Source organism: Streptomyces peucetius, assembly GCF_025854275.1.
Taxonomy (GTDB): domain Bacteria; phylum Actinomycetota; class Actinomycetes; order Streptomycetales; family Streptomycetaceae; genus Streptomyces; species Streptomyces peucetius_A.
Genome location: NZ_CP107567.1, coordinates 2,792,122 through 2,846,091 on the forward strand (window position 1 = coordinate 2,792,122; position 53,970 = coordinate 2,846,091).

A 53,970-nucleotide genomic window follows, 5' to 3' on the forward strand; every position below is an offset into this window, starting at 1 on the left:
GGTCAGGAGCGCTATCTGGACAGGTCTTTACCGGAGGAAATCGGCTCGGACCCGCTGGCCGAGGTCGTGTCCTGGGCACTGGAACACCTCCACGAGCAGTTCGACGTGGAGACGCTGGCCGCGCGTGCGTACATGAGCAGGCGCACCTTCGACCGGCGGTTCCGTTCGCTGACCGGCTCGGCCCCGCTGCAGTGGCTGATCACCCAGCGGGTGCTGCAGGCACAGCGGCTGCTCGAGACCTCCGACTACTCGGTCGACGAGGTCGCCGGCCGATGCGGCTTCCGCTCCCCCGTGGCACTGCGCGGCCATTTCCGGCGGCAGCTGGGGTCTTCCCCGGCCGCCTACCGGGCCGCGTACCGGGCCCGCCGCCCGCAGGGCGATCCGGACCGGACGGCGCTGGTGGAGGCCGTGGTGCCCGCGCAGTCGGGCCCGGGAGTCAGACGGGCGCCGGCCGGGGCCGCCGCGATCGCCGCGGCCGCCGCCGAGCTGGGCAAACCGGTCCCTGAGGCGTATGCCGCAGGACACGGCCGCCCGAGCCTGCCCGGACCGCGCAGCGCACCGTAGACCGCGCCGTCACGCAGCACCACCCCGGCCCGGCCGGGACGTCCCGCACAGCGGCGGCGTCCCGGCCGGGCCGGGGGCCTTCACGGCCGGGGCAGCCCGAGGCAGGAAACGCGGCACCGACACCCCCGTAAGGTAGGGCGCATGAACGATCGCATGGTGTGGATCGACTGCGAGATGACCGGGCTCTCGCTGACGGACGACGCACTCATCGAGGTGGCCGCGCTGGTCACCGACTCGGAACTGAACGTACTCGGCGAAGGCGTGGACATCGTGATCCGCCCGCCGGACGCGGCGCTCGAGACGATGCCCGAAGTGGTGCGCCAGATGCACACCGCCTCCGGCCTCCTCGACGTCCTGGCGGGCGGCACGACCCTCGCGGACGCCGAGGAGCAGGTCCTCGCCTACGTCCGCGAGCACGTCAAGGAGCCCGGCAAGGCCCCGCTGTGCGGCAACTCGGTCGGCACCGACCGCGGCTTCCTGCTGCGCGACATGCCCACGCTGGAGGGCTACCTCCACTACCGGATCGTCGACGTCTCCTCGGTCAAGGAGCTGGCCCGCCGCTGGTACCCGCGGGCGTACTTCAACAGCCCGCAGAAGAGCGGCAACCACCGGGCACTGGCCGACATCCGCGAGTCCATCGCGGAACTCCGCTACTACCGCGAGGCGGTCTTCGTCCCGCAGCCCGGACCGGACTCCGAGACGGCGAAGGGCATCGCGGCGAAATACGTGCTGCCCGCGCAGTAGCACCCCGGCTCGGTGCCCGCCGGAAAACGCGGGCGCGAGCACCCTCTCGGACCCTGTACACTTTTTCTCGGCCGGTCGGGAAAGCGACCGGTCGTGGTGGGTATAGCTCAGCTGGTAGAGCACCTGGTTGTGGTCCAGGATGTCGCGGGTTCGAGTCCCGTTACTCACCCTCTTGAAAGAGGCCGTCGACCTGCGCCGAGCAGGAAGGCGGCCTCTTTGCGTTCCCTGTGCGGCCGCATCGGCGGCCACCCCGGAACTCCGGGACACTGGGATCAGGAGGTGAACCCATGGCACTCGAAGACAACTGTGATCACAGGACCGGGATCCAGCACGACATCACCAACATGGGAGACACCGAGCACGGCGTGAAGCGATACGTCTGCGGCAAGTGCGGTCACGAGTACACCGTCCCGCATGAGCAGCCCGCGAACGATGTCGGCGGTCAGTCACCGGGGTAGCACGCCCCGGAGCCGTCAGGAGCCGCTGCTCGTCGTCCACGCCCACCACCCTCGACGGTCGCCCCCTCGCCGCACGCCGGGACCGGCGCCTGGCGCCGTCAGGACGAGTCCCGCACCACCAGCTCCGTGGGCAGCACGATCTGGGGCCGCTCCGGGGACGGCTGCGCAATCTCCTGGAGCAGGACGCCGGCCATGGTGCGGCCCATCTCCTCCGTCGGCTGGCGCACGCTGGTGAGCGCCGGGTCCATGTGGCGGGCCACCGCCGAGTCGTCGAAGCCGATCAGGGCCACGTCGTCCGGTATGCGGCGGCCCGACTCGCGCAGCACGTGCCGGGCGCCGGAGGCCATGACGTCGGAGGCGGCGAAGACGGCGTCGAGGTCGGGCCGGTCCTCGAGCAGTCTGCGCATCGCGAGCCGGCCGCCCTGCTCGGTGAAGTCGGCCACGGCCGTCAGCCGGGGGTCGGCGTCCAGGCCCGCCCCCGCGACGGCGGAACGGTAGCCGTCCAGCCGGCGTTCCGCGCCGTACACGTCCAGCGGGCCGGCGATCGTCGCGACGGTGCGGCGGCCCCGGGCCGCCAGATGGGCGACGGCCTTCCGCGCGCCCTCGAAGTTGTCGGAATCGACCGCGGCCAGCGTCTCGCCGGCCGACCGGCGGCCGCTGATCACCACGGGGATCGACAGCTGCTCCAACAGGTCCGGCAGCGGGTCGCCCGCGTGCATCGAGACCAGCAGCACACCGTCGACCCGGTGCGCGGCCAGGTACTGGGCGAGCGTCTTGCGTTCCCGGTCGTTGCCGGCGAGCGTCAGCAGCAGCTGCATCTCGGTGTCGGCGAGCGCCGCCCCGACGCCGCGCACCATCTCGGAGAAGTACGGCTCCGCGAAGAAGCGGTCCTCAGGCTCCGGAACGACGAGCGCGATCGCGTCCGTACGGTTCCCGGCGAGCGCACGGGCCGCGCGGTTGGGTATGTAGCCCAGCTCCGCGACGGCCGCCTCGACCAGGGCGCGGGTCTCCTCGCTGACCCGCGGCGAACCGTTGATCACACGGGAGACCGTGCCGCGTCCGACGCCCGCACGGGCGGCGACCTGCTCCAGCGTGGGCAGGCCGGTGGCCCGCCCCCCGTTGTTTTCCGCGCGGATGGTCCGAGACATCGTGTCCGCCTCCCCAGGCTGCCCAGGCGGAGAACATAACGCGTCCGAGGCCCTTGACACCCGCCTTCCGTGACGACTGACCGCCGGAACCGCGCACGGGAGCGCTCCCAGCCCGTGATGTCGCGCATCACACGGAATCCGCAGGTCACCGCCCTGCCACGGCCGCCGTCGGCGTGCTGGAAGTACGGTCCCGAACAAGAACGGCCGTGGACGGCAGCAACAGCAGCGTGTGACGGCCCCACCCCGCGAGGAGGACGCGATGCGCAGGGCGGCGATCCTCGCGGTCGTCACCGCGCTCGGCGCCGGGCTGCTCACCGGCTGCGCCGACGACGGCCACGGTGCGGACGGCGACGGCAGGGCGAGGACCACCCCCACCGTCGGAGTCTTCGGGGCCTTCGGCCTCGAAGAGGCGGGCGGGGGCGCTGCTGGGGCGCTGCCGCTGCTGATCGCGTTCCTGCTGTTCGGCAGGCAGATCGTGGGCGGGATCACGCAGGGGGCGGTGAAGGGGTGACGGGGGTGGCGGCGCGGGGGCGTGGCCGCTGCGCGGGGAGGGGACAGGCCCGCCGCAGGCGCTTCGGGCGAGGCGCGGGGCCCCCCCGGGGGGGGGGGGGCCGGGGGGGGGGCGCGCCGTGGGGGGCGGAGGGGGGCCGTGGATTACCGGTACGCCGCGAACGCCTTCGTGAAGGCCAACGGCTCCTGCAGGATCGAGCTGCACGTCGCGTCCGCCGCCGGCTTCTCCCCGCCCGCGCACTGCTTGTCCCGCGTCGAGGACCACATCGACAGCCACGCCAGGTTCTTCGACTCGGCGAACGTCACCAGCTGCCTGGCGTCCTCCACCGTGAAGATCTCCGTGACGACGTCGTTGACGCCGATCATCGGCGTGACCGCGACCGTCTGCCACGCTGCCGCGTCGGAGAGGCCGAGCACGCCCTTGAGCTGCGCCTGGGTGGCGGTGGCCGCCGAGATCGCGTACTCACCCATGTCGCCGCTGTACGCCGGGCCGTAGTCCATCGCCATGATGTTGACCGCGTCGATCTGGACACCGTTCTTCTTGGCGTCGGCGATCAGGTCGACGCCGGGCTGGGTGAGCCCCTCGGGCATGACGGGCAGGGTGAAGGAGACGTCGAGGTCCGGGTGGGACTTCTGGAGCTGCGCGATCGCCTGCGAGCGCCGCGTGTTGGCGGCGGCGTCGGGCAGTGCCGCGCCCTCGATGTCGAAGTCGACCTTGGTCAGCTTGTAGGTGTCGACGACCTTGCCGTAGGCCGCCGCCAGGTCGTCTGCGGAGGAGCAGTTCAGGGCCAGTTCGTGGCCGGCCGCGCCGCCGAAGGAGACGCGGACGTCGCCGCCCCCGTCGCGCAGGGCGCCGATCTGGGACGCGACCTTGTCATTGGCGAGGTCCGTGACGCCGCCCCACAGCGGGGCGCAGCTGCCGCCGGAGGTGATGAAGGCGAGGTTGAACTCCTTGACGCCGGTCTTCGCGGCGGTGTCCAGCATGTCGTACGCGGGGTACAGCGAGGTGTCGATGTACGGCGCGTAGCGCGCGGCCGCGCCGGGCGTGGGCTCGCCGGTCGGCGGGGGCGTCGTAGTCGCCGTGGGCCCGGACGTACCGGGAGGCGTGTCCGAGGGCGTGGGCGTGGGTGTCGGTGTCGGCTGCTCCGTCGGCCGTCCGCTCGGCTGCGGCGTCGCGCCGTCGTCGACCGAGCACTTGATGTCGTCGATGAGGCAGGAGGCCGGGTCGCCGGCCTTGCCGCTCGCCGAGGTGACGAAGCCGACGGTGACCGAAGCGCCGGGCGCGAGGCTCTTGTTCCAGCTCGCGGGCTTGACGGTGACGTGCCGGCCGTCGACGGTGTGCTCGCCGTTCCACAGCGAGCTGATCTCCGTTCCGGCGGGCAGGTCGAACTCGAGGGTCCAGTCGGACCGGGCCCGGTCGGTCTCGTTGGTGATGACGTACTGGCCGGTGTAACCGCCGTCCCAGCTGCTGGTCCTGGTGTAGGCGGCGCCGACCGCCGCGGCCTGGGCGGTGCCGGTGAGGAAGATCGCGGCTCCGCCGATCACCGCGGTCACGACGACCGCGCCGACCGCCTTGGTCCTGACGCTCGCCCTGCGCCGGTGCGTGCTGCTGCCCATCGCGTGCCTGCCTCTGCGTTACGGAGTCGGGGGGTGGTGCGCTGCACGCTAGCGATCCCGAACCGGACAAATGACCGATCAGGGACCGGAGTCGGGCTTCTTAGGGCGCGCTTAAGGGAGGCATCGGAAGCGATTAATGCTCGACGGCGAGACAGGCCGGACCGGCCCGGACGACCCGGACGGCTACCGGAGCGCTGCCTTCCGGCGGCGCTGCACCCGTCCTCGCCGCCGCCCCCGCCGGTCACCGGCGGCCGCTTCGCGCGGGTCGAGCCCGATCCAGATCCGCACCTCGGTGCCGCCGAGCACCGAGCTGCCGATCCGTACGTCGCCGCCCGTGGACTCCGCGACCCGGCGCACGATGTCCAGGCCGAGTCCCGTCGAGCCCTCCCTGGCACCGCTGTTGCCGCGGGCCATCGCGGCGGCCGGGTCGGCGATGCCGGGGCCCGCGTCCGAGACCAGGACGATGACCGCGTCGTCGCCGTTGTGCACGTCCACGGAGAACGCCGTGCCCTCGGGGGTGTGCCGGAAGACGTTGCCGAGCAGCGCGTCGAGCGCGGCGGCCAGTTCGGGGCGGGCGACGGGGATGCGTACGGGCCGGTCCACTCCGGCGAGCCGGACCTTGCGGCCCTCGTCCTCCGCGAGCGCCGACCAGAATCCCATCCGTTCGCGGACCACCTCGGAGACGTCGCAGCCCGCGCCGGGCCCGGCCGCCGCGGTCTGCGGCTTGGCCTCGCGGGCGGTGCGGATGATGGTGTCGACCTCGCGCTCCAGCTGGGCGACGGCCTCCCGGGTCTGTTCGGCGGCGGCACTCTCCCCCAGTGACGCCGCGTTCAGCCGCAGCACGGTCAGCGGGGTGCGCAGCCGGTGCGAGAGGTCGGCGGCCAACTCGCGCTCGTTGGCGAGGAGCTGGACCACCTGGTCCGCCATCGAGTTGAACGCGACGGCCGCGGAGCGCAGTTCGGGCGGGCCCTCCTCCGGGACGCGCGCCCCGAGCCTGCCCTCCCCCAGGTCGTGCGCGGCGCCCGCGAGCCGCTGCGCCGGCTGCACCATCCGTACGCCCAGCCGGTCGGCGACCGCGACGGAGCCGACGATCAGCGCGACGCCGACGCCCGCGAGGACGAGCCAGGCGGTGTCGACGCCGTTGGAGACCTCGTCCTCCGGTACGTAGATCTCGACGACGGCGATCTGGCCGGTGCCGATCGCCGTCGGCTGGAGCAGGACGGAGCCGCCGGACACCTCGGCGATCGAGGCGCGGCCGATCCGTTCGACGGTCGCCAGGTCCTTCTTCGCCGCCCGCCGCTTGCCGATCTCCAGCGGCAGGCTGCCCGGTTCGCCGGACGCCGGGATGTGGACGGCCATGCGGCCGACCGCACCGGCGGGTGTGGACTCCACGGCCCGCTCCAGCGGGCGGCGTTCGGTGGTCACGGTCAGGGTGGGGCCGATGGTCGCCGCCTGCCGTTCGGCGTTGGAGAAGGCGCGGTCGCGGGCCATCTCCTTGATGACGATCCCCAGCGGCAGCGCGAAGGCGAGTACGACCATCACCGTGACGGCCAGGGAGACCTTGACGAGCGCCCATCTCATGGCCGGTGTCCTTCTCTCACGGCCGGTGTCCGGTCGGCGGCTCGAGCTTCACTCCGACTCCCCGGAGCGTGTGCAGGTAGCGCGGCCGTGCCGCCGTCTCGCCGAGCTTGCGGCGCAGCCAGCTCAGATGGACGTCGATGGTCTGGTCGTCGCCGTAGCTCTGCTGCCAGACCTCGGCCAGCAGTTCCTTGCGGGGTACGACGACTCCGGGCCGGCCGGCGAGGAAGGCCAGCAGGTCGAACTCCCGGCGCGTGAGATCCAGTCGGTCCCCGTCCAGCTCGGCCTGGCGGCGCAGCGGGTCGATGGACAGTCCGCCGACCTGGATCACGCGGGAGGGCGGCGCCTCGCCCGCCGCCCGGGAGCGGCGCAGCACGGCCGCCATCCTGGCCGACAGGTGCTCGACGGAGAACGGCTTGGTCAGATAGTCGTCGGCGCCGTCGTTGAGGAGCCGTACGATCTCCGCCTCGTCGTCCCGCGCGGTCGCGATGATCACGGGCACGTCGGTGATGCCGCGGAGCATCTTCAGGGCCTCCGCGCCGTCCAGATCGGGCAGTCCGAGGTCCAGAACGACCACGTCGAACCGGATGTGGGCCACCTCGCGCAGCGCCTCGAGGGCCGTGCCGACGCTCCGTACCGTGTGGGAGGCCTCGGTCAAGTGCCTGATGAGGGCGGAGCGCACGAACTGGTCGTCCTCGACCACGAGCACACTTGCCATGGGCGGCACCGTACGCCATCCGGGGGACGCGGGTCCGCCCCTCCCGTCCGGGACAACGCGGGGGCGGGTGGTGCACTATGGCCCGGATGCATCGAGGACTCGTACATGCCCTGGCGTGGTCGCTGTCCACCGGCGCGGCGGTGACGCTGTCGTGGTGGGGCGTCCACACGGTCATGGCCGGAACCGCGTACGACCGGCCGCGCGCACTGCCCATCACCGCTCAGACCTCGACGGACCGGGCCGTGGAGCCGCAGGCGTCCTCGACGGCCCGTCCGCCGGCCCGGTCCCAGTCCCCGTCCCCGTCGCCGAGCAGCCGCCCTGCGAACACACCGCCGGCCTCACCCACGAAGACCGCTCCTCCCGGGGAATCCCCCGCGGCGCCGTCTCCGCCGGAGTCCGGGAACGTGAAGGGCTACAACGTCAAGGGCGGCCGGGTGGTCTTCGACATCGGCGACAGCTCGGCGGAGCTGGTCTCCGCGACTCCCGCGGCGGACTGGCAGATGCAGGTGTGGAAGCAGCCGACGTGGATCCGGGTCACGTTCACGCAGGACGGGCACGAGGTGTCGGTGTTCTGCACGTGGAACGGGCATCCGCCGATGGTCCAGTTCGACGAGCGCTGAAGCGGTCGGGTGCCCAAGCGCCGCCGTGTCAGCGGAAGACGGCCGGCGGCGGTACCGGCGACGGCTTGGCGCTCGCGTCCGAGACGGGCCCCGCCCCGCCCGTGAAGTCGGCCAGCGCCCGCCCGTGTTCGACGCGGCCGGCGAACGGGTCGCCGGCGACCCGGCGGGTGAACTCGGCGACCGGGAGCGCGGTGTCCGACGCCAGCAGCACGGCGTTGCCGAAGCGGCGGCCGCGCAGCACGGTCGGGTCGGCGGCGAGCGCGAGCTCCGGGAAGACGGCGGCGACCGTGGCGATCTGGGCCCGCAGATGCGTGAGCGGCGGCCCGTCGGCGATGTTGGCGGCGTAGCAGCCGCCGGGCTTCATCGCCCTGCGCACCTCTGCGAGGAACTCGGTGCTGGTCAGATGCGCCGGGGTGCGCGCACCGCTGAACACGTCCGCGATCACCAGGTCCGCCCAGCCGTCCGGCACCTTCGCCAGTCCGGCCCGCGCGTCGAGCGACCGCACCCGTATCCGCGCGCCGGGGTCCAGGGGGAGCCGTTCCCGTACGAGTTGGACGAGGGCCGCGTCGAGTTCGACGACCTGCTGGGTGGAGCGGGGGCGGGTGGCGGCGACGTACCGGGCGAGAGTGAAGGCACCGCCGCCGAGGTGCACGACGTGCAGCGGCCGTCCCGCGGGGGCGGCCAGATCCACCGCGTGGCCGAGCCTGCGCTGGTACTCGAAGGACAGGTGGGCCGGGTCGTCGAGATCCACGTGCGACTGCGGGGCGCCGTCGATGAGCAGCGTCCATCCGCGCGGGCGTTCCCGGTCGGGTATCAGCTCCGCGAGCCCGCCGTCCACGGCCGCGACGACGGCCTCGGTGCCACCGCCCCCACGCCGCCTGTTCTTCGCCACGCGTCCATTATCGCCCTGCTCCCGGGGCCCCGCGTCCGCGCGGTCGGGAGCACGGCCGTCACGGCTGCGTCAGCGGCAGTTGTCCGCCGCCTCGATCAGGCGGGCCGCCTCGCCGAGCGCCTCGCGCAGGACCGCCGGGTCGGTGACCGCACCGGCGTCGTCACCGGGCGGCAGCAGCCAGCCGGAGCCGGTGACCGGCGACTCCGGCGGAATGCGCAGGCCGCGGCCCGACGTCTGTGTGCACGCGCTGCCGGGCATGTCCCAGGCGTCGGCGGTGCCCGGCGGAACGAGGAAGCCGAGGGTGTCGCACGCCCCGTCGTGGAGCACCGGGCCGACGGCGGGGGCAGCGGCACGGCGCAGGATGTCGACCGCCTCGAGCCCCTGCCGGGCGGGGACGGTCACCAGGTCGCAGGGCCCCGCGGCCCCTGCGGGGCCCGCCCTCCCCACCACGCCGGGAGCGGGCGGTGCGCTGCTGTCCGGGCTGGGCAGGTGCCCGGCCGTGGTCGAGGGCGTCGCACTGGTCTCCATGCCGACCTCCAACAAGGGGATCCCCTCCTCGCTCGAGTGGAGACACGTGACGCGCCTCCGTACGGTTCAACGCCCGTGCGCGTCAACGGCTACGGCGGCACGCCGCCGCAATGGATGGCAGTTCATGGCAGATCGTCGGCGAGATGTCCTATTTGTTGTCAAAGCCGGTGTGAGCGAGCTCTCACAGCAGGTACGTTCTTGCCCGCCGGAATCCGGCCGCACCAAGAGAGGGCTCGGCCATGGCGTCGTCGTCGAAGGCATCACGGGCAGGCGTTCCCCCCGTACCCAACCTGGCTTTCCGCCGGCTGCGGGGGCACCGCTCGCCCGGCGAGTTCGCGACGGCCGTACGCCGGGCCGCCCGCGAGATCGGTGAGCAGGTGTCCTGCGACGCCCGCTACATCGGCCGGGTCGAGTCCGGCGAGATCCGCTGCCCGAACTACGCGTACGAGCGGGTGTTCCTGCACATGTTCCCCGGCCTCGCGCTGACGGACCTGGGCTTCACGGCCCGGGAACAGGTGCGCGGGCGGGGGGCGCGGAACCGGGCGGGCTCCGGACCCGACCGGCCGACGGGCGGACCGGGAGACCCGGCCGGCCCGAACCACCATCCCTGCTGCCCCTTCCCCATGGGCAGCGGCGCAGACAGCGACGAGGAGAGCGACGTGCTGCGTCGCGCATTCATGACGAGCGGCTCCGCCACGGTGGCGGCCGCGTCCCTGGGACTCGGTCCCGGGTCCGTGCCCGGCCGGCCACGGGTCGGCGAGAGCGAGGTCCGTGCCGTCGAGGAGGCCGTGCGCCGTATCCGGCTCCTCGACGACCGGCACGGCGCCGACGGTCTCTACCGGCAGGCGGCGAAGCCGCTGCGGGCCGCCTACGCGCTGCTCGACGCGGGCACCACGGCCCGCAGATCGACGGAGGAACGGCTGCACACGGGCGCCGGCGAACTCGCCATCTCGGTGGGCTGGCTCGCCCACGACTCCGGCCGGTTCGAGGACGCCCGCTCCCACTACGCCGAGGCGCTGGCGACCGCGCGCGTGGCCGGCGACCCGGGCCTGGAGGCCCATGCGTTCTGCAACACGTCGTTCCTGGCCAGGGACGCGGGCCGGCCAAGGGAGGCCGTACGCACCGCGCAGGCCGGCCAGCGGGCGGCCCGGCAGGTGGCCTCGCCGCGCCTGCTGTCCCTGCTCGCGCTCCGGGAGGCGGGCGGCTGGGCGGGGCTCGGCGACCGGGCGAGCTGCGAGCAGTCGCTGGCACGGGCGCACGCGTACTTCGCGCGGGGCGCGTCGGGGGCGGACCCGGAGTGGATGTCGTTCTTCGCCGAACCCGAACTGGAGGCCCTCCAGGCCCAGTGCTGGTCGGCACTGGGCGAGTGGTCCCGCGCGGCCCGCCACGCGGAACGCGCGGCGACGCTCCAGGACCGGCGTTTCACACGCAACCTCGCGCTCTACCGGGCCGAACTGGCCGCGGACCTGGCACGGGCCGGCGCGCCCGACGAGGCGGCGGTGGCGGGCGAGCAGGTGCTCGACCTGCTGGGCGAGGTCCGGTCGTCACGGATCGAGTCGATGCTGGCGGACACGGCGAAGGTCCTGCTGCCGCACAGCCGGACGCCTGCGGTGGCGTCCTTCCTCCACCGCCGCACGACGCCCCACCCCGCGTGACGCGTCACGCCCCCGAACCGGCACCGCGCGAAGCGCGGTACAGGTCCTGGAGGTCCCCCCACGCCGCCAGGCGTAGGGGGAGGAGCCCGGTTCGGCAAGGGGCGGGTAGGGGAACTGCCCGCCGCAGGCGCCACGCACCCGCACCGCGCCCGCGCCGGCGTCACCCCTCCTGATGCCCCGTGTCGTTCCAGCGCTCGATCGCCGGCTCCCCGTACGCCCACCCCAGCACCGACAGGCTCGTCGGATCGAGCCGGATGCGCGCCCCGAAGGAGACGTCCTCGCCCAGCCAGCGCGCGCCGAGCGAGCGCAGGATGTGGCCGTGGGCGAAGACGAGCACGTCGCGGTCGGCGGAGCGGGCCCACTCGACGACCTCGTCCACGCGGGCCGAGACGTCCGCGAGGCTCTCGCCCCCGGGCACGCCGTCGCGCCACAGCAGCCAGCCGGGCCGGATCGCATGGATCTCGGTCGGGGTCATGCCCTCGTACGCCCCGTAGTCCCATTCCATCAGCGCGTCCCAGGGCCGCGCCCGTTCCCCGAAGCCGGCGAGCTCGCAGGTCTCGCTCGCCCGGACCAGCGGGCTGGTGCGGACCTCGACGCCGTCGAGCCCCGACCACGGCGCGCGGTGCAGCCGCTCACCCAGCAGCTTCGCGCCGCGCCGGCCCTCTTCGAGCAGGGGGATGTCCGTCCTGCCGGTGTGTTTGCCGAGCAGTGACCATTCGGTCTGGCCGTGCCGGGCGAGCAGGATCCGCGGTGCCATGGGTGGCTCTCCTGAAGTTCACGATCGGATGTCGTTCCATCATCCCGCACGTGAATCACAGGCAACCTCCGGGACGATCGCGGCGTCCCCTTTCAGGTACGCGTGATCGCGCCCGCAGGTCGTCGCCGCCGCCGACGAGCCGGACGCGGACCGAGCCCCGGACCGAGACGGAGACCGACGGATGCCGCAGACCGCACCTCGCCACCGGCCCCGCTGGTGGACCGAGCTGCTGCTGATCGCCGTCGTCTACGCCGCGTACTCGGGCGGCCGGCTCCTCGCGCGCGGCGACGTCTCGACGGCGGTCGGCCACGGCCTCGCGATACTCCGGGCCGAGAAGGCACTCCTGCTCAACGCGGAACATCCGCTGAACCGTCTCTTCACCGATGTCCCCGCCCTCGGCATACCGGCCGACTTCGTCTACGCCTCCCTGCACTACCTGGTCACCCCGGCCGTGCTGGTGTGGCTCTTCCGCCGCCGCCCGGTCCACTACCGCGCGGCCCGCACCTGGCTGATGGTCTCCACTCTCCTCGGACTGGTGGGCTTCACGCTGATGCCGACCTGTCCGCCACGGCTCCTGGACGCCGGTCACGGCTTCGTCGACACGATGGCGCAGTACAGCTCGTACGGCTGGTGGGGCACGGAGGCGAGCGCGCCGCGCGGCCTCGGCGGGATGACGAACCAGTACGCGGCGATGCCGAGCCTGCACGTCGGCTGGGCCCTGTGGTGCGGTGTGATGCTGTGGCGGCACGGCCGTACACCGCTGCTGCGGGCGCTCGCCGTCGCCTACCCGCTACTCACCACGGTCGTGGTCATGGGTACCGCGAACCACTACTTCCTCGACGCGGTCGCCGGCGCGGCCGTCATGGGTGCCGGCGCGCTGCTGACCGGGCCCGCGACGCGGCTCGCCGACCTGGTGCGCGGCCGGTTCGGGTTCGCCGTGACCGCCTCGGCATCCACCGTTGTCGGTGGCGGATGCGAGACTTCCGCGGGTGAGCGAATCCCTGGGCAGCGGACCCCCTCCGCAGGCGCCGACGACAGCACTCCGGCAGCGGCTCGCTGAGCTGCGCGGTCCTGCCGCGCAGCCCCATCCGCTCGATGCCCGCGCCCTGGCGGCACTCGCCGCCAACCCGGGGTGCGAGCGCCGCGCGCTGCTGGACGGCGCCGGGGTGGACAAGGCGGCGCTGGCCTCGGCGCTCGGTTCGCCGGGGACGTTCGGGCAGTCGCAGTTCGCGTTCGTGCGGGGCAACGCCTTCGAGGCGAAGGTCAAGGCGGACGGCGGCAAGGAACTGCTGCGTCTGCTCGGCCTGGACGACCCGGCCGGTGCACTGGTGCCGGACCTGGCGGCCGCCGGGCCCGAGGGCCGCGCGGCGCGTACGACGCTGGCGCTGCGCGAAGCGACGGCGGCCGGGGCGTGGACGCTGCTCGACCATCCGCTGCTAGCCCTGGACGTGGCGGGCTCCCCCGCGTATCTGGAGCCGGACGCGGTGGTCGTGGGCCCCGACGGCCGGTGGACGGTCGTGGAGATCAAGTCGTTCCCGATGATCGACGCGTCGGCGGACGCGTCGAAGGTCGGCGCCGCCGCCCGCCAGGCCGCGGTGTACGTCCTGGCCCTGGAGCGGGTCGCCGCCGTCACGGACGACGCGCGGGTCGCGCACAGCATCCTGCTGGTCTGCCCCAAGGACTTCTCCAACCTGCCGACCGCGTCCGTCGTGGACGTGCGCAAGCAGCTCTCCGTGACCCGCCGTCAGCTGGCCAGGCTGACCCGCGTCGAGGACATCGCGGCCGCGCTGCCCGAGGGGGTCACCTTCGACCTCGAGGCGTGCTCGGCCGACGAGCTGACGGCCGCGGTCGAGTCGGTCCCGCACGCGTACGCACCCGAGTGCCTGGCCGCCTGCGAGCTGGCGTTCCACTGCCGCGACCGGGCCCGGCAGGCCGGTGCGGTGGAAACGCTGGGCCGGTCGGTCCGCGGGGAGCTGGGCGGGCTGACGACGGTGGGCGGCGTGCTGGCGGCCGCGCGCGGCGAGGCGGGCGACCCGGCCGATCCGGCGGTGGCCGCGCTCCGGCGGGCCGCGGCGCTGCGGGCGGAGGCGCTCGCGGAGGCGCCGGCGGCCAGGGCCGGGGCGCAGGAGGCGGGCGTATGTCGCTGATCGCCACGCTCGCCCGGCTGGAGGCCGTCGAGACGGGCCGCGCCCAGCCGCTGGCGACGGTCCGCCACCGGCGCGTGTCCGAGCGCCCGATGGTGTTCGTGCCGCTGACCACCGCGGGCGAGGCCGGAGCGCCGCTCGGGGCACTGGTGGGGACGGACTCCCGGGAGCCGCGGCTGCTGGTCGTGGCGCAGCCGCGCGACCGTGACCTGCGTTCGGCGTTCCTCGCCGAGCTGGCCGACGTGGTCCTGCCGTATCTGGACGCGTTCGGGGACGACGTCGAGCTCGTCGAGCGCAAGGAGACCGACGCGGAGACCGGGAAGAAGGTCACCGTCGAGGCCGAACTGTGCGCGGACGCTCCGCAGCTGGTCGTGCCGAGCCGCGCGGGCGTGGAGTTCGTCCGGCTGCTGGGCCGCTCGATGCGGTTCAGGCGCACGGCCGAGCAGGACCCTGACACCCCGTATCCGGCGCCGCCGCGGGTTCCGCTGCTGGGCCGCTGGCTGACCCACTACGGCGAGCGCGCCCGCGTTCCCGGCGCCTCGCTGCTGCTCGCCGCGACAGACCTGCTGAACCGCCACTGGGCGACCGGCCAGTCCTCGCTGGAGGACCAGCATCTGGGCGCGCTGCTCGCCTGGATCGACGTACCCGAGGGCGGGACCGGTGCCGAGGCGGCGCTGCGGGCCGAGCTGGGCCGCGACCGGGAAGGCCTGCTGCTCTGCCCGCCGGCGGGACCCGCGACCGATCCCGTCTTCGACAACCGGCGGCTCGCGCCCGCGATGGAGCGCTACGACCGGGCCCGGCAGCTGCTGGCGGCGGCCGAGGACGGGGAGAGCGCCGACGAGCGGCTGGGCGAACTGCACCGTGCGGAACGGGAGGTCCGACGGCTGGTCGCGGACCAGATGCGGCCCACCTGGCACGCGGTGTGGCGGGCCCTCGATCTCGTACGGGAGCTTCCGGAGGGCTCCCGTGTCGAGGACCGCTGGACCCGCGACCGCTGGTCGTTCACCGCCCACCGGGACCGGGTCCGCGCCGGCGAACCGCCGCAGCCGCGGCGCGACGACGCCGTGACGTCGGCGCAGAAGCTCGCCGCCCGGGAGACCGCGCAGGCGCAGCTGGAGGCGCAGGAGGCACTGGACGATCCGCTGGTGCTGGCGGGCCGCCGCCTGGCGGGCGAGGCGTTCGTGTCCGAGGTGATCGACGTGGAGATGGCCTGGTCCGAGTCGAAGCGGCCGAGCCCCCGCCCGCTGCTGACCGTGCGCACGGACGACCGGCCGCACTTCGGTGAGGGTGAGAGGGTCAAGGTGTACCGCTCGCTGGACGGCAAGCCGCAGACGGCCGAGTTCGTACGGTACGAGGAGGACGGGACGCTGGTGCTGCGGGTCACCGACCGGATGGGTCGCGCCAAGGTCCCGGCGGAGGGCTCCGTGCCGGTCAAGGGCGACCGGATCGCCTGGACCCTGTTCGAGCACGACCAGCGGGGCGGGCCGAAGCTGCCGGACCCGGAGGAGACACCGTGGACGCACGGCGGGCCCCCGCGGTCCGACACCGCCGAGATCCCCGACCTCGTCACCCCGGAGGACCTGCTGTGACGTCCGACCCCGGTGCCCAGGCCGCCACCGCGACCGCCGACATCCTGCACGACACGCTCCACGGCACCGCCAGGGGCGTCGTCGTCGACTCGCCGCCGGGCGCGGGGAAGTCCACCCTCGTCGTGCGGGCCGCGCTCGAACTGGCCGCCGCCGGACGCCCGTTGATGGTCGTCGCGCAGACCAACGCCCAGGTCGACGACCTCGTGCTCCGGCTCGCGGAGAAGGAGCCCGAGCTCCCCGTCGGCCGCCTGCACTCGAACGACTCCGACCCGTACGACAAGGCCCTCGACGCCCTGGACAACGTCCGCAAGTCGGCGAAGGCCGCCGACCTCGCCGGTCTGGACGTCGTCATCTCCACGGCCGCCAAGTGGGCGCATGTGCAGGGCGTCGAGCCCTGGCGGCACGCCATTGTCGACGAGGCGTACCAGATGCGCTCCGACGCGCTGCTCGCCGTCGCCGGGCTGTTCGAACGAGCCCTGTTCGTCGGCGACCCGGGGCAGCTCGACCCGTTCTCGATCGTCGGCTCCGAGCAGTGGGCGGGGCTGTCCTACGACCCGTCGGCCAGCGCGGTCTCCACCCTGCTGGCGCACAACCCGGACCTGCCGCAGCACCGGCTGCCCGTGTCCTGGCGGCTGCCGGCCTCGGCGGCGCCGCTGGTGTCCGACGCGTTCTACCCGTACACGCCCTTCCGGAGCGGCACGGAGGCCGGCGACCGGCGGCTGGCCTTCGGTGTGCCGTCGGACGGGTCGGGGCCGGACCGGGTCCTCGACGAGGCCGCCGAGTCGGGTTGGGGGCTGCTGGAGCTGCCCGCGCGTCACACTCCGCGTACCGACCCGGAGGCGGTGCGGGCCGTGGCGACGGTCGTGCGGCGGCTGCTGGACCGCGGGGGCGCCGCGATGTCCGAGCGGTCCGCGGAGCCGGTGCCGCTCACCGCCGGCCGGATCGCCGTCGGCACGGCCCACCGCGACCAGGCGGCGGCGGTGCGCGCCGCGCTGGCGGAGCTGGGGGTCGCCGGGGTCACGGTCGACACGGCCAACCGCCTCCAGGGCCGGGAGTACGACGTGACCGTCGTGCTCCACCCGCTGTCGGGGCGGCCGGACGCGACGGCGTTCCACCTGGAGACCGGCCGCCTGTGCGTCCTCGCCTCCCGCCACCGGCACGCGTGCATCGTGGTGTGCCGGGAAGGCGTGGAGGACCTGCTGGACGAGCACCCGTCCACGGAGCCGGTGCAGCTGGGCGTGACCGTGAAATTTCCCGACGGCTGGGAGGCGAACCACGCGGTACTCGCACACCTGGGCGAGCACCGCGTCCGCTACGAGCCGGGGACGGCCTGAGGCAGGGACGGCCTGAGCCAGGGACGGCCTGAGGCGGTCTTGCGCGGGGCAGGACAATGGAGGGCGGTCCGGCCCACGGACCGTGACGCGAGGAGGAGTACGGACATGGCGGAACCGGAGCGGACGACCGAGCGCAGGGTGCGGCCTGCCCCGCTGCTCTTCGAGCCGTCGGAGGCCGCCGCCGACCCCGAGCACTTCTTCGACCTGGAGTCCATGGAGGACCCCCGCGAGCTGCTGGACCGGGCTACGGAACTGGCGCTGGCCTTCCGGGCCGCGACGGACCGCGCGGTCGAGTTCCAGGCCGTCGCCGCGGCCCAGCTCGCCGATCCCCGCCGCTTCGACCGTCTGACGCCGGCGGACATCGGGGACCGGGCGGGTTGGACCGAGGACTACGCCCGCAAGATGATCGACTTCGGCAGGGACCTGCTGCGCGGGGTCCACTGACCGCTGCGGGCGCCCGGGGCCGGCCGTCGCGGCCGGGAGGCGGGCACGCCGAGGTCATATGCCATTCGAAGATGGCGGGCGAAAGATACCCCTCTCCACCCCGCCCTGTCCCCGTTTCCGCGAACCGAGTGAAATTGCAGTGTCACCCGCGGTAAGCATGGATGCATGACCGCATGGCTGCGAGATCCGTCCCTCCTGACGTACGCCGTCCCCGACGGCCAGGACCACGTGGCGGCCCGGGTGACGCCCCCCGGCGCCGGCTGGCTCGCCTCCGCGGAGGCGTATCCGCGCTCGGCGCTCGCGCAGTGGGAGAAGCGCGCGACCGCCCCTGCCGTGCTGCCGTGCGGCTCCGCGTTCGACGTGGTGAACGTGCCCGCGATCTTCGGTCGGCGGATGCTCGACCGACTGTGGGCCGAGGGCCCCGGTTCGGGGCCCGTCTCGATGCACCGGGGCCGGATGATGCTGTTCGCCGTGCCCGGCACGGCCCAGCGGCTGCCGTCGCTGCTCGACTGGGAGGAGTGGGGCGACGCCGTGCCGCCGCTGCTCTGCCACGGCACGGGCGACGCGGTGACCGTACCGCCCCTGACCTCCACGGACGACTCCTCCGAGCCGCGCTGGCTGGTCGCTCCCGACACCCGCCGGCCGTGGCTCCCGGGCCCCGAGGTCCTGCTGTGGGCGTGTGTGCGGGCGGTGCGCGCGAAGGCCGCCGGGGAGGCGCGCTTATCGATTTTTCCTCCCGCCGATCAGGGTGCTAATGTCTACGACGTCAGCAGGCGCCGCTAGCTCAGTTGGTTAGAGCAGCTGACTCTTAATCAGCGGGTCCGGGGTTCGAGTCCCTGGCGGCGCACAGACGGAAGAAGGCCCCTCGCGCAAGCGGGGGGCCTTCTTCGTGTCCGGCCGGGCGCCGTCTAGACCGTCGTGATCTTCACCGTCCACGACCCGGTCTGCGTGCGCTCCGCGACCTCCACACGCACCCGCCCTCCCGGCGGCCCCGGCATGGTGAAGGTCTCACCGGCCCGCAGCGGCGCGTCCGCGAGCGGCGGGTAGACCGAGTCCTCCAGGCAGGCTTCCGTCTCCGGGTGCGTGTCGACGACCTCGATGGGACCGCCGCCGGACGCCGTCTCGCCCTCCACGCGGTAGAGCAGGACGCCCTCGGTGCAGGTGTAGGCGTCGTTGCCGGTGGCGCCGCGGGCCTCGATCGCGAGCGCGCTGTGCGGCCCGGTCCGTACCACCGCCAGCCGGGTGCCGACGCTGCCGCCGCGCACGGGCGCGGCGGCGACGGGCTCGAGGGTCACCGGGTCGCCGCCGGGCCGGGAGTTGACGCACCGCACCTCGGGCCGGCCCAGCCAGCCCAGCTTCCACTTGTGCCAGCCGAACAGGTCCGGGGCGAGACCGAACTGGCTGCCCATGACGTCCCAGTCCCCCACATGGGTGTCCCAGTCGCCGTGGCCGTCCACCGGCCGGTGGTAGAGGTCCGGCAGGTCGAAGACATGGCCGGTCTCGTGGGCGAGGACGTTGCGGTCCGGCGGGTGGCGTTCGAAGACGGTGACGACCCGCCGGATGTCGGTGCCGTCGGCGCGCAGCGGCCGGTCGAAGTTGACGACCTTGGTCGCGTCGGAGTCGACGCCCGGCGCGTCGGGGTCCGCGACCAGGTAGACGATGTCGTACTCGGAGAAGTCGACCCGGACGTCGGCCACGGCGATCGCGTCCCGCAGGTACGCGGCCCGCTGCTCCGGCTCCCAGTCGCGCTGTATCCCGTAGGCGACGGAGGGCTTCGGCATCGGCAGCCATTCGGCCAGCGGGTGGGCGTGGAGGGCGAAGGTGCCGTAGGACGCACGCCGGAAGAAGTCGCTGGTGGCGGGGAAGTGGTCGGCCGCGAGCTCCTGGGGCCGGTTCAGCGGTACGAAGTCCGGGAACGACAGGAAGATCATGACCGCGTCGAGGTCGGTGACGGGCCGGGTGTATGCCGCGTTCCAGGTGTCGAGGCCGAGTGAGTGGTGCGCGACCGTCCGGGGCAGCGCGCACGGGCCGCCCATCGTGTCGGCCACCGCGGGGCCCGTCACGAGGGAGGTCGCCGTGAAGGCCATGAGAGAAGTGAGCGCGGCCGCGGCATTGCGCAGACGCACTCTTTCCACTCTCCCGGGTGTTCCCTCGGGCGACTGCTGACCCTCCACGTGGACCTCCGGCGGCGGAATACGGGATGCGTCACCCACCCTGTGATGTTTTCTGGTGGTACGCCCTGTTCCGGTGCCCCACTCGGGTGACCGACCTGACACCGACCCGAGGCCGTGCCGAGACACGACGACACTCCGATGGCTCACGGAAAGTCACAAGTGGTCAGCGGTCGGCAGACCCCGCTCCCGACCCGCGCAGAAACGATCGACTGCTCCCTCTGGAGGCTCTGTCGCATGATGGTCACGCTGGAACGGCCGGCTCCGCTGGCTCTATGATCGGCACACTTTCCCCGAGTTCTTGCTGGATTTCTTCGTCGAATGCCTGGGCGGGCCATCCCCCGACCACATTTGTACGACCCTGTACGACACAACTGCACTGCGGGAGTGAGCGGTGAGCGGAACCTCCGAAGGACAAGGGCCCGCGGGCGTCGCAGTCCCCGGAAGCATCCGACCCACGGTCACTGAGCGTCACACCTTCGGCCGGAACTCCACCGAACTGCGCGACTACCGTGCCGCCTTCAACGCGGCAGAGCTGGCCATGGCCGTCGTCGACCCCGAGGGTGTGGTGATCAGCGCCAACGAAGCGCTCGCCTCGCTGCTCGGCACCCGCAGCGACGAACTGCGCGAGCAGCACGCGGCCGACCTCATCGACCTCGCCTCCGACGCCCGCACCTGGCACGCCTACCGCGAGGCGCTGCGCGGCCGCCGCTCACGGTTCCGCTGCACACGCCGGCTCAAGCACCCGGACGGGCGCGCCCTGTGGGCCGAGGTCACCGTCGCGCCGGTGCCCGACAGCGGCACCGTGCTCCTGTCGGTCGCGGACATCAGCGACCGCCGCGAACTGCGGGCCCGGCTGCGGCACCTCCAGATGCACGACCCGGTGACCCGGCTGCCCAACCGGACGCTGTTCTTCGAGCGGCTGACCGCCGCGCTCGAGTCGTCCCCGTACGACCAGGGCTCCACCGGCCGGATCGGCCTGTGCTACCTGGATCTCGACGGGTTCAAGGCCGTCAACGACACTCTCGGACACCGGGTCGGCGACCGGCTGCTGGCCGCCGTCGCCACCCGGCTGGCCGAGTGCGCGGACGCGAGCGGCGGCCACCTGGTCGCCAGGCTCGGGGGCGACGAGTTCGCGATCCTCGTCGAGGACTCCACCGGCACCGAGCAGGTCGCCGACCTCGCCCGGTCCGTGCTGGCCGCGCTCCAGGAGCCCTTCGACCTGGCGGGTCAGCGGCTCTCCGTCTCCGCGTCGATCGGTGTGGTCGAGCGCGCCGTGACCGGCACGAGCGCCACCGGGCTGATGCAGGCCGCGGACACGACGCTGTACTGGGCGAAGGAGGACGGCAAGTCCCGCTGGACCCTCTTCGACCCGGAGCGCAACGCGCACCGCATGACCCGGCAGGCGCTTTCCTCGATGCTGAGGCCCGCCGTGGAACGCGGCGAGTTCACGCTCGAGTACCAGCCCCTGGTGGGTATGGCGGACGGGCTGACGCGGGGCGTGGAGGCGCTGGTGCGCTGGAACCACCCGCAGTTCGGCACGCTCACGCCGAATCAGTTCGTCGCCATCGCCGAGGAGGACGGCTCCATCGTGCAGCTCGGGCGGTGGGTGCTGCGTACGGCGTGCCGCCAGGCGAGGCAGTGGCAGCTCGACCACCCCGGCGTCCCGCCGCTGTTCGTCAGCGTCAACGTCGCCGTGCGGCAGGTCTGGGACTCCGACCTGGTCGCGGACGTCGCCGACATCCTGGCCGAGACGGGCCTGGCCCCGCATCTGCTGCAACTGGAACTGACCGAGTCGGCGGTGATGGGCTCCGCCGGACGCCCGCTGCAGGCGCTGCAGGCGCTCAGCGACATGGGCGTGCACATCGCCATCGACGACTTCGGGACGGGCTACTCGAATCTGGCGTACCTGAGCCGGCTGCCGGTATCCGTACTCAAGCTCGACGGAACGTTTGTCCGCGGCTTCCAGGACGAGGCCCCGGCCAACGCGGCCGACGAGACGATCGTCCAGGCACTGGTGGAACTGGCCCACCGGCTGGGCCTCACGGTCACCGCGGAGTGCGTGGAGACCTCCGGCCAGGCGACGCGGCTGCGGCGGATCGGCTGCGACACGGGGCAGGGCTGGCTGTACTCCCGCGCGGTGGGCCCCGACCGGATCGCGGAAATGCTCGGCACGGGGCGCGGGGCGCGCGCGGGTGCGTCGGGCTGACGGAGGGCCGCGGGTACGTGACCGCTGCGCATCCCCCGACCCGCCCCTTCCCGAAACCGGGCTCCGCCCGGACCCGGTACCGCGCTCCGACGCGGTGGTTTCGGGGGCTCCGCCCCCGGCCCCCGCGCCTCAAACGCCGGCGAGGCTGCAGTGCAGCCCGGCCGGCGCTTGAGGCCACCGCGCGAAGCGCGGTACGGGGCCCGGGGCTTGCCCCGCCACGCGGCGGAGCCGCACATTGGCCTCAGCGGGAAGGGGCGCGGAGAGGGCAGGCCCGCCGCAGGCGACACGCGCCCCGAGCCCGGTCAGCCCGGCAACCCGTACGCGTCGGCGATCAGCTCGTAGCTGCGCAGCCTCGCCTCCCCGCCGTGCGCGTTCGCCGTGATCATCAGCTCGTCCGCACCCGTGCGCTTCTGGAGGTCGTCCAGGCCGGCCCGGACCGTCCCCGGTGTCCCGTGCACGATGTTCGCCAGCCAGCTGTCGACGAACTCGCGTTCCATCGGGCTGAAGTCGTACGCCTCCGCCTCCTCCGGCGTCGGGACGAGCCCGGGCCGGCCGGTGCGCAGCCGGAGCATGGACAGGGCGCCGGTGAGGACCTGACGCCGGGCCTCGCGCTCCTCGTCGGCCGCGAGGGCGGCGACGCCGATCAGGGCGTACGGGGCGTCGAGCACCGCGGACGGCCGGAAGGACTCGCGGTAGAGGTCCAGCGCCGGGATCGTGTTCTGCGCCGAGAAGTGGTGCGCGAAGGCGAACGGCAGGCCGAGCGTGCCCGCGAGCCGCGCGCTGAAGCCGGAGGAGCCGAGCAGCCAGACCGGCGGGCGCGCCGGGGACTGGACGCCGCCGGGCGAGGTGGCCTGCACCGGGCCGGGGACGGCGTGGATCCGGGCGTAGGGGTGCCCGTCCGGGAAGTCGTCGTCGAGGAAGCGAGTGAGTTCGGCGAGCTGCTGCGGGAAGTCGTCGGCGCCCTCGTTGAGTTTGTCGGTGCGCCGGAGTGCCGCCGCCGTCGCTCCGTCGGTGCCGGGCGCCCGGCCGAGGCCGAGGTCGACGCGCCCCGGGGCGAGCGCCTCCAGCGTGCCGAACTGCTCGGCGATGACGAGCGGCGCGTGGTTGGGCAGCATCACGCCGCCCGAGCCGAGGCGGATGCGCTCGGTGTGGGCGGCGAGGTGGGCGAGGATCACCGCGGGCGACGAGGAGGCGACACCGGGCATGGAGTGGTGCTCGGCGACCCAGTGCCGGTGGTAGCCGCGGCGTTCCGCGAGGCGGGCGATGTCGACGCTGGTGCGCAGTGCGTCGGTGGCGGTGCGTCCGCTGCCGACGGTGACGAGGTCGAGCACGGAAAGTGGTACGGGGGCGGTCCCGGCCGCCGCACCCCGGATCTCGTCCACTGCGTCCTGTGCGTCTGCGTTCACCGCGGGGCCTCCTGCGTCTGCTGTTCGTATCCGGAGCGTGCGAGTCGTGCGCGTCGCGTCAGTCGCACGACTCGCTCGCCGGACAACAGGAGGGACTCTCCGGTTATTCCTCGTACTCCGGACGGGCGAAGAGCGCGCCCAGTTTGTCCCCCCAGGCGCGGCGGTCGGCGAGCCGCAGACCTTCCCACACGGTCACCTGGTTGGCGGTGACGACCGGCTTGCCCAGCGCGGACTCCAGATCGGCCAGGTGCGCCGCGGTGTGCAGGGCGGTGTCCGGCATCAGCACCACGTCGGCGTTCGGATGGTCGGCAGAGCGCGCCAGTTCGAGAACCTCCTCGCGGCCCCAGGTGCCGACCTCCTCCGCGGTCAGGATGCCGGCGTCCCGGCCGGAGACGACCACGGCGCCGGACTTCTCGAGGAAGGCGGCGAAGTGCTCGGTGACGTCGGCGGGATAGGTCGCGGCGATCGCGACCTTCGGCGTACCGAGGTGCCGCACGGCGTGCACGAAGCCGATCGAGGTGCTGGACGCCGGCATCCCCGCCACCCTGGCGAGTTCGCGGACCTGCTCGTGGGCGCCTTCCCACCCGAAGACGAAGCTTCCGCTGGTGCACGCCCACACGACCGACTCGGCACCCTCCAGGCGCAGCGCCTCGACACCGGCGGCCAGCCGCTCGGGCGAACCGATCTTCAGCAGCGCGTCGACGCGGTGCGCGTCCTCGCCGATGTCGGTGTGGATGACGGCCAGCCGGATGTCGCTGTCGAGCAGTACTTCGAGTCGTGGGTAGTCGTCCTCCGCGGAGTGTCCCGGGTAGAGAAGTCCGACCGTCGTCATGTCCAGCCTTCCTGTTCTTCGGGCCGTGTCTCCGGCTGCGCTTCGGGCAGCGTCCCCGCGAGCGTCTCCGGCTGTGCTTCGGGCAGCGTCGCCGCCAGGGCCTCCGGCTGCGGTCCGGGCAGCGTGCCCGCCAGCGCCTCCGGCTCCATCAGGAGTGCCTGGTACGGACCGATGGCGCGGACGCCGAGGGTGCGCAGCGCGGCCCACATCGTCACCTGGTTGGCGGACAGCACCGGCATCCTCAGTTCCGCCTCCAGCTGCGGGATCGCGTCGTACGTCGGCAGGTTGGTACAGCTGATGAACAGCGCGTCGGCCGCGCCGACCACCGCCTGTCGCGCCATGTCGACCACCGCCCGGTAAGGGACTTTCCAGATGTGCCGGGTCAGTCCCAGAAAGGCGCGGCCCGTCACCGTCACCCCAGCTTCTCCCAGATACTCCTCCAGTGAGCTGGTGACCGACTCCGTATAGGGCGTGAGCAGGGCGATGCGGCCGGCACCCAGCTCCTCCAGCGCCTGGAGCAGCGCCCCCGAGGTGGTGAGGGAGGGCACTTCACCCGCGGTGTTCATCACCTCGCACATGGCGCGTTCCCCGGCGATGCCGCCGACAAAACTGCCCGAGGCGCAGGCATAGGCGATGACCTCGGGCTCTGACGCCCCCAGCGCGCGTACGGCCTCGCGCAGCGTCTCGTGCTCGCTCACCAGACGGGCCAGGTCGAGGGAGACCCCGACCGGCACAAAAGGGGTTCGGGTGAGCCGCAGCGAGACGTCGTCGGGCACCCAGCGCCACAGCTCGCGGTCCAGGGCGAAGTCGAACGGGGCCACCACACCGACGCCATGCTGCGGCTGTGGTCCACCGAGAAAGGAGACGTCCATGCTGGCCCCCTTGGTGTCTTGTTGACGACGGTAGGTTGGGGTGCGAGCGTGGTCAATCCGTACATGTCAGACGTCAGGAAGCGATTTCCGACCGATGTCCGAACCGACACTTCTCGTACTGACCGCGGACCCCCCTCCGCGGCTCGGCCGGCTGGCCGGACAGGTCCGTGTGGCTTACGCGGACGAGGACACGCTCGCCGACCAACTGCCGTCCGCGGACGCCCTGTTGGTGTGGGACTTCACCTCGGACGCGGTCCGCCGCGCCTGGCCGGGCGAGGGCTCGCGGCCGCGCTGGGTGCACACCCCGAGTGCCGGCGTGGACCGGTTGCTCTGTCCGGAACTGGCCGAATCCGACACCGTCGTGACCAACGCCCGCGGCATCTTCGAGGCGCCGATCGCCGAGTACGTGGCGGCGCTGGTCCTGGCCATGGCCAAGGATCTGCCCGGCACCCTCGAGCTGCAGCGCCAGCGGCGCTGGCGCCACCGGGAAGGACTGGCGGTCGCCGGGACACGGGCCGTGGTGGTCGGCGCCGGGCCCATCGGCCGTACGGTCGCCCGCACGCTCAGGGCACTGGGGGTGCGGACCGCGGTCGTCGGCCGGACACCGCGCGACGGCATCCACGGCACACGCGACCTCGATCCGCTGCTGGCGCGCGCCGACTGGGTGGTCTGCGCGGCGCCGCTCACCGACGACACACGGGGCATGTTCGACGCGCGGCGCTTCGACCTGATGCAGCCCTCCGCGCGCTTCGTCAACGTCGGCCGCGGCCCGCTCGTCGTCGAGAAGGACCTGGCCGCCGCACTCGACAAGCGGTGGATCGCCGGCGCGGCCCTCGACGTGTTCGAGCACGAGCCGCTCGCCCCCGACAGTCCGCTGTGGGACGTGCCCGGCCTGATCGTCTCGCCGCACATGAGCGGCGACACCGTCGGCTGGCGCGACCGGCTGGGTGAGCAGTTCGTCGAGATGTACGAACTGTGGTCGGCCGGAAAGCCCCTGCCGAACGTGGTGGACAAGAAACGTGGGTACGTCCCCATGCATGACGACTCGCCTGACTGACCTCACCGCACGTCAACTTCTGGCCGGCTACGAGAGGGCCGACTTCTCCCCCGTCGAGGCGACCCGCGCGGCGCTGGAACGGATCGAGGCCGTCGAACCACAGGTCAACGCCTTCGTCCGGGTCGACGCGGAGCAGGCCCTGGCCCAGGCGGAGGCGTCGGCGCGGCGATGGCACAGGGGTGAACCGGAGGGGCTGCTCGACGGGGTGCCCGTCACGGTGAAGGACCTGCTGCTCCAGCGGGGCGGCCCGACCCTGCGGGGCTCCAGGACGATCCGGGAGGACGGCCCCTGGGAGGAGGACGCCCCGTCGGTGGCCCGGCTGCGGGCGCACAACGCGGTGTTCCTCGGCAAGACGACTACACCCGAATTCGGCTGGAAGGGCGTCACCGACTCGCCACGGCACGGCGTGACCCGCAACCCTCACGACCCGTCGCGCACGGCGGGCGGCTCCAGCGGCGGGAGTGCGGTGGCCGTCGCCCTGGGCGCGGGCGCGCTGTCGCTCGGGACGGACGGCGGGGGCTCGGTGCGCATCCCCGCCTCCTTCTGCGGGATCTTCGGCATGAAGCCGACGTACGGGCGGGTGCCGATGTACCCGTCGAGCCCGTTCGGGACGCTGGCGCACGTCGGGCCGATGACACGGGACGCGGCGGACGCGGCGCTGATGCTCGACGTGATCAGCGGCGACGACTGGCGGGACTGGTCGCACCTCGGTCCCGCGCAGGTTGTCCGGGCCGGCCTGGCCGAAGGCGTGAAGGGCCTGCGGATCGCGTACTCGCCCACGCTCGGTGGCCAGGTCGCGGTGGCACCGGCGGTCGCCACGGCGGTCCGGCGGGCGGTCGGCGCTCTGGCGGAGGCCGGGGCGTACATCGAGGAGGCCGACCCCGACTTCAGCGACCCGGTCGAGGCCTTCCACACCCTGTGGTTCAGCGGCGCCGCCCGGGTGGTCGAGCACCTCGGCGCGGACCAGCGCGAGCTGCTCGATCCCGGGCTGCGGGAGATCGTCGAGGCGGGGGCGCGGTACAGCGCGCTGGACTATCTGGCGGCGGTGGACACGCGGATGGCGCTGGGCCGGCGGATGGGACGCTTCCACACGTCGTACGACCTGCTGGTCACGCCGACGCTGCCGATCACCGCGTTCGAGGCGGGCACCGAGGTCCCGCCGCGTTCGCCGCACCACCGCTGGACCGGGTGGACCCCGTTCACCTACCCCTTCAATCTGACGCAGCAGCCGGCGGCGACCGTGCCGTGCGGTGTGGACGGGGCGGGCCTGCCGATCGGCGTGCAGCTGGTGGGAGCGCGGCACGCGGACGGGGTGGTGCTGCGGGGGGCGGAGGCGCTGTACGAGGCGGGGGTGGCGACAGGGTAGCGGGCGGGGCGGGCGGGGCCGCTGCGCGGGGCCGTTCCCCCACCCCGCCCCTTCCCGAAACCGGGGCAAGCCCCGGACCCCGTACGGCCTTCGGCCGTGCTCTCAAACGCCGGGCGGGGCTGCGCGCAGCCCCGCCGGGAACAAGCCCGCCGCAGGCGCCACGCACCCGCACCCGCCCACTACGCCCGGCGGAACGACAGCGTCTCCCCCGCCGCCCCCGTCCGCCACAGGTCCTGGCACGCGTCGGCCATCTCCCCGAGCCCCTCCACGACCTCGCCCCACACGATGCCCGGCACCCACCCGGTGTCCCCGTTGATCAGCAGGTTGTTGCGTTCGTAGAACAGCGCGAGGTCGACGACGGTGGCGCGGCCCCGGTGCGCGGCCCCGGTCTCGTAGCCATAGGAGGCCGTGCCCAACTGCACATCCGTGAAGGTGAAATAGCACAGATCACCCGGAATGGGCGTTACCGTGGGGTTTTCCAGTGGTGGCTCCTGCTCGGCGAAGGTCGGCAGCAGGGCGTAGATCTCATTGCGGGCATACTTCGCATGGTAGACATCTCCGGCGAGCGGCAGCGCGTCCCAGACAGCGGCGCAGGTCAGCGGGGCTTTGTCGAAGAGCAGGCGGGCGGTGCACTCCACGCCGCGCTTGCTCAAGGCAACGGTCAGGTATCGGTCGGCCATCTGCCATGCATACCCCGTAAGAGCCCGGGTAGCCGCGCGCCCATGGCTCGTACAAGACAACCAGGATCGATGAGCAGACGCGCCCTGCTGCTCGGCACGGCGGCCGCAGGCGCGCTGACCGTCGCCGGTGCGGCGGGGTGCAGTCGCGTGCCGTCGGGTGACGCGCTGGCCCGGCTGAAGTCACAGGGCACCGTGCGCCTCGGCATCGCGGGTGAGGTGCCGTACGGCTATGTGGACGAGCAGGGCGAGTTCACGGGCGAGGCCCCTGAGCTGGCCCGGGTCATCTTCAAGCGGCTCGGTGTCGACAGCGTCCAGCCGGTCGCGACCGACTTCGCCTCCCTCATTCCGGGGCTGAACTCACAGCAGTTCGACGTGGTCTCGGCCGGGATGTACATCAACAAGGAACGGTGCCAGCAGGTCATCTTCGCGGACCCCGAGTACCAGATGCTCGACTCGTTCATCGTGCGCAAGGGGAACCCGAAGAATCTGCACAGCTACGAGGACGTCGTCAAGGCGAAGGCGAGGTTCTCCACCGGAACGGGCTACGCGGAGATCGGCTATGCGATTGCCGCCGGCATTCCGGAGGACGACATCGTGATCCTCAGGGACCAGGTGGCCGGGCTGAACGCCGTCGAGTCCGGGCGCGTCGACGTCTTCGCCGGTACCGCGCTGACCACCCGCGAGGTGGTGAAGAAGAGCACGAGGGCCGAGGCGACCGAGCCGTTCGCGGCAATCGTCGACGGTGAGAAGCAGATCGACGGCGGCGGCTTCGCCTTCCGCCCCACCGACACCGAGTTGCGCGACGCGTTCAACGTCGAGATCCACAAGATGAAGAAGAGCGGTGAGCTCTTCCGCATCCTGAAGCCGTTCGGCTTCACGAAGAGCGAGATGACCACCCTTACTGCCGAGGAGCTGTGCCGATGACAGCCGGACTCTGGCAGAACTGGGTACTGCCCGGCATCTGGATCACCATTCAACTGCTGGTCTACAGCAGCGCCCTCGCGGCCGTCGTCGCCTTCGCGGTCGGCATGGCACGTACCCACCACTCGCGGGTCGTCCGTTTCCTGGCCGCCTTCTACACCGAGATCTTCCGCGGCACCTCCGCTCTGGTGCTGATGTTCTGGCTGTTCTTCGTACTGCCGCTGCTTCTGGGCTGGCAGCTGGTTCCCATGTACGCGGCCGTTCTCGCGCTCGGCCTCTCCTACGGCGCGTACGGCGCCGAGATCGTGCGTGGCGCGCTGAACTCGGTGTCCCCCGCGCAGCGCGAGGCGGGCATCGCGCTCAGCTTCTCCCCGGCGCAGCGGATGCGGCTGATCCTGCTGCCGCAGGCCGTGCCGGAGATGATGCCGTCCTTCTGCAACCTGCTGATCGAGCTGCTCAAGGGCACCGCCCTGGTGTCGCTGCTCGGTGTGGGTGACGTCTCCTTCGCCGCGAACCTCGTACGGCTGGCGACGCAGGAGAGCGCCCAGATCTACACGATCAGCCTGCTGATCTACTTCGTCATCGCCTTGGTACTGACGCGGTCGATGAAGGCTCTGGAGCGGAAGACGAAACAGAACATCGGCAGCGAACCGGGGCCCGGCTTCTTCGGCGGAATCCTGAACGGGCGCGCCCAGGACAAGGTCGCCGGCACCACCATGCCGGGAGGTGCGTCCTGATGAAGACCTGGGACTGGTCCGCAGTGGCGGACTTCATGCCGGACTTCTGGGCCGGCCTCCTGGTCACGCTCCAGGTGCTGGTGCTCGGCTCGCTGCTCTCCTTCACCCTGGGCCTGGTGTGGGCGCTCCTCTTCCGGGCGCCGACCCGGTTCGTACGGTGGCCGGTGAACGTCTTCACCGAATTCATCCGCACCACCCCGCTGCTGGTGCAGCTGTTCTTCTTCTTCTTCGTGCTGCCGGAGTGGGGCGTCCAGTTCTCCGCGCTGACCACGGGCACGATCGCCATCGGGCTCCACTACTCGACGTACACGGCGCAGGTCTACCGGGCCGGCATCGAAGCCGTACCGAAGGGCCAGTGGGAGGCGGCGACGGCGCTGAGCCTGCCCACGCACCGCACCTGGATCGCGGTGATCCTGCCGCAGGCCTTCCGCCGGGTGATGCCGGCTCTCGGCAACTACGTCATCGCGATGCTGAAGGACACGCCGATCCTGCTCGCCATCGGCGTGCTGGAGATGCTCAACGAAGCACGCCAGTTCGGCGCGCAGACCTTCCAGTACACCGAGCCGCTGACCGTGGTCGGTGTCGCCTTCATCCTCATCGCCTACCCGGCTTCCCTTCTCGTACGAGCCCTGGAGCGCCGTCTTGTCCGCTGACACCACTTCCGATGCACTGATCCGGTTCGACAACGTCACCAAGAGATTCGGCGACAACACGGTCCTGGACAATCTGTGCTTCTCGGTCCGCCCGGGCAAGCACGTCACCCTGATCGGCCCGTCCGGTTCGGGCAAGACCACGATCCTGCGCCTGCTGATGACGCTGGAGCGCCCCGACGAGGGCACGATCACGGTGAACGGGAACAAGCTGTTCCCGGCCGACGAGAAGGAGCGCCGCGAGGCGCGCAAGCAGATCGGCATGGTCTTCCAGCAGTTCAACCTCTTCCCCAACATGACCGTGCTGCGCAACCTCACCGAGGCTCCGGTCCGGGTGCTCGGCATGTCCAAGGACGAGGCGGAGGCGCGCGCCAAGGATCTTCTGGAGATGGTGGGGCTGGCCGACCGGGTCGATGCGAAGCCCACGCAGCTCTCCGGTGGTCAGCAGCAGCGGGTGGCGATCGCCCGGGCGCTGGCCATGCGGCCGCAGGTGCTGCTGCTGGACGAGGTGACCTCGGCGCTCGACCCCGAGCTGGTCGCCGGGGTGCTGGATCTGCTGCGTGACATCGCCCGCACCACGGACATCACCATGCTCTGTGTGACCCATGAGATGAATTTCGCCCGGGACATCTCGGACGACGTGCTCATGTTCGACGCCGGGAAGGTCATCGAGTCCGGTCCGCCGGAGAAAATCTTCTCCGATCCGGAGCACGAGCGTACTCGCGAGTTCCTCGGCGCGGTGCTCTGACCTCTCGCTCCCTCGGCAAAGAATTCCCCTGGCATATGCCAATGTGAAGCGCCCCAGCATATGGCGCTGGGGCGCCTCATCATTTGCGCCAACAGCCGCCCCTCAAGCGGCCCTTGGCCGCTATCGTGGTACGGAAGCTTGCGGTAACAACCTGCTGGGGGGAAACCGTGGCGCTGAAGCCCGAGCCGACCGCGCCGTTCCATTCGGTGCAATACGTCTTGCGTGTCCTCGAGACGATCTCCAAGCACGGTGGCGGAGTCACCGATGCCCAGATCGCCCGGGAGACCGGTCTGCCGACCGGCCATCTCGCCCCCATGCTGGCCATGCTCCGCCGCGAGGGATATGTGGAGCAGGTCGCCGACGGCGCCTATGTGATCGGTGACTCACTGGTCCTGCTCGGCTCGGGCGCCACCCGCAAGGAGGCGCTGGCGGCCAAGCTCCAGGAGACCCTGACCGAGTTGCGCGACTCCGTCGGCGCCGCCGTCTACATCAGCCGTTACATCGACGGCGAGGTCAAGATCACCCAGTTCGCCGACGGCCCGCGCACGCCCAAGGTCAACGAGTGGGTCGACTTCCGCTCCGCGGCCCACGCGAGCGCGGTCGGCAAGTGCCTGCTGACCCAGCTCGACGTCAACGGGCGCCGCGACCACCTCTCCCGTCACCGGATCGCCCGCCTGACGTCACGCACGATCACCAGTGAGCGACTGCTCTTCTCCAAGCTGGACAGCCAGCCGCCCACGGTCCCCGTCCTGGATCTCCAGGAGTACGCGGTGGGCACGGTCTGCGCCGCCGTGCCGCTGACGGCCGGCTCCGCGGTGGGCTGCCTGGCACTGTCGCTCCCGATCGAGCATGCGCACCGGCTGCGCTCGGCCGCCGACGCCCTGAACCGCCGCGCGGCTCCGGTGGTGCTCTCGCTGGCGATCTAGGGGCCGGCCCCTGCCCGCCCGCACCTGGTCCGGAGCACCCGTCCGGACCCGGTACTATTGATGCGTCGGCCGCCGAGCGGCAGACGAAAGAGGCGCCGCTAGCTCAGTTGGTTAGAGCAGCTGACTCTTAATCAGCGGGTCCGGGGTTCGAGTCCCTGGCGGCGCACACCTCACCTCGTGGGCTCTCCGGTCGACCGGAGAGCCCACGAGGTTTTTGGGCATGGTTCGGACGCGACGGCCCCCGGCGGAGGGGGTCGCCACGTCCATGACAGGCAACTGTCAGAACTGAACGTCGGAGCAGGCGTAGAACGCGTTCGCCGTGTCGTGCACCGTCCACACCGCCAGGATCAGATGGCGGCCCGACCGCTGGGGAAGGTTGCCGGAGTGGGACAGCGTGGCCGGCGGCTGCTGACCGCCGTACGGGACGGTGAGGAAGGGCTGCGACTCCAGTGCCGCCCTGGTCAGCGGTTCGCTGGGGTTCCAGCCGGGCTTGGTGATGAAGTACTTGAAGTCGGTGGTGCGGTGCCTGGCCGTGAACTGCCACCGGAAGGTGTAGTTCTGGCCCGAGCCGACCTTGGTCGCGGGCCATGCCCCACCACGCGGGTTGTCGAGCTGTGCGAACTGGCCGTTGCCGCCGGAGCAGATCTGGCCGTCGGCGGGGCCGGCAGCCGGGAAGCCCTTCGGGCCCTCGACACTCTGCGGCTCCCACTGGATCTGACCGCAGTTGCTCACCGTCTTGTTGGCGCAGAGCTTCTGGCGGCTGATCGGTGAGTCCGTGTAGCCGTGGCTGCTCGCGCTGCCGGTGGCGAGCAGGGTCGCACCTGTCACGGCGAGGCCGACCACGGCCGCGCCTATCTTCTTTCGCATGCTTGGCTCCTGGTAGAACGTGGGGGAGTTCCGAGGCACTTGCTGCACGCGTGCGGTACTGACTGTTCCGGTCTAGACCAAGTTCCAATGTATTGACGCCGGTTGACGTTGTCCAGACCAATCACGGAGCCTCAACGGCACCCGCCCGACCCGTGTAGAAGGCAACGGTCAGGTCCTTCACCAGCGCCTTGCGCTCGTAGTCGTCCAGCTCGACCAGGCCGCGCTCGGTCAGCCTGCCGACCGTGTCGTCGACCGCGTCCACCACCGACGTCAGCACGATCTCCCGGTGCTTGGCGTCGATCGCCGCGACCCGCCGGCGCTGCATGGCGGCCGCCACCTCGGGCGCGTACTCGATCCCCACCGGCTGCGCGGAGAAGACCTCGATGCCGACGGCGGCGCACTCGGCCGCCAGCAGCCGCGTCAGCCGGTCCCCGACCGCCTCCGCGTCGCGCAGGGTCGGCGCGTCCGGAAGGAAGGCGTCGGCAGGCAGCTGCGAGAGGACACGCGCGGTGGCCGCCTCCACCTGCTCACCCAGGTACGCCTCGTGGTCCGCGACGCCGAGCGCCGCGCGCACCGTGTCCTTGACCCGCCACACCACCAGCACCACCGCGCGCAGCGGCGTGCCCTCGGCGTCGACCACGGCCATCGGCCCGCTGCGCCAGTGCCGCACCCGTACGTCGATCCGCCGGCGCAGCACCAGCGGGCTCACCCACACCAGCCCCGTACGCCGGACGCTGCCGCGGTAGTCGCCGCATAGCGTGAGCACCCATGCCCGGCCGGTCAGACCACGGCCGAGCCCGCCGAGCGAGAACAGGGCGAGGATCACCCCGAGGGTGAGCAGGCACCACAGCCAGATCCCGATGCCGTGGTACGGCGGCGGAGTCAGCCCGAACATCCCCGCGAACGCGTCGGGCACCGCCCCGGTCCCCCAGATCACCGCGCCGATCCCGGCGAGCGAGCAGCCGCCCGCGACGAGCGCGGTCCAGCCGGGCAGTACGGGCGCGGGGCGCTCGGTGAGCTCGGGGTCGGGCGACGCCGGGCGGGTCCGGGCGGCCGGCTGCCCGGCGCCGGTGCCGTCGGGGTCCTGGGGAGCGGGTCTGCCGGGGTGCGGCTTCCCGGTGGCGGGCGGTTCGGGCTCCCGCACCTTCGGCTGCTCCCCCGTGCCCTGGCGCCGGGCCACGACGGCGGGCCGCAGGGCGTGCGGGCCGTTGTCGTCCCGGAACAGCAGGTGGACCGGGATCTCGGTCGTCGTCTCGCTGGCGATGACGAAGTTGCGCCGCGGGCTCTCGGACGGCACCGTGCCCTCCGGCTCCGACGTCGTGGTGTTCATGCCTGCCGCCTTAGCTGGTCGCTCTGTTCTGTCGTCGTGCGTGTTCGGGTCCGGTCCCCAGGGCCGGACCGCGGGGGTCCACCGGGCGGCCCCCGCGGCTCTCGGAGCCCGCGGCCTGCCCGGGACCTGCCTAGGAGAAGAGGCGCCTCCAGGTCTCCGGCCCCGGATAGCCGTCGGCCGCCGCACCCCGCCAGCCCTGGGCGCGCTGGAACGCCTGGACGCCCAGCCGGTCCGCCTCGCGCCAGAGCGGGCCCGGCCCCTGCGTGTAGTGCTTGCCGTAACCGCGCTCGACCAGCCGCTCGCCGAGCTGGGTGACGTACGCGTTCGACCGCCCGGGCCGGAAGTGCTCGCGTCCGGGGAAGGCGGGCGCCCGGGTGCTGGGCGCCTGCGGGGCCAGGGGCTGCGCGGCGGGGATGTTCCTGCCCTGCTTGTTCACCAGCAGCCGCCAGGTGTGGGGTCCGGGCAGGCCGTCCGCCTCCTTGCCGCGCCAGCCCTGGGCCCGCTGGAAGGCCTCGGTGGCACGGCGGTCGGCGTCGGTCCACTGCGGGCCGGGGCCCTGCCGGTAGAAGCGTTTACCGCCGCGCGCCACCAGCATCTCGCGGAGGCGGGTCGCGGATGCGTTGTTCGTCCCCGGGCCGAAGTCGGCCGTCCCCGGGAACGGGACGGCCTCGCTCTCACCGCCGCCGGTGCCGGTGCGGCCGCCGGTGCCGGTGCCGTTGCCGGTGACGAGGCCCTTGTAGCGGTAGGCGACGTAGGAGGCGGAGTGGTTCCAGTAGGCCATGGGCGTGGCCTGCCTGCGGGTGTGGGGCTTGGTCTGCTCGTAGGCCGTGTAATAGGTGTGCGTGTAGTCGGTCCAGCCGCCGAAGATGGTGACGTGCGAGCCGCCCGTCGGGTCGGCGGGGTTGTGGAAGAGCAGGATGTCGCCGGCCTGCAGGTCCTCGCGCATGATCCGGTCGCCGAACTGCGCGAGGCTTCCGGTCCACTCGTTCTTCGCCAGATTCCAGGCCATCGACACATAGCCCGAGCAGTCCTGGCGGTAACCGTCGGACCAGTACTTCGTCATGCTGTACGGCACCTTGGCGTTCACCCACCTCTTGGCCCGGTTGATGATCTCCGCCCGGGTGACGGCGCGCAGCGGCGCCTCGGCGGTGGCGGGCATGTCGGCGGATCCGTGCAGGGGTGCGGTGCCGCCCTGCTCGGTGGGCGGCGGCCCCGGCTCCACTGCCGTGCCGCCGGTCCGGGGGGAGGCGGGAGCGGCGCCCACGGCGGCGGCACTCGTCACCGTGGCCCCGAGGGCCACACCGGCGGCGGTGACCACGGCCAGTGCCTTGCGGCAGCCGTGGGCGGCGGGGTGCTCTCCGGCGGCGAGCGCGCGGCGCCGGTGTGCACAGCCGGCGCAGCCGCAGTCGGGGGCGGGCTCGAACTCCTCGAAGACCGGTACGGCAGCCATGCGCGACTCCTCCGCACTCAGCAAGATCTTCTGACGATGTTTCACGGGCGCCAGTGTTCCAGCGGGGTGGACATAACGCATTTTGACGGATCAAAGGGTAAAAACGATGATCCGACCGACTGTGGCGCGTCACCGGCGACGGCGCAGCCACGGACCGGCACGGCCCGGCCACGGACCGGCGCGGCAGCACGGTGCACGAGCACTCCCGGCCGTCCGGTAGAGTTCTCCGGGTCAGCAGGCGCCGCTAGCTCAGTTGGTTAGAGCAGCTGACTCTTAATCAGCGGGTCCGGGGTTCGAGTCCCTGGCGGCGCACGCGCAGCCGAGGCCCCCTCACCACAGGTGAGGGGGCCTCGGTCGTTCGCTCCGCGGTCACGCCTCGGACGCGGCCGTGGCGGGCCGATCGCTCTCGGCCACGCCGGCGGACTGCTCGCGATCTTCCTGATCAGCTCGGCGTTCCGCGTCCCGCCCTTCTCGCGCAGAGAGGGTGCCCGACGGCCCTCCTCCCGCACTGTCCCGCCAGGTCACGATCAGGGCCAGAACCCCGAGTGCGATCAGCCCTGGCGCGCCGGACACGGGATAGAGGATCTGGAGCGGCACACCGATGGCGAGCAGATACCAGCCCAGCTGCGCCGGGAGCCTGCCGGTGTCACGGACGATCCGCCCGCGCTGGAGCACCTGATCGCCGAGCTGGCCCGGCCCGGCGGGCACCAGGCGAAGCCGGAGTAGATCCGCAGCGGGCAAAGCTCACGGACGCCCGGACCCCGCGTCGGGCTGCCGGCTCACCAGCGGCCCGCAGCCGGCGGTCAGGCCGCCGAGACGCCCGTCAGATACGCGTAGACGACGACGTTCGCCGTGTACGTGCCGCTCGCCCGGTCGAAGGTGCCGCCGCAGGTGATGAGCCGCAGTTCGGCGCGGCCCGCCTGGCGGGGGCCGTAGACCTCCTGCGCGTCGAACCGGTCCCGGGCGAAGACCCGGACGTCGTCGACGGTGAACTCGGCGACCGAGCCGTCCGCCCGGCCCACGTCGATGCGCTCGCCCGGCCGTGCGGCGCTCAGCCCGTAGAACACCGCCGGTTCCGCCTCGGTGTCGACGTGCCCGACGAGCAGCGCGGCGCCGGGCTCCCCGGGCTCGGTGCCGTGGCCGTACCAGCCGACGGTCCCCGGCTTCTCCAGCGGGGGCGGGTCCACCGCTCCGGCCGCGTCCAGGCCGCGCGGGACGACGGGCGCGGCGATGCCGAGGGCGGGAACGGACACGCTGCGCGGCTCCGCGGCGGCGTCCAGCGGCCGGTGCGCGGGCGGCAGCGGGATACCGGGCGGCCGGCCCACCGCGGCGATGTCGCCGGTGGTCGGCGCGGAGGAACTGCCGCCGTGGGCGCCGGGCGCCTCGTTCCCCCACAGCCACAGCATCAGGACCAGCACCGCCCAGACCGTTCCGGTCAGCAGCCGGCCATTGCCGGGGCCCGGAGCGGGGGCGGCGGGGGCGTCGGCGCCGGGCATGTCAGTCGGTGCCCGTACGGCGCCGGCGGCGGGAGCTGCGTACGGCCACGGCGATCGCGGCCACACCGGCGAGGACCAGGCCGGTGACGGTCTGCGAGGTGCTCGGCCCGGTCTCGTCGGCGTCGACGGTGGAGACCGGCGCCGCCAGCACGGCGGTACCGCCGCCGCCCGCCTGTACGGGGGCCACGGGTGACGCGTGGGTCTGCGGCGCTGACGGGTGCGGCTCCGGCGGATGCGGCGCGCCCGGCTCGTCGTGCCGGGAGGTCTTCGTGGGTGCCGGATCCGGCTGGTGGGGCCTCGAGTGGTGGCGGGTGACGTCGACGCTGCCCGCTCCGCGGTGCTCGCGCATGTCGCACCGCACCGTGATGCCGTACGAACCCGGTTTCGCGTCGGGGCTGACCTTCGCCTTGCCGACCAGCCAGCCGTCCTCACCCTTCGCCACCAGGGCGGCCTCCTTGGCGAAGGCGTCGGACCAGGCGCCGCCGGATCTGTCCCGGCAGCCCACGACGCGGATCTCGACGACGCCGCCGGGCGCGATCGCGGCCGGGCTCACCGTGGCTTTCACGGAGCTGCCGGCGAACGCGGCGGTGGCGGGCGTCATGACGAGTACGGCGGCCACCCCTGCCGCACGGAAAGCTATGGAACCAGTACGCATCGTGAACCTCCTGATACCGCAAGAGTCACGCGCCTGGCCCGTTTCCGCATCCGCAGAGCCGGCCGCCGATTCCCGGCGCCGCCGCTGACCTGCTCAGATACGGTCGACGAGATCCGCAATCGAGTCGACCACGGTCGACGGCCGGAACGGATACCGGTCGACGTCACGGGGTGTGGTCAGCCCGGTCAGGACGAGGAAGGTCTCCATCCCGGCCTCCAGACCGGCCAGTACGTCGGTGTCCATCCGGTCGCCGATCATGGCGCTGGTCTCCGAGTGCGCCCCGATCGCGTTCAGCCCGGTCCGCATCATCAGCGGGTTCGGCTTGCCCGCGAAGTACGGGGCCTTGCCGGTGGCCTTGGTGATCAGCGCGGCCACCGAGCCGGTCGCGGGCAGCGGTCCCTCCGCGGAGGGACCGGTCTCGTCCGGGTTGGTGCAGATGAACCGGGCGCCGCCGTTGATCAGCCGGATCGCCTTGGTCAGCGCCTCGAAGCTGTACGTACGGGTCTCCCCGAGGACCACGTAGTCCGGGTCGTGGTCGGTGAGGACGTAGCCGATGTCGTGCAGCGCGGTGGTCAGCCCGGCCTCGCCGATGACGTACGCGGTGCCGCCGGGCCGCTGGTCGTCGAGGAACTGCGCGGTGGCGAGCGCCGAGGTCCAGATGTTCTCCACGGGCACGTCCAGCCCCATCCGGGCGAGGCGGGCGTGCAGGTCGCGGGCCGTGTAGATGGAGTTGTTGGTGAGCACCAGGAACGGCCTCCCGGTCTCCCGCAGTTTCTTGATGAACGCGTCGGCGCCGGGAATCGGGACGCCCTCGTGAATGAGGACACCGTCCATGTCGGTGAGCCAGGATTCGATCGGCTTGCGCTCTGCCATCAGACGGACTCCTGCCGTACGGGTCATGCGTGCTGGGGCGCCGCGACTGCGCTGTGGCGACGCCCCCACCCTAATCAGGAAGCCCGGATCCGGACCCCGTCGATCACCCAGTACCAGTTGCCGCCTCGGTGCGCGAAGTTCATCTGGACGTCGCCGTTCGCGACCAGAAGTTCGCCCTTGTCCACCTCGGGGGCGAACTTGGAGGTGGAGGACGATCGAAGCGGGGTGCGAGGTCACGTTCGGGGGGCAGCTGTCCGCCTTCGCCGGGCTCGTCGATCAGCTGCGACAGCCGGGCCTTGACGGCGTAGTACTTGGGGATGCGGCCGCGCTCCGGGATGCCGGAGCGGACGGGTGCGCCGGGCGCCTGGTCGTTCGGGTGGTCCACCCGGGGACGTTCGCAGACCCGGGTGAACGTTCAGCGACGGCCGGCTCCCGGGCGCAGACGGCGGGCGACGAACGCCAGGAGTGCGGCGCTGAGCAGGATCACGACGCCGCCGACGCCGACCCTGGTCAGCGAGCCGGAGCCGGTGGTGGCGATCTGGCCGCCGGTGCTGGGCGGCGTCTTGCCGGCGGGCACGGGGGCGGGTGCGCTGGCAGGCGCGGGCGGCGGTTCTTCGGCGGACCGGGCGGGGGTGGGATCCGCGGACCGTCCGCCGTCGTGCTCGCCGTCCCGGTCCTCCCCTTCTCCGTCGCTCTCGACGACGGCGAAGCGGTAGTCGCCCGATTCGCCGACCCAGTCGCCGTCGTCCCCCTTGCGCTGCACGATCGCGGCGTTGACGGTGACCTCGTCCGCGGCCGCACCGGCGGCGACCGAGAGCCGGGTCCGTACTGTGACCGTGCCGCCGGCCGGTACGGCGAAGCCCTGGAAGCCGTCGTCGAAGACGCCGACGAACTCGTCCTGGGTGGTCCGCTCGAGGGTGACCGGGCGCCAGCGGTCCGCCTGCCGGTCGTGGAACTCCACCGTGAGGCTGTCCGCGGTGAGCGTCCGGTCCTTGGCGGTGAGGACGAGCACCGGGTGGATCCGGTCGCAGTTCTCCCGAGTGTCGTTGGTCAGCTCCACCGACCAGGAGTGGAAGCCGGAGCCGGCCCGGACGGTGGCGGGGCCGCCGTGGATACGGGTCGTGATCGGGAAGTCGGGGTCGCTCGCCCTGCCGCAGGTGGGCGCGCGGTCGGCCGGGAGGTCGCCGGGCCGGTCGGCCGCCGGATCCTCGGCGGGCGCCACGGGCCGCTCGGACACCGCAGGCTGCGCGGGCGCCGCGGCCCGCGCGTGGCGGGCGTCGGAGTGCCGGGCCGGGAAGCCGGTCGCGGCGGCCTCGGCCGCCGAACCGCTGATGACCGCGGGCGCGATCAGTGTCGTGGCGGCTGTGAGGGCGAGGGCATTGCGCGTTCGCATAAGGGGCCTTTGCTTGCTCGCGTACTGCCGGGATCGCCCCGGAGCATGCCCGGGGCGCTTCCCATGTGTGCCCGCGAACCCGGGCCGCGCACGGCCCGGTACGGCCGATCAGCGGCGCAACGTCCTCCTGTCAGCGTATTTCCGCCTCCCCCTGGTCGGCCGCAGGGCCGCCCGCGAGGCCGGCGTAGGACACGCCGTCGCCCACCGAGGGCCTGGCGCCCACTCGGTCCTCGTCGAGGGCCCCGCCGTCCCCCTGGGGCGGCCCGTCGCTTCCGAGCAGGGCGGTGGCCGGGGTCGCCACGGCTTGCGACCGGCCGAACACCGGGGCGAGCACGAGTTGCGCGGCGCCGTCGGCGACGGTGTGCTCGCCGCCCGGCGCGGCGGCCACCGGGACCTCGTTGCGTGCGGCGAGCACCGCGCCCACTCCTCGTACGAACTCGTCCTCCGCGGCGGCGATGACGCGGCCGCCGAGGAGCACCCGGTCGATGTCGAGCAGTTCGACGAGGTTGGTGGCGCCCACGCCGAGGACCCGGGCGGCCTCCGGCAGATCGCCCCGGGCGACGGCCCCCAGGCAGAGCGCCTCGATGCAGCCGCGCTTGCCGCAGGTGCACTCGGGGCCGTCGAGCTGGACGACCTGGTGACCGAACTCCCCGGCGCCGGTGCGCTCGCCCCGGTAGAGCACGCCGCCCAGGACGAGGCCGGCGCCGAGTCCCGTACCGAGGTGGAGGTAGGCGAAGGAGGGCCCGGGGCTGTGGAGGGCCAGGCCGAGGGCGGCGGCGTTGGTGTCCTTGTCGAGGACGGCGGGCAGCCCGAGGCGCGCGGAGAACGCCTCCCGCAGCGGGAAGCCGTCCCACTCGGGGAAGCCGGTGACCCGCTGCGTCACCCCGTTGAAGTGGTCGAGCGGTCCCGGCATGGCGACACCGAGCCCGAGCACGCGCAGCCCGCCGCCGAGGGCCTCCGCGGCCGGGCCGGTCAGCAGGCTCTCGACCTCCGTCGCCGCCGTCGCCACGACCGCCTCCGCGCCGGCGCCCAGGTCGAGGGGGACGGTCCGGGTGTCGACACGGGTGGCGGCGAGGTCGAGGAGGACCACCGTCAGCTCGTCGCGGTCCAGATGGAGGCCGATGGCGTGGCCCGCCGAGGGCACCAGCCGCAGCACCGTACGCGGTTTGCCCCCGGTCGACGCCCGGCGGCCCGCCTCCTCGACGAGCCCTTCCTCCCTGACCCGGGCGACAATCTTGCTGACGGCCTGCGGCGTGAGGCCGGCCGCCTCGGCGAGCTCGAGCCGGCTTATGCCGCCCTCTCCCGCGGTCCGCAGCAGGTCGAGGACGAGCGCCGCATTGTGGCTGCGCAGCGCGGGCAGATTGGCTCCCACTCCCGCCATGCTCCTGTTCACACTCCCATTCTCACCCCCGCTTGCACTTTCGCAACACCGTTGCTTAAGTGGTGGTATGACTGGTACCGGCTCTCCCCTCCGCGTCGCCCTCGTCGGATACGGCCTGGCGGGCTCCGTCTTCCACGCCCCGCTGATCGCCGCCACCGACGGTCTCGTCCTCGACACGGTCGTCACCTCGAGCCCCGAGCGGCAGGAGCAGGCGCGCGCCGAGTTCCCCGACGTCCGCATCGCGGCGTCCCCCGACCGTCTGTGGGCCCGCGCGAACGAGCTCGACCTGGTCGTCGTCGCCTCGCCGAACAAGACGCACGTCCCGCTCGCCCGCGCCGCGCTCGAGGCGGGTCTCGCGGTCGTCGTCGACAAGCCGATCGCCGGCACCGCGGCGGAGGCGCGCGCGCTCGCCGCTCTCGCCGCCGAACGCTCGCTCGTGCTCTCCGTCTTCCAGAACCGCCGCTGGGACAACGACTTCCTCACCCTGCGGAAGCTGATCGCGTCCGGCGACCTCGGTGACGTGCAGCGCTTCGAGTCCCGCTTCGAACGCTGGCGCCCGCGCCTCAAGGGCGGCTGGCGCGAGTCCGGCGACCCGGCGGAGATCGGCGGCCTGCTGTACGACCTGGGGAGCCATGTCGTCGACCAGGCACTGACCCTCTTCGGCCCGGCGGCTCGCGTGTACGCCGAGTCGGACGTACGCCGCCCCGGCGCGCAGGCCGACGACGACACGTTCATCGCGATCACCCACACCGGCGGTGTCCGCTCGCATCTGTACGTCAGCGCCACGACCGCACAGCTCGGCCCGCGTTTCCGGGTTCTGGGCTCCACGGGCGGGTACGTGAAGTACGGCCTGGACCCGCAGGAGGACGCGCTGCGCGCCGGCCGCCGCCCGCAGGACGGCGAGCCGTGGGGCGTGGAGCCGGAGTCCATGTGGGGCCGGGCAGGTGCGGGAGAGTCACCGCTGACCGGCGGAGGCGTTCCCGTGGAGACCGTGCCGGGCGACTACCCCGCGTACTACGCGGCGGTCGCCGCTGCGGTGCGCGAGAAGACCGCCCCGCCGGTCACCGCGGAGGAGGCGGCCGCGGCACTGGACGTGCTGGAGGCCGCCCGCCGCTCCGCCCGCGAAGGGATCACCGTCACCGTGGAGGTCACCGCATGAACACCATGGACACGATGAAGCCGGTCCCCCACTTGAGTGTCGACGAGATAGTCGAGCAGGAGCGACGGCTCACACTGCGCCGGTTCACGCACTCCGACGCATGGGCGCTCGGCAGCATGCTGGTGGAGATGGCGCATCTGCGGGAGGCGCCGGTGGCTATCGACATCCGCCGCGGCGCCCAGCAGCTGTTCCACGCCGCGCTGCCCGGCTCCAGCGCCGACAACGACGCGTGGATCGACCGCAAGCGCCGGGTCGTCGAGCGGTACGGCGAGAGTTCCTACCTGGTCGGGGCGCGCCACCGCGCCAAGGGCACCACGTTCGAGGAGTCCTCCCGCCTGGACCCGGACCGGTACGCGGCCCACGGCGGCTCGTTCCCCATCACGGTCGCCGGAGCGGGCGTGGTCGGCTCGGTCACGGTCTCGGGCCTGCCGCAGGCCGAGGACCACGCGATGGTGGTCGAGGCACTGGAACGCTTCATCGCCACGTGAGCCGACGCGGGGCGACGGGGGGGCGCTGCGGCGTTCGCGGGGCCGTGCGGCAGCGGGCGTGAGCCGGTTCGGGCGCGCCGCGGCTGCCGGGCGCGCCGCGGCTGTCGGGTCCGTGCGGTACGGCGCGCGGGCTCGCCGCCGTCGCCGTACCGCACGCCCCCGTGCTTGCCCGGTCCGGCCCGGGCGGCGCCCCGGGCCGGGACGGCCGGGAGCGGTCACGCGGCAAAGCCGGGCGGCGCACTCGGGCGGGGGCGCCCCCGGACCGGACACGACTCCCCGCGCCCTCGCGCGCTACGCGTCCTTGAGCTCCTGGCGCTGGCGGCCGAGCCCGTCGACCTCCAGCTCGACCACGTCACCGGCGCGCAGGAACGGCTTCGGCTCGGGCTGCCCCATGGCGACACCCGCCGGCGTACCGGTGTTGATGACATCGCCCGGGTGGAGGGTCATGAACCGGCTGACGTAACGGACGACGTCGGCGACAGGGAAGATCTGGTCGGCGGTCGTGCCGTCCTGCTTCAACTCGCCGTTGACCCAGAGCCGCAGCCCGAGGGCCTGCGGGTCCGGTACCTCGTCGGCGGTCACGAGCCACGGCCCCAGCGGGTTGAACGTCTCGCAGTTCTTGCCCTTGTCCCAGGTGCCGCCGCGCTCGATCTGGAACTCGCGCTCCGAGACGTCGTGGGCGACCGCGTACCCGGCGACGTACGAGAGCGGGTCCTCGTCCGCCTCGATGTAGCGCGCCGTGCGTCCGACGACCACCGCGAGCTCGACCTCCCAGTCGGTCTTGCGGCTGCCGCGCGGCACGAGCACGGTGTCGTCAGGCCCGACCACGGTGTCGGCGGCCTTGAGGAAGACGACGGGCTCGGCCGGGGGCTCCGCGCCGGTCTCCGCGGCGTGGTCGTGGTAGTTCAGCCCGATGCACACGACCTTTCCGATCCGGCCGACCGGCGGCCCGACACGGAGTCCGGTCGCGTCCAGCACGGGCAGTTCACCTGCGTCGGCCGCGGCCCTGATCCGGCCGAGGGCGGCGGCATCCGCGAGCAGTGCTCCGTCGATGTCCGTGACGAGGCCGGACAGGTCGCGCAGCGTCGTCCCGTCCTGGTCGAGCAGTGCGGGGCGTTCGGCGCCTGCCGTTCCGACACGCAGCAGCTTCATGGTCTTCTCTCCTCTGGTCGAGTGCGAGCCCGGCCCGACCCGACAGGTGCGGCCATCGGAGATCGGAGGATTGGCTGATCCTCCGAGGTGACCGACCACTCTGCAAGACCCTGTTCACAACCTGGACCTTTACGGGCCGGTAGCCGACGCCCTCCGGAGCGCTCGGCCGGCGCCCGCGTAAGGTCCCTGCCATGTCCGTCGCACGCTCCGTCGCCCTCTTCCTGGTCGCCGCACTCTTCGAGATCGGCGGCGCATGGCTGGTCTGGCAGGGACTGCGCGAGCACCGCGGCTGGGTGTGGATCGGCGCGGGCGTGATCGCGCTCGGGCTGTACGGCGTGGTCGCCACGTTCCAGAGCGACGCGAACTTCGGGCGGGTCCTCGCCGCGTACGGCGGCGTCTTCGTCGCCGGGTCGATCGTCTGGGGCGTGGTCGCCGACGGCTACCGGCCGGACCGTTACGACATCGCCGGCGCGCTGATCTGCCTCGCCGGAATGGCAGTGATCATGTACGCGCCCCGCGGCCACTGAAACACCGCCGACGACGGATCCGGCCCGAACCCGACGCGGCGTTCACATCTGTGCCACCGACGGCGCCGGCGCGTCCCGGTAGAGGAAGACCCGCTCGGCCGCGGCCCAGGTCGTGGAGGTCACGACGTACAGCGCGGCGGCCAGCGGCACGACGGCGACGGTGGCGAGCGTGAGGAACGACATCAGCGGCATCACCTTCGTCATCGCCCCCATGCCCGGCAGTTGCTCGCCGGCCGCCGGCGCGTCGGCCATCTGCCGCTTGGTGCGTACGTAGTTGAACGTCGCCACGGCGGCGACGATGACGAAGAGGGCCAGGTAGACGAGTCCCGCGCCGCCCAGCACCCCGCCGTGCGCGAGGGCGTCGGTCCAGCGGTCGCCGAGGGGCGCGTCGAGAAGGGAGTGACCGAGGAGCCCGTTGGGCTCGCCGCCGATCTCGGCGTTGGAGAAAAGGTGGTACATCAGGAAGAACGCGGGCACTTGCAGCAGGCTCGGCAGACAGCCGGCCAGCGGCGACACCTCCTCCTTGGCGTAGAGCTCCAGCGTCGCCTTCCGCAGCCGCTCCGGGTTCTTGGCGTGCTTGGTGCGCAGGGCGGCGAGCTGCGGCGCGAGGCGGGTCCGGGCCTTCTGGCCACGGGCGGCGGCGCGGGAGAGGGGATGCACCGCGAGCCGCACGAGCGCGGTGAAGGCGACGATCGCGGCGGCGGTGGCGGACGCGGCGAACAGCGGCCGGAGCAGATCGGCGAGTTGCTCGACCAGGGTGGCGAAAACGGACATGGGTGAGCCCTCCGGGGGTCTCGTCGTGCCGGGAGAAGAAGACATGACGGCATGACGACCCACGAGGGGCTGCTCGTAAGAGGGCGGTGCGCCTACGGGGCCGTCAGGAAGGGACGGCCGGGCGCTCGGGGCCGCCTGCGGCCCCGGGCATCGGGGTCGCGCTGCGGCAGGAAGGCGGTGCGTTTCTCACGGTCGCGCAGAGCCGTTCGGACGCGGGTGCGGGGAACGGCGGGCGCGCAGCGGGCGCTGATGACGGCGCAGACGACGAGCGCGGACCCGGCGGCGGCCGTGGCGGTCGCGGCGGTCGCGGCGAGCGCGACGGCGGCGGTGAGGCTGCTGCCGTCGACGAGGAGGATCTCGAGCAGAAGGAAGAACAGCAGCGCCGCGGGCCGGAGCAGCCGTGCCGTACGACCGGCCATGCGCCCCTCCCCCGTCTCCCTCGTCGGCGACCTGCACATCGAGTCCGTCGGACACCGAGTATACGAGCGGCCCCCGCCCGGGGGTTTCCGGCTTCCGTACCGGCGCCCCCGGGATGCGGACGCCTCGCCTCCGATTGGCCCTCGATCTCGACTGTTTGAACGCTTGATTACGGAGAATCACGTTGCGATCACGTTAGCCGTCCGCCTCTTGACGCCTTCGTCCCCGCAGAGTTGGCTTTCGGCCACCTTGGCTGTAAATGATGCAGCCTGTCAGGGAGGTTCGATTCAACCAATGAACGCATTTCTGCGTCGTACGGCCGTCGCAGCCGCGGCCACCGTCGTGCTCATACCGCTGTCCGGTTGCGGGTCCGAGGCGGAGCCGGGTGTCAGGCTGAGCGACGACATCGTCGTCGGGCTGCTCCTGCCGGAGAACCAGGCCGCTCGCTACGAGCAGTTCGACAAACCGGTCATCGAGGAACGCATAGCCCGGCTCACCAACAGCAAGGGCAAGGTCGTCTACGCCAACGCCAAGCACGACGCCGATCTGCAGACGCAGCAGCTGGAATCCATGATCGAGGACGGCGTCGACGTACTGATCGTGGACGCGGTGGACTCGAAGGCCATCGCCGGCGCGATCGAGGAGGCCGACGAGGCCGCCATCCCCGTCGTCGCCTTCGACCGCCTCGCCGAGGGCCCGATCGACGGTTACGTCTCCTTCGACAATGAACAGGTCGGCCACATCCAGGGCAAGGCCCTGCTGGAGGCCCTCAAGTCCGAGGGCGGCTCGGACTCCGGGGCCGGTTCCGGTTCGGACTCCGGTTCGGGCTCCGCGCCCGGCAAGATCGTGATGATGAACGGCGCCCTGACCGATCCGAACGCCGCCATGTTCAAGAAGGGCGCCCACACCGAGCTCGACGGCAAGGTCGAGATCGGCCTCGAGTACGACACCGAGGACTGGAAGCCGGAGAACGCCAAGGCCAACATGGAGGCCGCGATCGCCTCCCTCGGCAAGGACGCCATCGCCGGCGTCTACTCCGCCAACGACGGCATGGCGGGCGGCATCATCGATGCCCTCAAGTCCGCAGGCGTCACCGACCTCCCGCCCGTCACCGGCCAGGACGCCGAACTGGCCGCGGTGCAGCGCATCGTCGCCGGTGAACAGTACATGACCGTCTACAAGCAGTACGCCCCGGAGGCGGCGGCCGCCGCCGAGATGGCCATCCTGCTGGCGAGGCACATGTCGCTCGGGGCGGCCGCGCACACGGACATCGACACCCCGACCGAGGAGTCCGTCCCGACCGTGCGCATCCCGGTCATCGCGCTGACGAAGGAGAACATCAAGGAGACCGTCGTCAAGGACGGCGTCTACACGGTGGACCAGATCTGTGTCCCCGAGGTCCGCAAGGCGTGCGAGGACATCGGGCTCACGTCGTAGCCCCGGGCGGCGGCGCGGCTACGCCCGTACCGGGCGCGCTCAGCGTGGCCGTACCGCGGCCAGCAGCGCCCACACCACCAGCCGGTACCGGGAGCTGAACTCGGGCGTGCACGTCGTCATCGTCAGGTAGTGGCCCGCCGCGTCGTATCCGGCGGCGGGCCGCACCGAGCTGCGTGGGACGGGGTCGATCACACCCGTGTCACCGGGCAGGGTCCGCGCGAGCGTCCTGTCGACGGCGTACACGTACACCCCCTGGCGCGTCTCCACCTCCACGGTGTCACCGGGGCGGAGGCGGTTGATGTGACGGAACGGTTCGCCGTGGGTGTTGCGGTGCCCGGCGACGGCGAAGTTCCCGGCCCGGCCGGGCTGCGCGGTGTCCGGGTAGTGCCCGACGTACCCCTTGTCGAGGACGCCTCGCTTGCCGATCCCCTCGGCGACAGGGGCGACGACGTCGAGGCGGGGAATGCGGAGGACGGCGTACGCCTGGTCCCAACGGGGCTCGTCCGGCGGCTCGCGCTCCGGCGCGGGGTCCGGGTCCGGGTCCGCGTCGGCGTCCGGGTCCGGGTCCGGCGCGGGGGTGGTCTCCCGTACGCCCGCCCTTTCCGATGGCCCTCGCTCCCACTGCTGCTCCAGGGCATGCACCTGCCGCTCCGCGCCCTCCCTGGCCTGCCGGTTGGTCCACCACAGCTGGTGGACGACGAGGAGCAGCACGACGACGCCGAGCGTGACGGCGACCTCCGCCGCCGTCCACAGTCCGCGCGCGAGCCACACGCGCCCGCGCGCCCGGGCCCGCACCCGCTGCCGCTCCCACCGCCTCCGCACGCGCGCAGGGTAGAGCCGCCGTTCTCAACTCACCAGCGTCACGACCCGCTCCGCACCGTGCGGCAGCATCGGCCGGACACCCGCCAGGGCCGGCACCAGGACCGGGTCGGCCTGCCGGCCGTCCCCCGTACGGCAGTACGGTGTGCTGCATGCGCCCCGACACGCCTGCTGACCACATCGCCGAAGCCGAGCGCCTGCTGCGTACCGCCGAGCAGTATCCGGAGGACGCCGAACCGCTGCTCCTCCAGGCCGCAGCCCACCTGGAACTCGCCGGCGAACGCGGCCGAGCCTCCACCCTCTACGACCGCCTCCTGGCGTCCGAGCAGCCCGAGCAGCCGCAGCTCGTCAAAGCGCTGCAGGCCGCCAACCTCTGGGAGTACGGCCACGAGGCCGAGGCCCGCGCCCTGATCAACGGCATCCGCACCGCCGCGCCGGCACAGGCCGCGCCGTGGGAGATCATCGCGGAGACGCTGGAGAACCACGACGAGCTCGAGGCGTCCCACGACTGCTTCTCCACGGCGCTGTCGATCCTCCACACCCAGAGCGACGAGGACGTCCCGTACGCCACCCGGTCCCTCCTCTCGGGCCGCCACCGCGTCCGCCGCCTGCTGGGCCTGCCCCACGACGACTGGGACTCCACGGCCGACCGGGTCCACGCCGCCCACACCCCGGACGTCACCCTCGACGAACTCCACGACCCGAACCGCCTGTGGGCGCTCGGCTCCGACAACCCGGCCGAGCTGAAGGCCGAGATCGCCCGTCTCCGCTCCGAACTGGGCTCCTACCGCTCGGCCCTGTCCCGCCCCTTCCCGGTCGCGGTCCTCCACTGGCCGGATGCGGAATTCACGGAGCTGCTCGAGGCGTACCCCCGGCTCACCTCCGAGTACCCGACCCACGCGGCGCACCTGGCGGACATCGAGGCCTCGCTGCGCGACCTGTCGGCGACGGGCACGGAGAACCTGGGCATCGTGACGGCGACGGTCCCCTCCTACGAGGCCTTCGCCGCCTCCGAGCAGTCCTCCCCCGCGAACACGGACCTCCTCCCCCAGTACGCCACCACCCTCGCGGCCCGCGGCCGCGCGGCAGCCTGGCCCCCGGCGAAGGGCGCGCCGTGCTGGTGCGGGTCGGGGACGGCGTACCGGGAGTGCCACGGGGCGTAGGGCTGAGCCCCGGGGCCGGCCTCATGCCACCGAGCGGCCGCAGCGCGCACCTCCGCAGCTGCGCACCGCACGCCGGGCACCGGATCGGACACACGACGCCGCCGGTGCGCCGGCACAATGCACACGTGCCCGATGCCATCCCGTCCTCCGCCGCAGTCTCCGCCCGCATGAGCCGCCAGGGCTCACGCGACACGGCTCAGGAGCTGGCGGTTCGCAGGCTGCTGCACGCCTCCGGCCTGCGCTACCGCGTGAACGTCCCGGTGCCCGGCATGCCCCGCCGAACGATCGACATCGTCTTCCCCAGGGTCAAGATCGCGATCTTCCTGGACGGCTGCTTCTGGCATGGCTGCCCCCAGCACGCGACCCACCCCAAGGCCAATGCGGAGTGGTGGCGGACCAAGCTCGACAAGAACACGGCACGGGACATCGAGACGACCGGCCACCTCACGGAGGCAGGCTGGACGGTCCTTCGGTTCTGGGAGCACGTACCGGCGGAAGAGGTCGCGGCGACGGTACATGCGGCTGTGGACCGGGAGAAGCGGGACCGGGACCGGCAGAAGTAGAGGGCCCGAGCGCCAGGCCCGAGGAAGATTTCAGGGGGAGCGGATGACTGATCGACTCGGGTTCGTGGACGTCTGTTCCGGGGCGGGCGGGTTGGCATCGGGGCTGGAGAGTGCGGGCTTCTCGCCCATGCTCCTGCTCGACAACAAACGCCAGGCATGCGACACCCTGCTGGCCAACCGACCGCAGTGGAACGTGGTCTGTGAGGACCTTCTCGATTTCCTCCCGGACGAGTACCCGGAGGCCCTGGACGTCGACCTCCTGTCGGCCGGCCTGCCGCGAGTGAAAGCCTCGGCCGCAGTGGGGCGTGCGGACAGTGACCAGGAACTGCGACTTCTCACTGCCACGATCTGTCTGGTCCACTCGATCCAGCCACGGGCCCTGTTGCTGGAGAACCTGCCCGCCCTCGCCGAATCGCCTGCGTATGTCGACATACGCAGTTTCGTCGAGGCCGAACTGGCCCATCTCGGCTACGGATTCTGCTGGTTCGTACTGAACGCGGCGGACTTCGGTGTTCCGCAGGAGCGCAGGCAGGGCATTCTCGTGGCTCTCAAGAAACAGTGGTTCCACGCCTTCGCCCCGCCCGAGCCGACGGCGGCCGAGCATGTCCCGGTCGGCCGGGCCCTGCGCCGGTCGATGGGGTCCCGGGGCTGGCGCGACGCCGACGTGTGGGCAGCCCAGGCGTTGGCCGTGGCGCCCACTCTGGTCGGAGGCTCCGACAACCGCGGCGGTGCGGATCTCGGCCCGTCCGGCACCAAGCGGGCCTGGGCGCGAATGGGGGTGAACGCAGGCGCGTTGGCCGACGAGGTGCCGGGGGCGGAGTATGTATGGCCGCACGCGGACGACCCGTCACAGATGCTGAAGATCACTGTGGACCAGGCTGCCCTCCTGCAGTCGTTCCCCCCGGAGTGGCGCATAACGGGACGGAAGACGGCTCGGTACCGGCAGATCGGTCATGCCACTCCACCGCCGGTGGGCAGGGCGCTCGGGGCCGCCATCGCGACGGCTCTGCGCTCCTCCGTCCGCCCATAGGCAAGACGTGCCGCACGCACTCGCAGCGCCGGCTAAACTTCTCGCCCATGAGCCACATCAAAGAGGAAGACGCCCGACCTGCGGGTTTCCGCATCCTGGACCTGTTCGCAGGCCCGGGCGGGCTGGATGTGGCGGCGGACGTCCTGGGGCACCGGGTCACCGGCATCGAATGGGACAAAGGAGCCTGTGCCACGCGCAGCGCGGCGGGCATGGACACGTTCCATGGTGATGTGCGGCAGTACCGCGCAGCCTTTTTCCCGCACGCCCAGGTTCTGACCGGCGGTCCCCCCTGCCAGACCTTCACCGTGGCTGGACACGGGGCAGGGCGCAGGGCGCTGGACGAGGTGGTCCAGTACATCAGGCGCTTGCACCACGCCGTGCGTCCCCAGAGCAACCAGGACTGGAATCAGATCTTCCGAACCTGGCGAAAGATCTCCGAGGAACTCAGGCTGAGGGAACTCGAGGCCAGGGAGGTCAAAGCCGAGAAGCGCACGCTCGAGGACCGCAGAGCCGTAAAGCGCAAGGCCATGAAGAGCAGGCTGGAGGAGCTCGGTAACTCCCAGGACGAGATCAAGAGCTTCCTGAAGAAACTGAAGGCTCCGCAGAGCCTCGAGTTCCGAGACAGCGAACTCAAGGACACGCTGGAGGAGTTCAGCGGCCTCAACGACCAGCTCGACAAGCTGAGGGACAGGCTCGAGGAGTTGGGGGACGAGCGGACAGGCTTGGTCCTGCAACCTCTGTGGTGGGTGATCGAGAGGAGCAGGCGCCCCGGCTCGGAACCCTACGAAGCCGTCATCCTGGAACAGGTACCCGCCGTGATGCCGGTGTGGAGGGAGTACATCAAGGTGCTCGCCTCCCTCGGGTATCACACAGGGACGCAGTTGATGCACACAGAGGCCTTCGGCGTTCCCCAGACCCGACGGCGTGCGGTGCTCATGGCCCGCCTCGACAGGACCGCCCACCTGAACCGTGTCGAGCTTCGCCCCGGCGACTTCCCTGAGGTGCCCGAAAGGCACCAGCGCTACCAGCCGGGGTCACGTCCCGCACCGCGATCGAAGGCAGGGAACGCAGCCGACACTCTCCCCTTGGAGACCTCGGGGGAGAGCGCCGATGAGCCTACGAAGGACCCGTGGGTCTCCATGGAGAGGTCCCTGGGAAGCGCAAGGAAGATCGCGGAGAGGCTGGAGCCGGAGCTGGAGCTGCCCGCTCGTCCGGCCTTCACCGTCATCTCGAACTACGGGACCGGTGGCGATCCCGAGGCGCGCGGCCGACGCGACCACGACGCGCCTTCCGCCACGATCACCGGAAAAGTGTCACGAAACCGCTTGGTCCGGAAGGGCACCGACGAGAACCTCGACCGCTTCAGCTTTGCCGAGGCTGGTGTGCTGCAGACGTTTCCCGTCGCCTACCCCTGGGACGGTAACGACGTGTCGCAGCAGATCGGCAACGCCGTGCCGCCCAGGCTCGCCCTGCACGTGCTGCGGCACGTACTGGGGCCCGAGTTGAGCGGCAAGGAGGCCAAGGCTCGATTGGAGCAGGATGCCGAGAAGCTGGAGAGGTGGAAGCCCGGCCCGCCGGTGCAACCCGGTGGCCACCGCGAGCTGAAGGGCCACCCGCTCACGGGCAGGTGACCCTCCGCCTCAGCCCTGGGGCTTCCGTCCCCTGACCGGGGCCGTCTCAAAGAGGTCGGCGAAGTAGTCGGTGAGTGCAACCACCGACTTCTCCGCTACCGGATCCTCGTCGGGCCCGTCCGGCAGGGAGTGCCGCGGCACCGGGGGCGCGGACGCGGCCTCCGCGATCCACTGGCGCAGCACCTCGGGGTCGCGCGGCTCGTCTTCGGCCAGCGCGTCGTAGATCAGGGTCGCACCGGCGGCGTTGATCGCCGTCATCAGACCCTCTATGTCCCGCCCAGTGCCGGCGACCCCACGTTCCAGGATGCGTACGAGGGCCTGGGCAGTCGGGCGGTGGTCAATCAGATCCCGACGGAGGGCGTTGTGAATCAGGTCCTGATTGGCGCAGGCCACCTCGACTGGGGAGTAGTCCTTGCCGTTGCGGAACATTTCCGCCGCCCACCACAGGCGCGAGAAGCACTGCCGGTCCGGCGCACCCTTGAACCGCTCCACGTTGATACGCGGCTCACTCCGACCCTGCGCGGGCGCCGGAGGATGCCGCCAAGCCACGTAGTCCGGAGCTACGGCCATCGCGAAATGGTTCCAGAGCCTGCGGTCCGCGGCCTCCCGCCGGGTGAGGCGCAGGGCCGCATGCAGTCGGGGCGCGAGCCAGCCGTCGGCCCGGGTCCGGTTGTCCTGGAACTCGTGCATCGCGTCCTCCACGAGTTCCCTGAGAGGTTCGACCTCCCACCGGGGATCTTCCTCCGGCATCGGTTCGACGACCTTGGCGAGATCGACGCCTCCGTGGCCTCGGGTCCCCTTGAGCAGGTCCTCCGTGAGGAAGGGGTCGGCCGCCGTCGCGGACAGCAGGCCGAGCCGCTGGGGAAGATGGTGCGGCTTCTCGATCATGCTCTGTCCCCTCGGTTCATCTGCTGCAGTGCTCGCAGGGAGTTGGCGAGCGCCTTGCTCGCCCCGGCGCGACGTACGGCCGCGTAGTGAATACGGGTCTGGAGCTCCACCCACCCCGCGTCGCCGGTGCGCCGGCGGTGGACCTGGCGGAGCGCCTCCTCCACATGGACGCCCGGCACCACGTCGGGAAGCATCTCCCGCAGCACCTCGCCCTGCCAGTCGGTGGGGAAGACCGGCGAGCCGTCGGGTTCGACCTCCAGGTCGCCCACGGAGCTGTGGAACACCGCGGTCCACACGTCGGTGGCCATCTGGGAGACGAGCATCTCGTGGATTTTGCTCTCGATGCCTCCGCTCTCGCCGCCGAGAAGGTCGGAGAACCCCTCGATGTCGGTATTGACCAGTACCGTGGGCAGCCGCCCGGAGGCATCCACGATCCAGGGCACGTCCGCGTAGGTGTGCAACCACTCGCGTGCACTCTTGGAGAAGCTCGTCTGCTTCACGTCGAGGCGAAGACCACCGAGCGGCTCCTCGGCGGACACATCGACGGTCCAGTCCTCGTCGCTCTCGGCGATCGCCCGGCCGCGCACGTCGCCGACCGTGGC

Annotated in this window: 55 protein-coding genes, 4 tRNA genes and 1 pseudogene (2 of these 60 cut by a window edge); 32 read left to right on the plus strand and 28 right to left on the minus strand. The window is 72.1% G+C overall.

Going from position 1 to position 53,970, the window contains the following annotated elements:
• The 4 genes from OGH68_RS12710 to OGH68_RS12725 form a co-directional block, all read left to right on the plus strand.
• A protein-coding gene (locus OGH68_RS12710) for a helix-turn-helix domain-containing protein (RefSeq protein WP_264243542.1) crosses the window boundary here: on the plus strand, positions 1 to 564 show its end. The gene continues 639 nt to the left of window position 1, outside the view; 564 of the gene's 1,203 nt are visible here — the last part of the coding sequence; the start codon falls outside the window, past its left edge; the stop codon is at positions 562 to 564.
• Positions 565 to 705: 141 nt separating this feature from the next.
• Complete coding sequence (gene orn, locus OGH68_RS12715) at positions 706 to 1,308, plus strand: oligoribonuclease (protein WP_264243544.1); 603 nt, start codon at positions 706 to 708, stop codon at positions 1,306 to 1,308.
• A gap of 96 nt (positions 1,309 to 1,404) precedes the next feature.
• Positions 1,405 to 1,477 (plus strand) — tRNA-His (locus OGH68_RS12720).
• Positions 1,478 to 1,595: 118 nt separating this feature from the next.
• The gene (locus OGH68_RS12725) at positions 1,596 to 1,766 is read left to right on the plus strand and encodes a hypothetical protein (RefSeq protein WP_264243545.1); all 171 of its coding nucleotides are present in this window, start codon (positions 1,596 to 1,598) and stop codon (positions 1,764 to 1,766) included.
• 98 nt (positions 1,767 to 1,864) lie between these two features.
• Here the strand turns inward: OGH68_RS12725 and OGH68_RS12730 are convergent, their stop codons facing one another.
• Entirely contained in the window at positions 1,865 to 2,914 is a 1,050-nt protein-coding gene (locus tag OGH68_RS12730) for a LacI family DNA-binding transcriptional regulator (RefSeq protein WP_264243546.1), read from the minus strand.
• 229 nt (positions 2,915 to 3,143) lie between these two features.
• Between OGH68_RS12730 and OGH68_RS36415 the strand changes: the two genes are divergently transcribed.
• Positions 3,144 to 3,425 carry a hypothetical protein gene (locus OGH68_RS36415; RefSeq protein ID WP_413470976.1) on the plus strand — a complete coding sequence of 94 codons (282 nt, stop codon included), beginning with the start codon at positions 3,144 to 3,146 and terminating at the stop codon, positions 3,423 to 3,425.
• 143 nt (positions 3,426 to 3,568) lie between these two features.
• Here OGH68_RS36415 and OGH68_RS12740 read toward each other — a convergent pair whose 3' ends face one another.
• The 3 genes from OGH68_RS12740 to OGH68_RS12750 all read right to left on the minus strand — a co-directional run bounded on the left by OGH68_RS12740 (position 3,569) and on the right by OGH68_RS12750 (position 7,337).
• Positions 3,569 to 5,041 carry a cellulose binding domain-containing protein gene (locus tag OGH68_RS12740; RefSeq protein ID WP_264243547.1) on the minus strand — a complete coding sequence of 491 codons (1,473 nt, stop codon included), beginning with the start codon at positions 5,039 to 5,041 and terminating at the stop codon, positions 3,569 to 3,571.
• Positions 5,042 to 5,224: 183 nt separating this feature from the next.
• Positions 5,225 to 6,622, minus strand: a complete 1,398-nt coding sequence (locus tag OGH68_RS12745; RefSeq protein ID WP_264243550.1) for a sensor histidine kinase — start codon at positions 6,620 to 6,622, stop codon at positions 5,225 to 5,227.
• 16 nt (positions 6,623 to 6,638) lie between these two features.
• On the minus strand, positions 6,639 to 7,337 hold the full coding sequence (locus OGH68_RS12750) for a response regulator transcription factor (RefSeq protein WP_264243552.1): 699 nt from the start codon (positions 7,335 to 7,337) through the stop codon (positions 6,639 to 6,641).
• Between the two features lie 77 nt (positions 7,338 to 7,414).
• Between OGH68_RS12750 and OGH68_RS12755 the strand changes: the two genes are divergently transcribed.
• On the plus strand, positions 7,415 to 7,957 hold the full coding sequence (locus OGH68_RS12755; protein WP_264243555.1) for a hypothetical protein: 543 nt from the start codon (positions 7,415 to 7,417) through the stop codon (positions 7,955 to 7,957).
• A 28-nt stretch (positions 7,958 to 7,985) separates the two neighbouring features.
• Here the strand turns inward: OGH68_RS12755 and OGH68_RS12760 are convergent, their stop codons facing one another.
• Both OGH68_RS12760 and OGH68_RS12765 read right to left on the minus strand, forming a co-directional pair.
• Positions 7,986 to 8,849 (minus strand): spermidine synthase, encoded by an 864-nt coding sequence (locus OGH68_RS12760; RefSeq protein ID WP_264243557.1) that lies wholly within the window; start codon positions 8,847 to 8,849, stop codon positions 7,986 to 7,988.
• A 69-nt stretch (positions 8,850 to 8,918) separates the two neighbouring features.
• On the minus strand, positions 8,919 to 9,377 hold the full coding sequence (locus OGH68_RS12765; RefSeq protein ID WP_264243560.1) for a hypothetical protein: 459 nt from the start codon (positions 9,375 to 9,377) through the stop codon (positions 8,919 to 8,921).
• A gap of 239 nt (positions 9,378 to 9,616) precedes the next feature.
• On the opposite strand from OGH68_RS12765, the gene OGH68_RS12770 reads away from it, so the two are divergent.
• Positions 9,617 to 11,032: a tetratricopeptide repeat protein gene (locus OGH68_RS12770; protein WP_264243563.1), complete on the plus strand. Its 1,416-nt coding sequence runs from the start codon at positions 9,617 to 9,619 to the stop codon at positions 11,030 to 11,032.
• A gap of 160 nt (positions 11,033 to 11,192) precedes the next feature.
• Here OGH68_RS12770 and OGH68_RS12775 read toward each other — a convergent pair whose 3' ends face one another.
• Positions 11,193 to 11,789, minus strand: coding sequence for a histidine phosphatase family protein (locus OGH68_RS12775; protein WP_264243566.1), 597 nt, complete (start codon positions 11,787 to 11,789; stop codon positions 11,193 to 11,195).
• Between the two features lie 181 nt (positions 11,790 to 11,970).
• On the opposite strand from OGH68_RS12775, the gene OGH68_RS12780 reads away from it, so the two are divergent.
• The 7 genes from OGH68_RS12780 (at position 11,971) to OGH68_RS12810 (ending at position 18,147) form a co-directional block, all read left to right on the plus strand.
• A complete protein-coding gene (locus tag OGH68_RS12780) occupies positions 11,971 to 12,849 on the plus strand; it encodes a phosphatase PAP2 family protein (protein ID WP_264243567.1) in 879 nt (292 codons plus the stop codon).
• Positions 12,779 to 13,936, plus strand: coding sequence for a hypothetical protein (locus tag OGH68_RS12785; protein ID WP_264243570.1), 1,158 nt, complete (start codon positions 12,779 to 12,781; stop codon positions 13,934 to 13,936). The genes OGH68_RS12780 and OGH68_RS12785 overlap by 71 nt, the downstream gene beginning before the upstream one ends.
• Positions 13,927 to 15,522, plus strand: coding sequence for a hypothetical protein (locus tag OGH68_RS12790; protein WP_264243572.1), 1,596 nt, complete (start codon positions 13,927 to 13,929; stop codon positions 15,520 to 15,522). Before OGH68_RS12785 ends, OGH68_RS12790 begins: the two co-directional genes overlap by 10 nt.
• Positions 15,519 to 16,856: an AAA domain-containing protein gene (locus OGH68_RS12795; RefSeq protein ID WP_264243573.1), complete on the plus strand. Its 1,338-nt coding sequence runs from the start codon at positions 15,519 to 15,521 to the stop codon at positions 16,854 to 16,856. Before OGH68_RS12790 ends, OGH68_RS12795 begins: the two co-directional genes overlap by 4 nt.
• A 105-nt stretch (positions 16,857 to 16,961) precedes the next feature.
• Positions 16,962 to 17,300 carry a hypothetical protein gene (locus OGH68_RS12800; protein WP_264243575.1) on the plus strand — a complete coding sequence of 113 codons (339 nt, stop codon included), beginning with the start codon at positions 16,962 to 16,964 and terminating at the stop codon, positions 17,298 to 17,300.
• Between the two features lie 165 nt (positions 17,301 to 17,465).
• Positions 17,466 to 18,083: a bifunctional DNA primase/polymerase gene (locus OGH68_RS12805; RefSeq protein WP_264243578.1), complete on the plus strand. Its 618-nt coding sequence runs from the start codon at positions 17,466 to 17,468 to the stop codon at positions 18,081 to 18,083.
• Positions 18,074 to 18,147, plus strand: a tRNA-Lys gene (locus OGH68_RS12810). The genes OGH68_RS12805 and OGH68_RS12810 overlap by 10 nt, the downstream gene beginning before the upstream one ends.
• Before the next feature lie 61 nt (positions 18,148 to 18,208).
• On the opposite strand, the gene OGH68_RS12815 is transcribed toward OGH68_RS12810, so the two are convergent.
• Complete coding sequence (locus tag OGH68_RS12815) at positions 18,209 to 19,474, minus strand: M6 family metalloprotease domain-containing protein (protein WP_264250054.1); 1,266 nt, start codon at positions 19,472 to 19,474, stop codon at positions 18,209 to 18,211.
• 391 nt (positions 19,475 to 19,865) lie between these two features.
• On the opposite strand from OGH68_RS12815, the gene OGH68_RS12820 reads away from it, so the two are divergent.
• A complete protein-coding gene (locus OGH68_RS12820; protein WP_264243580.1) occupies positions 19,866 to 21,680 on the plus strand; it encodes a putative bifunctional diguanylate cyclase/phosphodiesterase in 1,815 nt (604 codons plus the stop codon).
• Between the two features lie 302 nt (positions 21,681 to 21,982).
• Here OGH68_RS12820 and OGH68_RS12825 read toward each other — a convergent pair whose 3' ends face one another.
• The 3 genes from OGH68_RS12825 to OGH68_RS12835 all read right to left on the minus strand — a co-directional run bounded on the left by OGH68_RS12825 (position 21,983) and on the right by OGH68_RS12835 (position 24,790).
• A complete protein-coding gene (locus tag OGH68_RS12825; RefSeq protein ID WP_264243582.1) occupies positions 21,983 to 23,086 on the minus strand; it encodes an LLM class flavin-dependent oxidoreductase in 1,104 nt (367 codons plus the stop codon).
• 103 nt (positions 23,087 to 23,189) lie between these two features.
• On the minus strand, positions 23,190 to 23,918 hold the full coding sequence (locus tag OGH68_RS12830; RefSeq protein WP_264243584.1) for a decarboxylase: 729 nt from the start codon (positions 23,916 to 23,918) through the stop codon (positions 23,190 to 23,192).
• Entirely contained in the window at positions 23,915 to 24,790 is an 876-nt protein-coding gene (locus OGH68_RS12835; protein WP_264243586.1) for an aspartate/glutamate racemase family protein, read from the minus strand. The genes OGH68_RS12830 and OGH68_RS12835 overlap by 4 nt, the downstream gene beginning before the upstream one ends.
• A 94-nt stretch (positions 24,791 to 24,884) precedes the next feature.
• Between OGH68_RS12835 and OGH68_RS12840 the strand changes: the two genes are divergently transcribed.
• Together OGH68_RS12840 and OGH68_RS12845 are read left to right on the plus strand one after the other, a co-directional pair.
• Positions 24,885 to 25,847 carry a D-2-hydroxyacid dehydrogenase gene (locus OGH68_RS12840; RefSeq protein WP_264243588.1) on the plus strand — a complete coding sequence of 321 codons (963 nt, stop codon included), beginning with the start codon at positions 24,885 to 24,887 and terminating at the stop codon, positions 25,845 to 25,847.
• On the plus strand, positions 25,828 to 27,213 hold the full coding sequence (locus tag OGH68_RS12845; protein ID WP_264243589.1) for an amidase: 1,386 nt from the start codon (positions 25,828 to 25,830) through the stop codon (positions 27,211 to 27,213). Before OGH68_RS12840 ends, OGH68_RS12845 begins: the two co-directional genes overlap by 20 nt.
• Positions 27,214 to 27,392: 179 nt before the next feature.
• On the opposite strand, the gene OGH68_RS12850 is transcribed toward OGH68_RS12845, so the two are convergent.
• A complete protein-coding gene (locus OGH68_RS12850; RefSeq protein ID WP_264243591.1) occupies positions 27,393 to 27,893 on the minus strand; it encodes a DUF3830 family protein in 501 nt (166 codons plus the stop codon).
• Positions 27,894 to 27,962: 69 nt separating this feature from the next.
• Between OGH68_RS12850 and ehuB the strand changes: the two genes are divergently transcribed.
• From ehuB to OGH68_RS12880, 6 genes are all read left to right on the plus strand, one after another.
• On the plus strand, positions 27,963 to 28,817 hold the full coding sequence (gene ehuB / locus OGH68_RS12855; protein WP_264243593.1) for an ectoine/hydroxyectoine ABC transporter substrate-binding protein EhuB: 855 nt from the start codon (positions 27,963 to 27,965) through the stop codon (positions 28,815 to 28,817).
• Positions 28,814 to 29,551: an ectoine/hydroxyectoine ABC transporter permease subunit EhuC gene (gene ehuC / locus OGH68_RS12860; RefSeq protein WP_264243594.1), complete on the plus strand. Its 738-nt coding sequence runs from the start codon at positions 28,814 to 28,816 to the stop codon at positions 29,549 to 29,551. Before ehuB ends, ehuC begins: the two co-directional genes overlap by 4 nt.
• Entirely contained in the window at positions 29,551 to 30,204 is a 654-nt protein-coding gene (ehuD, locus tag OGH68_RS12865) for an ectoine/hydroxyectoine ABC transporter permease subunit EhuD (protein ID WP_264243595.1), read from the plus strand. The genes ehuC and ehuD overlap by 1 nt, the downstream gene beginning before the upstream one ends.
• Positions 30,194 to 30,949, plus strand: coding sequence for an ectoine/hydroxyectoine ABC transporter ATP-binding protein EhuA (ehuA, locus tag OGH68_RS12870; RefSeq protein WP_264243596.1), 756 nt, complete (start codon positions 30,194 to 30,196; stop codon positions 30,947 to 30,949). Before ehuD ends, ehuA begins: the two co-directional genes overlap by 11 nt.
• Before the next feature lie 167 nt (positions 30,950 to 31,116).
• Positions 31,117 to 31,875, plus strand: coding sequence for an IclR family transcriptional regulator (locus OGH68_RS12875; RefSeq protein WP_264243597.1), 759 nt, complete (start codon positions 31,117 to 31,119; stop codon positions 31,873 to 31,875).
• 92 nt (positions 31,876 to 31,967) lie between these two features.
• Positions 31,968 to 32,041 (plus strand) — tRNA-Lys (locus OGH68_RS12880).
• Between the two features lie 113 nt (positions 32,042 to 32,154).
• Here OGH68_RS12880 and OGH68_RS12885 read toward each other — a convergent pair.
• The 3 genes from OGH68_RS12885 to OGH68_RS12895 all read right to left on the minus strand — a co-directional run bounded on the left by OGH68_RS12885 (position 32,155) and on the right by OGH68_RS12895 (position 35,522).
• The gene (locus OGH68_RS12885; RefSeq protein WP_264243598.1) at positions 32,155 to 32,742 is read right to left on the minus strand and encodes a lytic polysaccharide monooxygenase; all 588 of its coding nucleotides are present in this window, start codon (positions 32,740 to 32,742) and stop codon (positions 32,155 to 32,157) included.
• A 121-nt stretch (positions 32,743 to 32,863) separates the two neighbouring features.
• Positions 32,864 to 34,072: an SPFH domain-containing protein gene (locus OGH68_RS12890; RefSeq protein ID WP_264243599.1), complete on the minus strand. Its 1,209-nt coding sequence runs from the start codon at positions 34,070 to 34,072 to the stop codon at positions 32,864 to 32,866.
• Positions 34,073 to 34,202: 130 nt separating this feature from the next.
• Positions 34,203 to 35,522, minus strand: coding sequence for a peptidoglycan-binding protein (locus OGH68_RS12895; RefSeq protein WP_264243601.1), 1,320 nt, complete (start codon positions 35,520 to 35,522; stop codon positions 34,203 to 34,205).
• Positions 35,523 to 35,760: 238 nt separating this feature from the next.
• Between OGH68_RS12895 and OGH68_RS12900 the strand changes: the two genes are divergently transcribed.
• Positions 35,761 to 35,834, plus strand: a tRNA-Lys gene (locus OGH68_RS12900).
• Between the two features lie 57 nt (positions 35,835 to 35,891).
• Here OGH68_RS12900 and OGH68_RS12905 read toward each other — a convergent pair.
• The 7 genes and pseudogenes from OGH68_RS12905 to OGH68_RS12935 form a co-directional block, all read right to left on the minus strand.
• Complete coding sequence (locus tag OGH68_RS12905; RefSeq protein WP_264243604.1) at positions 35,892 to 36,230, minus strand: hypothetical protein; 339 nt, start codon at positions 36,228 to 36,230, stop codon at positions 35,892 to 35,894.
• Between the two features lie 95 nt (positions 36,231 to 36,325).
• A complete protein-coding gene (locus OGH68_RS12910) occupies positions 36,326 to 37,018 on the minus strand; it encodes a class F sortase (protein ID WP_264243606.1) in 693 nt (230 codons plus the stop codon).
• Position 37,019: 1 nt separating this feature from the next.
• Positions 37,020 to 37,673, minus strand: coding sequence for a hypothetical protein (locus OGH68_RS12915; RefSeq protein WP_264243608.1), 654 nt, complete (start codon positions 37,671 to 37,673; stop codon positions 37,020 to 37,022).
• Between the two features lie 93 nt (positions 37,674 to 37,766).
• Positions 37,767 to 38,546, minus strand: coding sequence for an HAD-IIA family hydrolase (locus tag OGH68_RS12920; RefSeq protein ID WP_264243610.1), 780 nt, complete (start codon positions 38,544 to 38,546; stop codon positions 37,767 to 37,769).
• Positions 38,547 to 38,760: 214 nt separating this feature from the next.
• Positions 38,761 to 38,931: pseudogene (locus OGH68_RS12925) on the minus strand (GntR family transcriptional regulator); the annotation flags it as partial.
• 30 nt (positions 38,932 to 38,961) lie between these two features.
• Entirely contained in the window at positions 38,962 to 39,939 is a 978-nt protein-coding gene (locus tag OGH68_RS12930) for a hypothetical protein (RefSeq protein ID WP_264243612.1), read from the minus strand.
• A gap of 130 nt (positions 39,940 to 40,069) precedes the next feature.
• Complete coding sequence (locus tag OGH68_RS12935) at positions 40,070 to 41,332, minus strand: ROK family transcriptional regulator (RefSeq protein ID WP_413470977.1); 1,263 nt, start codon at positions 41,330 to 41,332, stop codon at positions 40,070 to 40,072.
• 55 nt (positions 41,333 to 41,387) lie between these two features.
• Here OGH68_RS12935 and OGH68_RS12940 point away from each other — a divergent pair, with 55 nt between their 5' ends.
• Together OGH68_RS12940 and OGH68_RS12945 are read left to right on the plus strand one after the other, a co-directional pair.
• On the plus strand, positions 41,388 to 42,479 hold the full coding sequence (locus OGH68_RS12940) for a Gfo/Idh/MocA family oxidoreductase (protein ID WP_264243613.1): 1,092 nt from the start codon (positions 41,388 to 41,390) through the stop codon (positions 42,477 to 42,479).
• Positions 42,476 to 42,967, plus strand: a complete 492-nt coding sequence (locus tag OGH68_RS12945; protein ID WP_264243615.1) for a heme-degrading domain-containing protein — start codon at positions 42,476 to 42,478, stop codon at positions 42,965 to 42,967. Before OGH68_RS12940 ends, OGH68_RS12945 begins: the two co-directional genes overlap by 4 nt.
• A gap of 291 nt (positions 42,968 to 43,258) precedes the next feature.
• On the opposite strand, the gene OGH68_RS12950 is transcribed toward OGH68_RS12945, so the two are convergent.
• Complete coding sequence (locus OGH68_RS12950; RefSeq protein WP_264243618.1) at positions 43,259 to 44,119, minus strand: fumarylacetoacetate hydrolase family protein; 861 nt, start codon at positions 44,117 to 44,119, stop codon at positions 43,259 to 43,261.
• Positions 44,120 to 44,310: 191 nt separating this feature from the next.
• Here OGH68_RS12950 and OGH68_RS12955 point away from each other — a divergent pair, with 191 nt between their 5' ends.
• Entirely contained in the window at positions 44,311 to 44,646 is a 336-nt protein-coding gene (locus tag OGH68_RS12955; RefSeq protein ID WP_264243619.1) for a YnfA family protein, read from the plus strand.
• 42 nt (positions 44,647 to 44,688) lie between these two features.
• Here OGH68_RS12955 and OGH68_RS12960 read toward each other — a convergent pair whose 3' ends face one another.
• A complete protein-coding gene (locus OGH68_RS12960) occupies positions 44,689 to 45,420 on the minus strand; it encodes a YidC/Oxa1 family membrane protein insertase (RefSeq protein WP_264243620.1) in 732 nt (243 codons plus the stop codon).
• Between the two features lie 92 nt (positions 45,421 to 45,512).
• Positions 45,513 to 45,839, minus strand: a complete 327-nt coding sequence (locus OGH68_RS12965) for a DUF6412 domain-containing protein (RefSeq protein WP_264243622.1) — start codon at positions 45,837 to 45,839, stop codon at positions 45,513 to 45,515.
• Positions 45,840 to 46,131: 292 nt separating this feature from the next.
• Here OGH68_RS12965 and OGH68_RS12970 point away from each other — a divergent pair, with 292 nt between their 5' ends.
• Complete coding sequence (locus tag OGH68_RS12970; RefSeq protein ID WP_264243624.1) at positions 46,132 to 47,274, plus strand: sugar ABC transporter substrate-binding protein; 1,143 nt, start codon at positions 46,132 to 46,134, stop codon at positions 47,272 to 47,274.
• 39 nt (positions 47,275 to 47,313) lie between these two features.
• Here the strand turns inward: OGH68_RS12970 and OGH68_RS12975 are convergent, their stop codons facing one another.
• Positions 47,314 to 48,096 (minus strand): class E sortase, encoded by a 783-nt coding sequence (locus tag OGH68_RS12975; RefSeq protein ID WP_264243626.1) that lies wholly within the window; start codon positions 48,094 to 48,096, stop codon positions 47,314 to 47,316.
• A 149-nt stretch (positions 48,097 to 48,245) separates the two neighbouring features.
• Here OGH68_RS12975 and OGH68_RS12980 point away from each other — a divergent pair, with 149 nt between their 5' ends.
• From OGH68_RS12980 to OGH68_RS12995, 4 genes are all read left to right on the plus strand, one after another.
• On the plus strand, positions 48,246 to 49,256 hold the full coding sequence (locus OGH68_RS12980) for an SEC-C domain-containing protein (protein ID WP_264243627.1): 1,011 nt from the start codon (positions 48,246 to 48,248) through the stop codon (positions 49,254 to 49,256).
• A gap of 167 nt (positions 49,257 to 49,423) precedes the next feature.
• Positions 49,424 to 49,819 carry a very short patch repair endonuclease gene (locus OGH68_RS12985; RefSeq protein ID WP_264250057.1) on the plus strand — a complete coding sequence of 132 codons (396 nt, stop codon included), beginning with the start codon at positions 49,424 to 49,426 and terminating at the stop codon, positions 49,817 to 49,819.
• 43 nt (positions 49,820 to 49,862) lie between these two features.
• The gene (locus OGH68_RS12990) at positions 49,863 to 50,849 is read left to right on the plus strand and encodes a DNA cytosine methyltransferase (RefSeq protein WP_264243629.1); all 987 of its coding nucleotides are present in this window, start codon (positions 49,863 to 49,865) and stop codon (positions 50,847 to 50,849) included.
• A 47-nt stretch (positions 50,850 to 50,896) separates the two neighbouring features.
• The gene (locus tag OGH68_RS12995) at positions 50,897 to 52,480 is read left to right on the plus strand and encodes a DNA cytosine methyltransferase (RefSeq protein WP_264243630.1); all 1,584 of its coding nucleotides are present in this window, start codon (positions 50,897 to 50,899) and stop codon (positions 52,478 to 52,480) included.
• A 9-nt stretch (positions 52,481 to 52,489) separates the two neighbouring features.
• Here the strand turns inward: OGH68_RS12995 and OGH68_RS13000 are convergent, their stop codons facing one another.
• Together OGH68_RS13000 and OGH68_RS13005 are read right to left on the minus strand one after the other, a co-directional pair.
• Complete coding sequence (locus OGH68_RS13000) at positions 52,490 to 53,368, minus strand: DUF6339 family protein (protein ID WP_264243633.1); 879 nt, start codon at positions 53,366 to 53,368, stop codon at positions 52,490 to 52,492.
• Positions 53,365 to 53,970, minus strand: partial view of a hypothetical protein gene (locus OGH68_RS13005; RefSeq protein WP_264243634.1) — the 3' portion only. It continues 390 nt past the right edge of the window; only the last 606 of its 996 coding nucleotides appear in the window; the start codon falls outside the window, past its right edge — the gene reads right to left on this strand; the stop codon is at positions 53,365 to 53,367. The genes OGH68_RS13000 and OGH68_RS13005 overlap by 4 nt, the downstream gene beginning before the upstream one ends.

What these genes read in the sequence shown, in the direction of transcription:
- OGH68_RS12740 (WP_264243547.1), bottom strand. Translation starts at nt 5,041, where the DNA reads ATGGGCAGCAGCACGCACCGGCGCAGGGCGAGCGTCAGGACCAAGGCG.
- OGH68_RS12985 (WP_264250057.1), top strand. Translation starts at nt 49,424, where the DNA reads ATGAGCCGCCAGGGCTCACGCGACACGGCTCAGGAGCTGGCGGTTCGC.
- OGH68_RS12910 (WP_264243606.1), bottom strand. Translation starts at nt 37,018, where the DNA reads ATGCCCGGCGCCGACGCCCCCGCCGCCCCCGCTCCGGGCCCCGGCAAT.
- OGH68_RS12850 (WP_264243591.1), bottom strand. Translation starts at nt 27,893, where the DNA reads ATGGCCGACCGATACCTGACCGTTGCCTTGAGCAAGCGCGGCGTGGAG.
- ehuB (WP_264243593.1), top strand. Translation starts at nt 27,963, where the DNA reads ATGAGCAGACGCGCCCTGCTGCTCGGCACGGCGGCCGCAGGCGCGCTG.
- OGH68_RS12730 (WP_264243546.1), bottom strand. Translation starts at nt 2,914, where the DNA reads ATGTCTCGGACCATCCGCGCGGAAAACAACGGGGGGCGGGCCACCGGC.
- OGH68_RS12790 (WP_264243572.1), top strand. Translation starts at nt 13,927, where the DNA reads ATGTCGCTGATCGCCACGCTCGCCCGGCTGGAGGCCGTCGAGACGGGC.
- OGH68_RS12915 (WP_264243608.1), bottom strand. Translation starts at nt 37,673, where the DNA reads ATGCGTACTGGTTCCATAGCTTTCCGTGCGGCAGGGGTGGCCGCCGTA.
- ehuD (WP_264243595.1), top strand. Translation starts at nt 29,551, where the DNA reads ATGAAGACCTGGGACTGGTCCGCAGTGGCGGACTTCATGCCGGACTTC.
- OGH68_RS12770 (WP_264243563.1), top strand. Translation starts at nt 9,617, where the DNA reads ATGGCGTCGTCGTCGAAGGCATCACGGGCAGGCGTTCCCCCCGTACCC.
- OGH68_RS12765 (WP_264243560.1), bottom strand. Translation starts at nt 9,377, where the DNA reads ATGGAGACCAGTGCGACGCCCTCGACCACGGCCGGGCACCTGCCCAGC.
- OGH68_RS12995 (WP_264243630.1), top strand. Translation starts at nt 50,897, where the DNA reads ATGAGCCACATCAAAGAGGAAGACGCCCGACCTGCGGGTTTCCGCATC.
- OGH68_RS12805 (WP_264243578.1), top strand. Translation starts at nt 17,466, where the DNA reads ATGACCGCATGGCTGCGAGATCCGTCCCTCCTGACGTACGCCGTCCCC.
- OGH68_RS12745 (WP_264243550.1), bottom strand. Translation starts at nt 6,622, where the DNA reads ATGAGATGGGCGCTCGTCAAGGTCTCCCTGGCCGTCACGGTGATGGTC.
- OGH68_RS12780 (WP_264243567.1), top strand. Translation starts at nt 11,971, where the DNA reads ATGCCGCAGACCGCACCTCGCCACCGGCCCCGCTGGTGGACCGAGCTG.
- OGH68_RS12920 (WP_264243610.1), bottom strand. Translation starts at nt 38,546, where the DNA reads ATGGCAGAGCGCAAGCCGATCGAATCCTGGCTCACCGACATGGACGGT.
- OGH68_RS12830 (WP_264243584.1), bottom strand. Translation starts at nt 23,918, where the DNA reads ATGACGACGGTCGGACTTCTCTACCCGGGACACTCCGCGGAGGACGAC.
- ehuC (WP_264243594.1), top strand. Translation starts at nt 28,814, where the DNA reads ATGACAGCCGGACTCTGGCAGAACTGGGTACTGCCCGGCATCTGGATC.
- OGH68_RS12965 (WP_264243622.1), bottom strand. Translation starts at nt 45,839, where the DNA reads ATGGCCGGTCGTACGGCACGGCTGCTCCGGCCCGCGGCGCTGCTGTTC.
- OGH68_RS12930 (WP_264243612.1), bottom strand. Translation starts at nt 39,939, where the DNA reads ATGCGAACGCGCAATGCCCTCGCCCTCACAGCCGCCACGACACTGATC.
- OGH68_RS12950 (WP_264243618.1), bottom strand. Translation starts at nt 44,119, where the DNA reads ATGAAGCTGCTGCGTGTCGGAACGGCAGGCGCCGAACGCCCCGCACTG.
- OGH68_RS12940 (WP_264243613.1), top strand. Translation starts at nt 41,388, where the DNA reads ATGACTGGTACCGGCTCTCCCCTCCGCGTCGCCCTCGTCGGATACGGC.
- OGH68_RS12890 (WP_264243599.1), bottom strand. Translation starts at nt 34,072, where the DNA reads ATGAACACCACGACGTCGGAGCCGGAGGGCACGGTGCCGTCCGAGAGC.
- OGH68_RS13000 (WP_264243633.1), bottom strand. Translation starts at nt 53,368, where the DNA reads ATGATCGAGAAGCCGCACCATCTTCCCCAGCGGCTCGGCCTGCTGTCC.
- OGH68_RS12990 (WP_264243629.1), top strand. Translation starts at nt 49,863, where the DNA reads ATGACTGATCGACTCGGGTTCGTGGACGTCTGTTCCGGGGCGGGCGGG.
- OGH68_RS12845 (WP_264243589.1), top strand. Translation starts at nt 25,828, where the DNA reads ATGACGACTCGCCTGACTGACCTCACCGCACGTCAACTTCTGGCCGGC.
- OGH68_RS12945 (WP_264243615.1), top strand. Translation starts at nt 42,476, where the DNA reads ATGAACACCATGGACACGATGAAGCCGGTCCCCCACTTGAGTGTCGAC.
- OGH68_RS12755 (WP_264243555.1), top strand. Translation starts at nt 7,415, where the DNA reads ATGGCCCGGATGCATCGAGGACTCGTACATGCCCTGGCGTGGTCGCTG.
- OGH68_RS12960 (WP_264243620.1), bottom strand. Translation starts at nt 45,420, where the DNA reads ATGTCCGTTTTCGCCACCCTGGTCGAGCAACTCGCCGATCTGCTCCGG.
- OGH68_RS12835 (WP_264243586.1), bottom strand. Translation starts at nt 24,790, where the DNA reads ATGGACGTCTCCTTTCTCGGTGGACCACAGCCGCAGCATGGCGTCGGT.
- OGH68_RS12750 (WP_264243552.1), bottom strand. Translation starts at nt 7,337, where the DNA reads ATGGCAAGTGTGCTCGTGGTCGAGGACGACCAGTTCGTGCGCTCCGCC.
- OGH68_RS12725 (WP_264243545.1), top strand. Translation starts at nt 1,596, where the DNA reads ATGGCACTCGAAGACAACTGTGATCACAGGACCGGGATCCAGCACGAC.
- OGH68_RS12955 (WP_264243619.1), top strand. Translation starts at nt 44,311, where the DNA reads ATGTCCGTCGCACGCTCCGTCGCCCTCTTCCTGGTCGCCGCACTCTTC.
- OGH68_RS12980 (WP_264243627.1), top strand. Translation starts at nt 48,246, where the DNA reads ATGCGCCCCGACACGCCTGCTGACCACATCGCCGAAGCCGAGCGCCTG.
- OGH68_RS12895 (WP_264243601.1), bottom strand. Translation starts at nt 35,522, where the DNA reads ATGGCTGCCGTACCGGTCTTCGAGGAGTTCGAGCCCGCCCCCGACTGC.
- OGH68_RS12775 (WP_264243566.1), bottom strand. Translation starts at nt 11,789, where the DNA reads ATGGCACCGCGGATCCTGCTCGCCCGGCACGGCCAGACCGAATGGTCA.
- OGH68_RS12885 (WP_264243598.1), bottom strand. Translation starts at nt 32,742, where the DNA reads ATGCGAAAGAAGATAGGCGCGGCCGTGGTCGGCCTCGCCGTGACAGGT.
- OGH68_RS12970 (WP_264243624.1), top strand. Translation starts at nt 46,132, where the DNA reads ATGAACGCATTTCTGCGTCGTACGGCCGTCGCAGCCGCGGCCACCGTC.
- OGH68_RS12840 (WP_264243588.1), top strand. Translation starts at nt 24,885, where the DNA reads ATGTCCGAACCGACACTTCTCGTACTGACCGCGGACCCCCCTCCGCGG.
- orn (WP_264243544.1), top strand. Translation starts at nt 706, where the DNA reads ATGAACGATCGCATGGTGTGGATCGACTGCGAGATGACCGGGCTCTCG.
- OGH68_RS12800 (WP_264243575.1), top strand. Translation starts at nt 16,962, where the DNA reads ATGGCGGAACCGGAGCGGACGACCGAGCGCAGGGTGCGGCCTGCCCCG.